The sequence below is a fragment of the Myroides sp. NP-2 genome (assembly GCF_014145665.1).
GTDB lineage: Bacteria > Bacteroidota > Bacteroidia > Flavobacteriales > Flavobacteriaceae > Flavobacterium.
Genome location: NZ_JACHTD010000011.1, coordinates 1 through 57,671, shown reverse-complemented (window position 1 = coordinate 57,671; position 57,671 = coordinate 1). Strand labels below are relative to the sequence as shown.

At 38.0% G+C, this 57,671-nt stretch carries 48 protein-coding genes and 1 pseudogene (1 of these 49 running past the window's edge); 20 read left to right on the top strand and 29 right to left on the bottom strand.

The annotated features are described in order from the left end of the window. The 7 genes from bshA to H4K35_RS11450 all read right to left on the bottom strand — a co-directional run. Window positions 1-467, bottom strand: partial view of an N-acetyl-alpha-D-glucosaminyl L-malate synthase BshA gene (bshA, locus tag H4K35_RS11480; RefSeq protein ID WP_182628090.1) — the start only. The gene continues 670 nt to the left of window position 1, outside the view; 467 of the gene's 1,137 nt are visible here — the first part of the coding sequence; its start codon is at window positions 465-467; its stop codon lies beyond the left edge, outside the window. A 109-nt stretch (window positions 468-576) separates the two neighbouring features. Continuing rightward, window positions 577-3,471 carry a glycoside hydrolase family 3 N-terminal domain-containing protein gene (locus tag H4K35_RS11475; RefSeq protein ID WP_182628089.1) on the bottom strand — a complete coding sequence of 965 codons (2,895 nt, stop codon included), beginning with the start codon at window positions 3,469-3,471 and terminating at the stop codon, window positions 577-579. A 376-nt stretch (window positions 3,472-3,847) separates the two neighbouring features. Next, window positions 3,848-4,333 carry an ABC transporter ATPase gene (locus H4K35_RS11470; RefSeq protein ID WP_182628088.1) on the bottom strand — a complete coding sequence of 162 codons (486 nt, stop codon included), beginning with the start codon at window positions 4,331-4,333 and terminating at the stop codon, window positions 3,848-3,850. Between the two features lie 2 nt (window positions 4,334-4,335). Next, window positions 4,336-5,127, bottom strand: a complete 792-nt coding sequence (locus tag H4K35_RS11465) for a (Fe-S)-binding protein (RefSeq protein WP_182628087.1) — start codon at window positions 5,125-5,127, stop codon at window positions 4,336-4,338. A 57-nt stretch (window positions 5,128-5,184) separates the two neighbouring features. Continuing rightward, the gene (locus H4K35_RS11460) at window positions 5,185-6,510 is read right to left on the bottom strand and encodes a (Fe-S)-binding protein (protein WP_182628086.1); all 1,326 of its coding nucleotides are present in this window, start codon (window positions 6,508-6,510) and stop codon (window positions 5,185-5,187) included. 64 nt (window positions 6,511-6,574) lie between these two features. Continuing rightward, entirely contained in the window at window positions 6,575-7,504 is a 930-nt protein-coding gene (locus H4K35_RS11455; RefSeq protein WP_182628085.1) for an MlaD family protein, read from the bottom strand. A gap of 58 nt (window positions 7,505-7,562) precedes the next feature. Beyond that, window positions 7,563-8,702, bottom strand: a complete 1,140-nt coding sequence (locus H4K35_RS11450; protein ID WP_182628084.1) for an N-acetylmuramoyl-L-alanine amidase — start codon at window positions 8,700-8,702, stop codon at window positions 7,563-7,565. A gap of 125 nt (window positions 8,703-8,827) precedes the next feature. On the opposite strand from H4K35_RS11450, the gene H4K35_RS11445 reads away from it, so the two are divergent. Both H4K35_RS11445 and H4K35_RS11440 read left to right on the top strand, forming a co-directional pair. Next, entirely contained in the window at window positions 8,828-11,518 is a 2,691-nt protein-coding gene (locus H4K35_RS11445; RefSeq protein ID WP_182628083.1) for a putative LPS assembly protein LptD, read from the top strand. A 12-nt stretch (window positions 11,519-11,530) separates the two neighbouring features. Then, a complete protein-coding gene (locus H4K35_RS11440) occupies window positions 11,531-11,917 on the top strand; it encodes a Rid family detoxifying hydrolase (RefSeq protein WP_182628082.1) in 387 nt (128 codons plus the stop codon). 85 nt (window positions 11,918-12,002) lie between these two features. Here H4K35_RS11440 and H4K35_RS11435 read toward each other — a convergent pair whose 3' ends face one another. The 4 genes from H4K35_RS11435 to pfkA are packed head-to-tail and all read right to left on the bottom strand — an operon-like array spanning window position 12,003 to window position 15,246. Beyond that, window positions 12,003-12,368 carry a methylglyoxal synthase gene (locus H4K35_RS11435; RefSeq protein WP_182628081.1) on the bottom strand — a complete coding sequence of 122 codons (366 nt, stop codon included), beginning with the start codon at window positions 12,366-12,368 and terminating at the stop codon, window positions 12,003-12,005. A gap of 4 nt (window positions 12,369-12,372) precedes the next feature. Further along, window positions 12,373-13,218, bottom strand: a complete 846-nt coding sequence (locus H4K35_RS11430) for a BadF/BadG/BcrA/BcrD ATPase family protein (RefSeq protein ID WP_182628080.1) — start codon at window positions 13,216-13,218, stop codon at window positions 12,373-12,375. Window positions 13,219-13,230: 12 nt separating this feature from the next. Next, complete coding sequence (gap, locus tag H4K35_RS11425; protein WP_182628078.1) at window positions 13,231-14,232, bottom strand: type I glyceraldehyde-3-phosphate dehydrogenase; 1,002 nt, start codon at window positions 14,230-14,232, stop codon at window positions 13,231-13,233. A 27-nt stretch (window positions 14,233-14,259) separates the two neighbouring features. Next, window positions 14,260-15,246: a 6-phosphofructokinase gene (pfkA, locus tag H4K35_RS11420; protein WP_182628076.1), complete on the bottom strand. Its 987-nt coding sequence runs from the start codon at window positions 15,244-15,246 to the stop codon at window positions 14,260-14,262. 449 nt (window positions 15,247-15,695) lie between these two features. On the opposite strand from pfkA, the gene rlmD reads away from it, so the two are divergent. The 3 genes from rlmD (at window position 15,696) to H4K35_RS11405 (ending at window position 18,646) form a co-directional block, all read left to right on the top strand. Beyond that, a complete protein-coding gene (gene rlmD / locus H4K35_RS11415) occupies window positions 15,696-17,108 on the top strand; it encodes a 23S rRNA (uracil(1939)-C(5))-methyltransferase RlmD (protein ID WP_182628074.1) in 1,413 nt (470 codons plus the stop codon). Between the two features lie 250 nt (window positions 17,109-17,358). Further along, a complete protein-coding gene (locus H4K35_RS11410) occupies window positions 17,359-18,069 on the top strand; it encodes a hypothetical protein (RefSeq protein ID WP_182628072.1) in 711 nt (236 codons plus the stop codon). Window positions 18,070-18,262: 193 nt separating this feature from the next. Then, window positions 18,263-18,646, top strand: coding sequence for a hypothetical protein (locus H4K35_RS11405; RefSeq protein ID WP_182628070.1), 384 nt, complete (start codon window positions 18,263-18,265; stop codon window positions 18,644-18,646). A gap of 35 nt (window positions 18,647-18,681) precedes the next feature. On the opposite strand, the gene H4K35_RS11400 is transcribed toward H4K35_RS11405, so the two are convergent. Further along, a complete protein-coding gene (locus H4K35_RS11400) occupies window positions 18,682-19,404 on the bottom strand; it encodes a TIGR00730 family Rossman fold protein (RefSeq protein ID WP_182628068.1) in 723 nt (240 codons plus the stop codon). Window positions 19,405-19,411: 7 nt separating this feature from the next. Continuing rightward, window positions 19,412-22,246: an excinuclease ABC subunit UvrA gene (gene uvrA / locus H4K35_RS11395; RefSeq protein WP_182628066.1), complete on the bottom strand. Its 2,835-nt coding sequence runs from the start codon at window positions 22,244-22,246 to the stop codon at window positions 19,412-19,414. Window positions 22,247-22,422: 176 nt separating this feature from the next. On the opposite strand from uvrA, the gene H4K35_RS11390 reads away from it, so the two are divergent. Beyond that, entirely contained in the window at window positions 22,423-23,391 is a 969-nt protein-coding gene (locus H4K35_RS11390) for a zinc-binding alcohol dehydrogenase family protein (RefSeq protein ID WP_182628064.1), read from the top strand. A gap of 90 nt (window positions 23,392-23,481) precedes the next feature. Next, window positions 23,482-24,813, top strand: a complete 1,332-nt coding sequence (locus H4K35_RS11385) for an NCS2 family permease (RefSeq protein WP_182628062.1) — start codon at window positions 23,482-23,484, stop codon at window positions 24,811-24,813. 42 nt (window positions 24,814-24,855) lie between these two features. Here H4K35_RS11385 and H4K35_RS11380 read toward each other — a convergent pair whose 3' ends face one another. The 10 genes from H4K35_RS11380 to H4K35_RS11335 form a co-directional block, all read right to left on the bottom strand. Then, on the bottom strand, window positions 24,856-25,548 hold the full coding sequence (locus tag H4K35_RS11380) for a DUF4369 domain-containing protein (protein WP_182628061.1): 693 nt from the start codon (window positions 25,546-25,548) through the stop codon (window positions 24,856-24,858). Window positions 25,549-25,591: 43 nt separating this feature from the next. After that, the gene (locus H4K35_RS11375; RefSeq protein WP_182628186.1) at window positions 25,592-25,975 is read right to left on the bottom strand and encodes a DUF423 domain-containing protein; all 384 of its coding nucleotides are present in this window, start codon (window positions 25,973-25,975) and stop codon (window positions 25,592-25,594) included. 19 nt (window positions 25,976-25,994) lie between these two features. Beyond that, the gene (locus H4K35_RS11370; RefSeq protein WP_182628059.1) at window positions 25,995-26,936 is read right to left on the bottom strand and encodes a transglutaminase domain-containing protein; all 942 of its coding nucleotides are present in this window, start codon (window positions 26,934-26,936) and stop codon (window positions 25,995-25,997) included. Window positions 26,937-26,956: 20 nt separating this feature from the next. Further along, the gene (locus H4K35_RS11365) at window positions 26,957-27,802 is read right to left on the bottom strand and encodes a substrate-binding domain-containing protein (RefSeq protein ID WP_182628057.1); all 846 of its coding nucleotides are present in this window, start codon (window positions 27,800-27,802) and stop codon (window positions 26,957-26,959) included. 112 nt (window positions 27,803-27,914) lie between these two features. Next, entirely contained in the window at window positions 27,915-29,420 is a 1,506-nt protein-coding gene (locus H4K35_RS11360) for a succinate CoA transferase (protein ID WP_182628055.1), read from the bottom strand. A 455-nt stretch (window positions 29,421-29,875) separates the two neighbouring features. Then, complete coding sequence (locus H4K35_RS11355; protein ID WP_182628053.1) at window positions 29,876-31,021, bottom strand: TlpA disulfide reductase family protein; 1,146 nt, start codon at window positions 31,019-31,021, stop codon at window positions 29,876-29,878. Window positions 31,022-31,169: 148 nt separating this feature from the next. Then, complete coding sequence (locus tag H4K35_RS11350) at window positions 31,170-31,931, bottom strand: LytTR family DNA-binding domain-containing protein (protein ID WP_182628051.1); 762 nt, start codon at window positions 31,929-31,931, stop codon at window positions 31,170-31,172. Continuing rightward, complete coding sequence (locus H4K35_RS11345) at window positions 31,903-32,241, bottom strand: hypothetical protein (protein WP_255492443.1); 339 nt, start codon at window positions 32,239-32,241, stop codon at window positions 31,903-31,905. Before H4K35_RS11345 ends, H4K35_RS11350 begins: the two co-directional genes overlap by 29 nt. 56 nt (window positions 32,242-32,297) lie before the next feature. Further along, window positions 32,298-33,641 (bottom strand): 2TM domain-containing protein, encoded by a 1,344-nt coding sequence (locus H4K35_RS11340; RefSeq protein ID WP_182628047.1) that lies wholly within the window; start codon window positions 33,639-33,641, stop codon window positions 32,298-32,300. Then, on the bottom strand, window positions 33,631-33,813 hold the full coding sequence (locus H4K35_RS11335; RefSeq protein ID WP_182628045.1) for a hypothetical protein: 183 nt from the start codon (window positions 33,811-33,813) through the stop codon (window positions 33,631-33,633). Before H4K35_RS11335 ends, H4K35_RS11340 begins: the two co-directional genes overlap by 11 nt. Before the next feature lie 225 nt (window positions 33,814-34,038). Between H4K35_RS11335 and H4K35_RS11330 the strand changes: the two genes are divergently transcribed. Beyond that, the gene (locus tag H4K35_RS11330) at window positions 34,039-34,581 is read left to right on the top strand and encodes a hypothetical protein (protein WP_182628043.1); all 543 of its coding nucleotides are present in this window, start codon (window positions 34,039-34,041) and stop codon (window positions 34,579-34,581) included. Window positions 34,582-34,641: 60 nt separating this feature from the next. Further along, window positions 34,642-35,706, top strand: coding sequence for a nucleoid-associated protein (locus tag H4K35_RS11325; protein ID WP_182628041.1), 1,065 nt, complete (start codon window positions 34,642-34,644; stop codon window positions 35,704-35,706). Window positions 35,707-35,759: 53 nt separating this feature from the next. Here H4K35_RS11325 and H4K35_RS11320 read toward each other — a convergent pair whose 3' ends face one another. Both H4K35_RS11320 and H4K35_RS11315 read right to left on the bottom strand, forming a co-directional pair. Beyond that, on the bottom strand, window positions 35,760-37,793 hold the full coding sequence (locus tag H4K35_RS11320) for a M4 family metallopeptidase (protein ID WP_182628039.1): 2,034 nt from the start codon (window positions 37,791-37,793) through the stop codon (window positions 35,760-35,762). 214 nt (window positions 37,794-38,007) lie between these two features. Continuing rightward, on the bottom strand, window positions 38,008-40,047 hold the full coding sequence (locus H4K35_RS11315; RefSeq protein WP_182628037.1) for a M4 family metallopeptidase: 2,040 nt from the start codon (window positions 40,045-40,047) through the stop codon (window positions 38,008-38,010). Between the two features lie 381 nt (window positions 40,048-40,428). Between H4K35_RS11315 and H4K35_RS11310 the strand changes: the two genes are divergently transcribed. Further along, on the top strand, window positions 40,429-41,397 hold the full coding sequence (locus tag H4K35_RS11310) for a hypothetical protein (protein WP_220497688.1): 969 nt from the start codon (window positions 40,429-40,431) through the stop codon (window positions 41,395-41,397). 46 nt (window positions 41,398-41,443) lie between these two features. Then, window positions 41,444-42,907, top strand: a complete 1,464-nt coding sequence (locus tag H4K35_RS11305) for a PLP-dependent aminotransferase family protein (protein WP_255492442.1) — start codon at window positions 41,444-41,446, stop codon at window positions 42,905-42,907. Between the two features lie 93 nt (window positions 42,908-43,000). Here H4K35_RS11305 and dnaK read toward each other — a convergent pair whose 3' ends face one another. Next, complete coding sequence (gene dnaK / locus H4K35_RS11300) at window positions 43,001-44,929, bottom strand: molecular chaperone DnaK (protein ID WP_286467074.1); 1,929 nt, start codon at window positions 44,927-44,929, stop codon at window positions 43,001-43,003. A 374-nt stretch (window positions 44,930-45,303) separates the two neighbouring features. Here dnaK and H4K35_RS11295 point away from each other — a divergent pair, with 374 nt between their 5' ends. Both H4K35_RS11295 and H4K35_RS11290 read left to right on the top strand, forming a co-directional pair. Beyond that, a complete protein-coding gene (locus H4K35_RS11295; RefSeq protein ID WP_182628033.1) occupies window positions 45,304-46,728 on the top strand; it encodes an L-serine ammonia-lyase in 1,425 nt (474 codons plus the stop codon). Between the two features lie 237 nt (window positions 46,729-46,965). Then, window positions 46,966-47,250 carry a hypothetical protein gene (locus H4K35_RS11290; RefSeq protein ID WP_182628031.1) on the top strand — a complete coding sequence of 95 codons (285 nt, stop codon included), beginning with the start codon at window positions 46,966-46,968 and terminating at the stop codon, window positions 47,248-47,250. Here H4K35_RS11290 and H4K35_RS11285 read toward each other — a convergent pair. Continuing rightward, the gene (locus H4K35_RS11285; RefSeq protein ID WP_182628029.1) at window positions 47,188-47,508 is read right to left on the bottom strand and encodes a hypothetical protein; all 321 of its coding nucleotides are present in this window, start codon (window positions 47,506-47,508) and stop codon (window positions 47,188-47,190) included. The genes H4K35_RS11290 and H4K35_RS11285 overlap by 63 nt on opposite strands. Before the next feature lie 208 nt (window positions 47,509-47,716). Here H4K35_RS11285 and H4K35_RS11280 point away from each other — a divergent pair, with 208 nt between their 5' ends. The 3 genes from H4K35_RS11280 (at window position 47,717) to H4K35_RS11270 (ending at window position 50,051) form a co-directional block, all read left to right on the top strand. After that, window positions 47,717-48,007, top strand: a complete 291-nt coding sequence (locus H4K35_RS11280; RefSeq protein ID WP_182628027.1) for a hypothetical protein — start codon at window positions 47,717-47,719, stop codon at window positions 48,005-48,007. 1,301 nt (window positions 48,008-49,308) lie between these two features. After that, window positions 49,309-49,482, top strand: coding sequence for a helix-turn-helix domain-containing protein (locus H4K35_RS15815; RefSeq protein WP_368668697.1), 174 nt, complete (start codon window positions 49,309-49,311; stop codon window positions 49,480-49,482). 113 nt (window positions 49,483-49,595) lie between these two features. Next, the gene (locus H4K35_RS11270; RefSeq protein WP_182628025.1) at window positions 49,596-50,051 is read left to right on the top strand and encodes a macro domain-containing protein; all 456 of its coding nucleotides are present in this window, start codon (window positions 49,596-49,598) and stop codon (window positions 50,049-50,051) included. Between the two features lie 31 nt (window positions 50,052-50,082). Here H4K35_RS11270 and H4K35_RS11265 read toward each other — a convergent pair whose 3' ends face one another. Together H4K35_RS11265 and H4K35_RS15810 are read right to left on the bottom strand one after the other, a co-directional pair. Continuing rightward, window positions 50,083-50,328 (bottom strand): hypothetical protein, encoded by a 246-nt coding sequence (locus H4K35_RS11265; protein WP_182628023.1) that lies wholly within the window; start codon window positions 50,326-50,328, stop codon window positions 50,083-50,085. A 1-nt stretch (window position 50,329) separates the two neighbouring features. Next, window positions 50,330-51,196: pseudogene (locus H4K35_RS15810) on the bottom strand (HYD1 signature containing ADP-ribosyltransferase family protein). A gap of 280 nt (window positions 51,197-51,476) precedes the next feature. Here H4K35_RS15810 and H4K35_RS11245 point away from each other — a divergent pair. From H4K35_RS11245 to H4K35_RS11230, 4 genes are all read left to right on the top strand, one after another. Continuing rightward, window positions 51,477-52,652: an SH3 domain-containing protein gene (locus H4K35_RS11245; protein ID WP_182628017.1), complete on the top strand. Its 1,176-nt coding sequence runs from the start codon at window positions 51,477-51,479 to the stop codon at window positions 52,650-52,652. 59 nt (window positions 52,653-52,711) lie between these two features. After that, the gene (gene panB / locus H4K35_RS11240) at window positions 52,712-53,530 is read left to right on the top strand and encodes a 3-methyl-2-oxobutanoate hydroxymethyltransferase (protein WP_182628015.1); all 819 of its coding nucleotides are present in this window, start codon (window positions 52,712-52,714) and stop codon (window positions 53,528-53,530) included. Window positions 53,531-53,618: 88 nt separating this feature from the next. Further along, window positions 53,619-54,314 carry an RluA family pseudouridine synthase gene (locus H4K35_RS11235; protein ID WP_182628013.1) on the top strand — a complete coding sequence of 232 codons (696 nt, stop codon included), beginning with the start codon at window positions 53,619-53,621 and terminating at the stop codon, window positions 54,312-54,314. A 205-nt stretch (window positions 54,315-54,519) separates the two neighbouring features. After that, window positions 54,520-57,057 carry a heavy metal translocating P-type ATPase gene (locus H4K35_RS11230; RefSeq protein ID WP_182628011.1) on the top strand — a complete coding sequence of 846 codons (2,538 nt, stop codon included), beginning with the start codon at window positions 54,520-54,522 and terminating at the stop codon, window positions 57,055-57,057. Window positions 57,058-57,671 lie beyond the last annotated feature (614 nt).

Here is a 57,671-nt window from a genome sequence, read left to right as displayed (position 1 = left end):
TTCAGCGATTCTGATACTGAGGTTACAAAATCAGAATGGTTAATACTAAAAGAAACAGCTGTTTTATAGTTGGGATGATTCCCTACTAAGGTAATATCAGTACCGTGTAGCGTTGTAATCATCGGCAAGTCAATTCCCTCCTCTTTCAGCATTTGTTTAGCCATATAGCCTGCGTAGGCATGAGGAATAGCATAATGAACGTGTAAAACGTCAATATTAAATAGTTTAACAATATCCACTAATTTACTAGACAACGCCAATTCATATGGCTGATAGTGAAATAAAGGATATTCAGGTACATTTACTTCGTGATAGTAAATCTTAGGATTTAATAAGGCTAAACGAACGGGTTGACTATAGGTGATAAAATGTACTTCATGATCTCTTTTTGCTAGTTCCAAACCTAGCTCTGTAGCTACAACACCACTTCCTCCGAAAGTTGGGTAGCATACGATTGCGATTTTCATATGTGAATTATTTGGTGCTTAAAGATACTTCGAATTATTTATACACAATATAAACTTTTCCTGTAGATTTTATACAATACAAATAATTTAACATCACATCATGCAACTATTAATCTATAATTGACTCGTATATAAGCTGTTGTATATTTTCTCGAATATTTTCTTTGGACAGTTTATTTACATTAGAATCGGGATAAGTTCGATTGGATAAAAACACATAGATCAGTTCATTTTCAGGATCTGCCCACGTCATGGTACCAGTGAATCCCGTATGACCAAAGCTGGTTACAGACGCACATCCACAAGTGGGACCTGGCTTTCCTGCCAATTGTGGTTTGTCAAATCCAATCCCTCTTCTATTGCCTTTTGCACAATATACGCATGCATTGAAGACTTCAAAAGTTGCTTTGGAAAAGAAGTGTTCTCCTCCATATTCGCCTTCGTTTAAGTACAATTGCATCATTTTCGCTACGTCTAAAGCCGTACCAAAAAGACCGGCATGTCCGGAAACTCCTCCTTGCATGGCAGCTCCCATATCGTGTACATATCCATGAACAGCTGTATAGCGATAATAAGTATCGACTTCCGTTGGTGGAATTTCCTTAGCATTAAATTTACGCAACGGCAAGTATGTCAATCGCGTAGCCCCAATAGAGCGATAAAATTTGTCTTCTACCAATTGATCCAACGTACCATGGTACAGTCTCTCTATGTACTCTTTGATCGAAATAAATCCCAAATCGCTGTATTTGTAATCAGGCTTGCTCGCCAATTTACTGTTGGCGATTTCCGCTAACATCACTTGCGTATAATCCTTCTTCAAAAACAAATTTTCGCTTACTTGTGTGGGAAACGCTGTGGAATATTGTAAACGATATAAATTATCCGCCGGATGAGAAGTACTGTCGAGCGTACTTTTGTAAAAGGGAATCCACGCAGCTAAGCCAGACTGATGTGTCAATACATCTTTCAAGGTAATATTCGCTTTATCCGAATGTTTGAATGCAGGCACTAAGTCACCCAGTTTACTTTGTAGGGTGATTTTTTGTTCGTTATACATTTTCATTACCATCGGCAGGGTTGACAGAATTTTTGTCAACGAAGCTAAGTCGTATAAATCTGTATTTTTCACTGGCTCATTTGCTTGATAAGTATGGTAGCCAAAGGATTTGTTGTACACCACTTTGCCGTGACGCGCAACCAAAATTTGTGCCCCCGGTGTCAATTGATTATCAACGGCATATTGAGCAATACTGTCAATTTTTTTTAAGACTAAGGGATTTAATCCTTCATTTGCAGGTGTTGAGAACCCCAAACGGTGAAGAGGTTTAGTTTTGATTCCCGTACCCACGTCATATTTGTCTGTAATGGTAACGGGCAATTCACCTTTTGCACCTAAAGCGCCAAAAATAACCTGTGCGGCTGCTTGCTCTGCAAACACATTGTTTTGATAGCCGACAACCAATCCTTCTAGATCGCGAATCTCTGCTTCAATACCCGTTAAGGCATAGGGTTTAGCAAAGGAAACTAAAAGCGTGCGATTAGCCTTGGCAATTTCCCCCACTATACGTTTTTCATCTGCCGAAAAGTTTTGATTTCTCCATGGATTATCTACTTTGTGGTAGCCAACAACTACTAAGGAATACGCTGATAAACGCGCCAAATCTGACGGTTTTACCACATCTACTTGGGCAAAATTTCGCATCATTTCCAAGAATGGTGTTCCATCGTCATCACCAAGTTGCACATAAGCGATCTTTTCCTGGTCTAATTTGCGAATTGGAACAAGCTTATTGTGATTCTTTACTAACGTAATAGCTTCATTGTATAGTTTTGTATTTAAGTCATCATAAGTTGAAGCATTCAAATCCTCTACAAGATTGTTGCGATCAATTTGCAAAGGCTTATTCAACCCTGCTTTGTATTTGTAGTCTAGTATTTTCTTTACTGAATAAGCCAATCGACTTTCGGTAATATCTCCTTTTTCATAGGCTTCTCTTAACTTACTTGCTGCTTTGGCTACATCTTCAGAAAACAACAATAAATCATTTCCTGCTTGAAATGCAGCTAAATCAACTTCACCAGGAGCCAAATAAGAGGAAACTCCTTTCATGTTTAGTGCATCGGTAAAGATCAACCCTTCAAAGCCCAATTCTTCACGCAACAACTTTGTTACTACATTATAAGACAAAGAGCTAGGAATGGCATCATTAGGCTCATAAGCCGGCAAATTTAAATGTGCCACCATCACACTAGACAAGCCTTCATTAATCAGCTTTTTATACGGATACAACTCAACGCGGTGTAAACGGTCTTTATCTAAATCAATAAGGGGCAATTTGTGATGAGAATCCGTGGAGGTATCACCATGCCCAGGAAAGTGCTTCCCAGTAGCAAAAAGTCCTTCACTTTGGTAGCCACGGGTGAAAGCCAAGGCGCGATCAGTTACAATTTCGCGTGTTTCACCGTAGGCACGCACGCCGATAATCGGATTTTCAGGATTTATATTGATATCCACAACAGGGCCAAAATTAAATTGAATACCCAAACGCTTGGATTGCTTAGCCATCGCTTGTCCAACGGCCTCAATCAAATCGAGATTTTGAACTGCACCAAGGGTCATATTATACGGAAATCGGTAGGTCGAATCCAAGCGCATACGCAATCCCCATTCTCCGTCAATTCCCACTAACATAGGCAATTTACTCTGTCTTTGTAAGCGATTGGCAATTGCCGCTTGTCTTTGGGGACCACCTTGAAAGAAAATCAATCCGCCAACCTCATTTTTTTGGACTAAACTTTCAAGTTCCTGCACGTGTTTTTCATCTTTATTTGAATAGGCCGCAACCATAAACAATTGTCCTATTCGCTGATCCAACGACATCGAATTGTATACGCTATCTACCCATTGCTGCTGTAGCGTTTCTGGAGAATAAAACTTGTTTTTTGTTTGTCCTATCGACAATAAAGGCAGTAATAATGCTGTTAGAAGTACTTTTTTCATAGATTTTTTTAGCTTTTTTAAATATAGGATCCTCTGCAGAAATACCAAGACGATGTTGTACCTCTTGCAAACTTAACAAATCTACTTTATTTAAAAAAGAAGGTTAGTTAAGTTTACGTTGTAATATTTCTAGAATTTTATAAAAAAAAGTACACTAATTCAGTAAAAAAAACAATATTACTGTGAATATTTTCACACAATTTGTCCCAACATTCAACACAACTCCCTTACTGTCAGTCGATTTTTATATTCTTGCAAAGTTTTCCGCACTACTTCGCAAAATAAAAGGATCTAGCATAAAAAGCAAGCAAAAAAAAATCATCGTCAATACTTGACGATGATTTTTTTGGATATATCTACCTTGTAGGTTGTATCACTATTTAAAAAAGCGGCTGTGCCAACTTTCTTCAGCTGGGACTTCCCAGTATTCTCTATATTCGCCTAAATCGTTTACTAAATTATTAAACACAATAGTACTAGCAGAAACTGCTTTTGTTTTCACCATTTGTTTAAATTCGACAACGGTTTTAAAAGCGATAAACTCACCTGTTTTATATGTTACGTTCATCTTATCTAGTAAATCAACGCCATATTTTTGTTCTATCTCTTGAATAACGCGTACCGATGCATCAATAGAGCATCCAGAAGCAGGGTGGATTTCTTGATCCACAGCTAGGATGATAAATCGGTTGTATTTAATCTCATATGAAGCAGTTAAGGGGGTAGCATGGGCAACCCACTCGGCAGTAAAACGACTTAATACTTCGTCTATTTCTCGCACCTCTTCATCGGAAAACTTTCTATTTGACTGATAAATCCAAACTCTTGAATGATCAGGCATTTCTTCAAATGGCTTAAACATAGTTATAAATCTTCTGCGTTTGCAATTAATTCGGCAACGTCAAGCACTTTAACTTCACCTTCTTTTTCTTTAAATTTTACCCCATCGGTAAGCATGGTATTACAGAATGGACATCCTGCAGCGATAATTTCAGCATTCGTTCCAAGGGCTTCTTCTGTTCGCTCTACGTGAACTTCTTTCGTTCCGTTTTCTGGTTCTTTGAACAATTGTGCTCCACCTGCTCCACAGCAGAAACCATTTAACTTAGAACGCTTCATTTCAACTAATTCAGCATCTAATTTCTCGATTAATTGACGAGGAGCTTCAAACACGTTATTTGCACGCCCTAGATAGCAAGGGTCGTGAAACGTAATGCGCTTTCCTTTAAAACTTCCCCCTTCAATTGTTAATCGTCCTTCGTCTAAAAGGGATTTTAAAAATTGAGTGTGGTGGACCACTTCATATTTACCGCCTAAACCAGGGTATTCATTTTTCAACGTATTAAAACAGTGAGGACAAGCCGTTACAATTTTCTTCACCTCATAACCATCTAATACTTGAATATTCATCATGGCTTGCATTTGAAATGCGAATTCATTTCCTGCGCGTTTTGCTGGATCACCCGTACATCCTTCTTCTGTACCGAGTACCGCAAAAGGCACATTGGCTTTATTCAACAATTTTACAAATGCTTTTGTTATTTTTTTTGCTCTATCGTCAAAACTACCTGAACAACCAACCCAAAATAAAACCTCCGGTTGTTCTCCTTTTGCCATCATTTCGGCCATTGTAGGCACTACTAAATTTTCTGACATAATTTATTGGTGTCTATTTAAAATCAACAGCTGTTGTCAATTTATTTTGTTAGTTACTTAGTTTTCGTCCTTCCAGTTCAAGCGATCCATCTGGTTGTACTGCCATGGCGCACCGTTGTTTTCGATATTCTGCATCATATTGTTTAATTCAGTAGGTGCAGCACTTTGCTCCATTACCAAGAATCTTCGCATATCCATAATAATAGACAACGGACTGATATCAATCGGACATTCTTCTACACATGCGTTACACGTATTACACGCCCATAATTCTTCAGGCGTAATATAATCGTTTAACAGTGTTTTACCATCATCTACAAACTTACCGTTGTTTGCATCCAATATTTTACTTACATCTTCCAAACGATCACGTGTTGACATCATGATCTTACGAGGAGATAATTTTTTTCCAGTTGTATTTTGAGGACAAGAAGAAGTACAACGACCACATTCTGTACAAGAATAGGCGTTCATGAGTTGCACCCAATTCAAATCCATCACATCTTGTGCACCGAATTTCTCAGGTTCTCCTACTACTTCTGCAGGTGCTGCGAAAGGATCTGCGTTTGGATCCATCATCAACGCTACTTCATTCTTAACTGACTCTAAGTTGTCAAACTCTCCTTGCGGCTCTAAATTCGCATAGTATGTATTAGGGAAAGCTAAGAAAATGTGTAAGTGTTTAGAGTAATACAAGTAGTTCATAAAGAACATAACTCCTACAATGTGAGCCCACCAGCAAAAGCGCTCAATAAACGCTACTGTTGCTAGGTCCATGCCACTGAATAACGGTGTAATCAATCCCGAGATAGGGAATGATCCAGCTTCGATATAATGCGGATAATTATTTAACTGAAGATAGTAATCTGCTGCATTCATTACCAAAAAGAACACCATAAGGATGGATTCAATATAGATAATATTATTGGCATCTCGTTTTGCCCATCCTTCTAATTCCGGTTGGTTCAAACGCTTTAATTTGAGAATATTTCTTCTAATCCAAAATACTGCAACTCCAAAAATAACTAAGAATGCTAGTACTTCAAAACATCCGATAAGTACGTCATAAGCAGCACCTAAGAAACTAAAAGCACGATGTGTACCAAATAATCCATCCACAATAATCTCGAGCATCTCGATGTTGATGATGACGAATCCTACGTACACAAAAATGTGCAATATCGCAGGAATAGGACGTTTTACCATTTTGGATTGCCCCAATGCCACGCGAATCATATTGCGCCATCTTTCTTTAGGTCTATCGGTACGGTCAAGGTCTCGCCCTAACTTAATGTTGCGAATTAATTTCTTTACATTTCGAATAAAGAAGCCAAATCCAGCGATCAGTAATATTAAAAATAATGCTTGGCCTAAATACTGCATAGTTGTAATAAATTGTTTCTGTAAAGTTGTTAGTTTTTTTGGTTAGATTGGTTCTAAATTTCGATTAATTATTGTTGTCCTCTTTTTCTTGGTAAGGTGTCGCCTTTTTACCAAATAATGAAAAGTGAACATAACGCTTTGGATTTTCTTTCAAATCGCGCATCAACTCCTCTAGTTCTTTTGATGCTCCCGTTAGGTTTTTATATAATTCTTCGTCTTTTAAAAGCTTGCCAACTGAACCATTGCCATTCTCAATATCAGCTAAGAGTTTGTCGATATTAGCTGAAGCACTTTGTAAGTTAGCAAATGTTCCGTTAATATCCAACTCGCTTAATTCTTGTGATAGCCCCACAAAATTCTTGCTCATGACATTTAAGTTTGTCATTGTACCATTTAATTGAGGCTCAATACCGCGCATCAATCTATTTGCACCGGCTAAGGTTCCGTTCAATTCTGAAACACTAGCTTTTAAATCAGCTTGCATCTGCTCATCTAGGACTCCGTTTACAGCGAGCAACATCGCATTTGCATTAGACAGTACTTCCTCTACTTTTGCTTTTAATGGCTCTAACTCACCCACTAATTTTTCTGTAATATCGAACTGTACGGCTCCTTTTAAATATTGTCCTGTTTGGGCATAATCCGTATCTCCAAATTTTGGATCAATTGAAATCCCTTTTCCACCGAGTAATCCTGGCGAATAAATCGTTGCTACACTTGACTTTGAAATTTCAATGGGATGAGACATCATTAATTCCACTACAAGCTTCCCTGTTTGGGCATTAATATTGATACGAGAGACCTTCCCTACGACCAAACCATTGATCGTTACGTTGGAAGAGGTAGTTAGTCCTTCAACATTATCATATTCAACATAATACTTAGTACTATTATCAAAAATATTTCTTCCATCTAAAAAAGAATATCCCCAAATAAATAAAGCAATTGCTCCTAATACTAAAATAGCTGTTTTAATTTCTCTAGATATTTTCAAAACTCTATATTTTTATATAACACGCAAAAATAAACTTTTATTTTTTAAAAAGCAGTGTTTATTTCAATGCCTCTTCTACAGATATACTCTTCCCGTCCTTATACGCCACAATAAATGAGGAGCTATGTCCTTTTGCCTTAGCTTCTTCTAAGTGTTTTTTAGCTTGATTGTAATCGGAAGTTTGAGCGTAAAAATACTTATGTACAGTTGTTCCTTTTTCCATTGTGACATTCGAAAGCCCTTTGAAATTTTTAGGTTTCAGTTCTAAAACGCGGGAGCTTGCAGCAATTTGCACTTTAAAAATCACGCCTTTGGCTGTCGTTGAGGAAGCAGTAGTTTCTGTATTTTCTTTTGTTTTGGTCGCCTTTGATGTTGACGTAGTTGATGTCGTTGATTTGGATGGTGATTCAATTAAGGTGGCTGTCGCATCACTACCGTAATATGTATTCTTGTAATCAATAATACCCTTAGCAATTGATTCTGCTAATTCTTTCTGCCCTTGTTTCGATGACAAATAAGCGCCTTCATCCTTGTTTGACACAAAGCCCAATTCAATTAATATACTTGGCATAAAAGCACCGTGCAACACCCAGAACGGTCCTTGTTTAACTCCCCTATTCTTACGTTTCAATTCATAGGTAAATCCATCTTGAACACGACTAGCCAAGTCAATACTCTGGTGGATATAATCTTCTTGAAGCAGGGTTAAACCGATAATTGATTCTGGAGCACTCGGATCAAAACCTGCGTATTTTGTTTTATAGTCGTCCTCCATCATAATAACGGAGTTCTCCTTTTTCGCTACATCTAAATTGGATTTATTTTTACTCAAACCCATCACATAGGTCTCAGTCCCAAACGCAGTGTTGTTATCCACACCATTGCAATGGATCGAAACAAATACATTACCTCCTTTTTCGTTTGCGATAACGGAGCGCTGTTTTACTTCGACAAAAACATCTTTATCTCGAGTGTAAATCACTTCTATATCTTTGTGTTTTTCGAGAATTTTTCCCGTTTCTAAAGCAACAGCTAATACGATGTCTTTCTCCACATTCCTAGAGTGATTCGTCCCCGAATCTTTTCCTCCATGACCAGGATCCAAGACTACTTTAAATTTTTTACTTTGCCCTAAGGTAGCTACCGTAAAGCACAAGAAAGAAAAAACTAACAGCAATTGAGCAACTCTATTGTTCATAAAAAAAAGTCGTTTAGAATTCGTTTAATATAAATTAAATTACATTTTTCAGAAAAAATATATGTAAGTTTGACACGTTAAAAACAACGGGTTTGATTTTACAAAAATAGCACATATTCATAGATTTGCGTACTAATATTTTCAATATCGTCATAGTTTTGTTTGTTTTAGGGATGTTTTCATTCCCTAGAGTGAAAGCTCAAGAGTTCAACAAAACAACTACTTCACTGAAAGCCAATACTAAAGACTCTAAACTCTTTGATAGTTTAGATACGGATACTATGGGATCCGTTCAAGATACAACGCCTCCGGCACAGCGTTTGAAAGACAGCATTCAACCTCCTGTAAAGGGGTATTTAGAAGATATTGTTTTTCGCAAAGCAAAGGACTACAACAAGCTTGATCAGAAGAAAAAGCAAATTACCCTCTATAACGAAGCAGAGTTAAAGTACCAAGATTTTGAATTGACTGCTGGAATCATTGTCTTCAACTATGAGCAAAATCAAATTTACGCAGGGCGTATCAAAGACAGTCTCGGGAATTTGAGTCAAGCACCTGTATTCAAACAAGGTGGTCAAATTGTTGAACCTGACTCCATTGTATACAACACTAAATCACAACGTGCCTTAGTGTGGCAATCGAGAACCTCACAAGGGGAATTCAATATCAAATCAGGCATGACCAAAAAGGAAAATGACTCGGTTTATTTTATGGAGGACGTAATTTTTACGACTGCTAAAGATTTGGATGATCCGGAATACTACTTCAAAACGAAAAAAGTAAAATTAGTTCCCAATAAAAAAGTGGTCGTAGGCCCTACCAATATGGTAATTGCTGATGTTCCAACACCGCTAGGTCTTCCATTCGCCTTTTTCCCTATGTCGGAAAAAGCAGAATCGGGTTTTATTATTCCCAGTGTTGGGGAAACCAACCAACAGGGGTACTATTTACAAAACGCGGGCTACTACTTTGCCATGAGTGAAAAAGCAGATTTAACCGTGCAAGGGGATTACTACACTAATGGTAGCTGGGCATTGCGCACCAATAGCAACTACGCCAAGCGCTATAAATACAATGGTCGGGTTTTGGTTCGCTATGAAAACAACATTTTTAGCGAACGCGGCTTACCTGACTATCAAAAGAATACCATTTACAACATTCAGTGGAACCACTCCCAAGATCCAAAATCAAATCCTGGTTCGCGTTTCTCTGCTTCCGTAAATATGGGTAGTGGTAAGTACTTTAGACAGTCGAATAACTCCTATAATATTGGAGCTTCGTTGAACAATACGATGAACTCATCCATCAGTTATTCTAAAACATTTGAGAGTACGCCTCAAGTCAATATGTCCTTATCGGCTACACATTCTCAATCGACCAACACGGGTAGAATCAATATGAGTTTACCAACCCTACAGGTGAGTGTAGATCGCATGTTCCCTTTTGCTCCAAAAGTAGGATCGAAAAAAGGATTAATCAAAAACTTAAACCTTTCGTATAACGTAAGAGGGGAAAACAGCGTGAATATTCACGAAGACAACTTCTTCAAGCAAGCGATGTTTGACAGCTTAAACACAGGTTTTCAACATACTATTCCATTAACGACAAACTTTAAGTTGTTTAAACACCTTTCTGTTACCGCAGCGGCTAGTTATAATGAGGTTTGGGTATTTAACACAATCAAAAAGCAATACAATCCAGAAACGAACCGCGTAGAAGATATTCGCACCAATGGGTTTGATCGATACAATACGTATAATGCATCTACCAATATTGGAACGACGATTTACGGTACGTTTAACTTTGGCAAAGACAGTAAGATCCAAGCCATTCGCCACGTGATGCGTCCAAGCGTAGGTTACGCCTATACGCCGAGTTTTGAGAAGTATTACGACACTTATGCCATTGATGCAACAGGGCTAACCATGCAAGACTATTCGCGCTTCCAAGGAGGGTTATTTGGAGCACCTGGTAAGATGAGTTCCAACATGTTAAACATGCAAGTGAGCAATACCTTTGAGGCCAAAGTACGCGATGAAGAAGAAAAAGAAGGATTTAGAAAAGTGATGTTATTGAATAACTTAAACTTATCTACTAGTTATAATATGTCTGCCGATTCACTGAAATGGGCGCCAATGCGAGTTACTACAGGAACCAGTATTCTCAAAGACAAAATGCAAATTAACGTAGGGGCTACTTTAGACCCTTATGCTTTAAATAACAACAATCAGCGTATTGATATGTTCAATATCAATAATGGTGGTAGTTTATTCCGTTTAACTAGTGCGAACGTCACAATTAACTGGTCGATGTCAAGCAGTGATCCTCTATTTGGGAACACGGAAAATCCAAACCAAAACTCTGTAGATAACGGAGGACGTGGGGATGATTTATTCGGTCAAGGAGGAAATTTAGGAGACAGCAGACAAAGTATGTTTGACAATAAGGAAGACCGTCCATTTGAAGGTTTTTACAATGCTAAATTGCCTTGGGATCTGACCTTTGCATATTCCTTGACGTACAACAACTCCGCTAGACAAAATGAAATCACCAATAATACCGTGATGATGTCTGGAAATATCGAGCTTACTCCTCGTTGGAAGGTTGGTTTTTCTTCGGGATATGATTTTGCACAGAAAGGAGTGACTTTTACCCAACTTCGCTTTGAACGAGATCTATTGAGTTGGCGCATGGACTTTACTTGGGTACCTATTGGAACCTATACCAGTTGGGGCTTCTTTATTGGAATCAAGTCGTCTATGTTAAGTGATATTAAGTGGGAAAAACGAAAAGCACCAGATAAACGCTATTTTTAATTCTATATCAACATGAAAAAAACAATCATCAATTCTAATCAAGCACCTACTCCCATTGGTCCTTATAACCATTCAGTACTAGTAGGTGATTTGCTTTTTATATCGGGTCAAATCCCATTTAATCAAGCCACTGAGACTTTAGTTACTACAGGTATTGAAGATGAAGCTAACCAAGTGATGGCGAATTTAAAAGCCATTCTATCAGAAGCAGGAATGACGTTTGAGAATGTGGTAAAATCAACTATTTTCCTCACAGACATGAATGATTTCGCCAAGGTAAATGAGGTTTATGGCAGTTTTTTCCAAGCAGCTACTGCACCAGCAAGAGAATGCGTTCAGGTAGTCAAACTACCGCGCAACGTAAACGTCGAAATTTCAATGATTGCAACGAAGTTTTAAATAAAAACACAAGGGGGTCCAAATGGACCCCCTTGTATTTTATTTGGCACTCCTATCCCTATAGCTCACAGGGGTTTGATTTCTGCTATTCAATAGCATTTAACAACAACTGAGCACTGGCTTCGTTTGTTGCTAAAGGCACATTGTGCACGTCGCATACGCGGAGTAGCATATTAATATCTGGTTCATGGGCGTGTTTTCCCAACGGATCTTTAAAAAACAAAACCATATTTGTCTTGCCCTCAGCCACCCGTGCTGCGATCTGAGCATCTCCTCCTAGCGGACCTGAAAGCATACGTCTCACTTCGAATCCCTCTTTTTGAGCAATTCCACCTGTAGTGCCCGTAGCAATCAATGTTATACCTTCGCCAGTTAAAACCGCTCTATTCTTTTGAATAAAAAGCAGCATTTCATCCTTTTTACCATCGTGGGCAATTATTGCTATTTCCATTTTTCTATTTGTGATAATCAATTAATCCATCCAACGGTTTTTGCATGATTTTCCCAACCGTTATACCCTTTTCTAAGAGTACCGCTCTAAACTCATCTTGTAAAAAATAGGCTACTGACCCCACAAAATGAACAGGTACTGTACTCGCTTCCTCATGGCTTTTAATGTAGTGCTCTACAAAAAAAACTAGTTGTTCTTTAATCATTTGCTGAAAGAAAGGATGGTTTTTGTGTTCAATCAAGAACGGTAAAAAGGAAGCCAAATACGCATTTGGATTTTCCTTTTTATAGAAATTATACTTCACGACATCGGCATCTAAATCGTACTTTTGCGTGAATTTCTTTGCCAATTCCTCTGGCATATAATTTAAGAATAATGCCTTAATCATCAATCGTCCAAACGCACTTCCGCTGCAATCATCCATGGCCATATATCCCAAGGATTGTACCTTTTGATGGATTGTATGTCCGTCGTAATACGAGACATTTGAACCTGTTCCATTAATGCATACAATACCTTTTTCCGTTTGACCTACTGTAGCATAAACTGCCGCATAGGTATCTTCATGTACGTGTATGCCTTGACAATTGACAAAATAAGACGCAAAAAAATCGCGTACAGTTGTTTTACTTCGATTTGATCCACAACCCGATCCATAAAAAAACAATTGCCCGACGTTGTCCTTGTTTTTTGCAATGTCAGGCACTGTATTTACGCGAGTGTAAAACTCTTCTAAGGTAATAACTTCGGGATTAAGCCCGAGGCTAGTCACCGAAGTTATCACTTTATTATCTTGATCAAAAAAGATCCAATCTGCTTTTGTAGAACCGCTATCGACGATTATTTTCATTTGTATATTGTATTACTTTACTGTAGTTAACAACACAGCCATATCTACCATTTTAGCAGCATATCCGTATTCATTATCATACCAAGCAACGAATTTATAAAAAGTTTCGTTTAAAGCAATACCGGCTTTTGAATCAATAATACAGGTATGCGTATCCGAAACGAAATCTTGAGAGACTACATCATCCTCAACAAAGGCCATGATTCCCTTTAGTTCGTTTTGGCTTGCTTGTTTTAAAACAGCCATCACGGCATCATAAGAAGTAGATTTCGCCAATTTTACTGTTAAATCCACAACGGACACGTCAGCAGTCGGTACACGCATAGACATCCCCGTTATTTTTCCCTTTAATTCGGGAATGACTTTTCCTACTGCTTTTGCCGCTCCAGTAGAAGCAGGAATAATATTTACCATAGCCGAACGCCCTCCTCTAAAGTCTTTTTTAGAAGGTCCATCTACAGTATATTGTGTGGCAGTAGCTGCGTGGATTGTCGTCATTAATCCCTCGACGATGCCGAAGGAATCGTTTAACACTTTTGCCAAAGGCGCCAAGCAATTCGTTGTACAAGAAGCATTGGACACAATTGTATCTGTTGCTTTCAATTCTTTTTCATTTACCCCCATCACAAACATAGGAGCATCAGGAGATGGAGAAGAAATCAACACTTTTTTCGCTCCTGCGTCTATGTGTTTTTGTGCACCGGCTAGGTCTTTAAAAACGCCCGTACAATCGGCTACAACATCCACTTGCACGGCATCCCATTTCAACAACAACGGATCGCGTTCTGCTGTTACGCGAATTTCTTTTCCATTGACAATTAAATGCCCATCTACAACCTCAACTGTACCGTCAAAACGACCATGTACGGAATCATACTTAATTAAATAGGCCAATTGATCTACGGCCATTAAATCGTTTACTGCAACGATCTCTATATCATTACGCTTTACTGCTTCTCTTAACATTAGACGACCAATGCGTCCAAAGCCATTAATACCAACTCTTGTTTTCATCTTTGCTTTTTTATTTAATTCGTTATATTATATGGTGATAATATCGGACACGCGCAATAATTCTGCGTCCACAGCCGTATGTCCTTTCACAATATGTTCTAAGGGTGTCAATGCCACTTGATCGTTGATTAGTCCAACCATGAAGTTCTTTTTTCCTTCCAACAGGGTCTCCACAGCTTTCACGCTTAATCGACTGGCAAGCACGCGATCAAAACACGAAGGAGCTCCGCCTCGTTGCATATGCCCTAAAACCGACACACGCACTTCGTATTCAGGCAAGTGTTCTTCTACATATTCTCCTAATTCGAAAACGTTCTTCCCCAACTTCTCTCCTTCAGCTACAATCACAATACTTGATGATTTTCCAGAGAGTTTGCTCTTTTTCAACGATTCAAGCAAGCGCTCCAATCCCATATTCTCTTCGGGAATAATGATCTCCTCTGCCCCTGCGCCAATACCTGCATTTAAAGCAATATGTCCCGCATCACGTCCCATTACCTCCACAAAAAACAAACGCTTGTGAGAACTAGCGGTATCTCTAATTTTATCTACTGCATCCACAACAGTATTCAAGGCCGTATCAAAACCAATGGTATGACTGGTTCCGTTGATATCGTTGTCTATCGTTCCAGGAATTCCCATCACAGGAATATCAAATTCTTTACTCAACAACATCGCTCCAGTAAAACTACCATCACCGCCAATAACAATTAAAGCGTCAATTTGCGCTTGTTTTAAATTGTCATACGCCGCTTTACGACCTTCTGCTGTGCGGAACGCAGCACTGCGCGCTGTTTTTAAAATAGTGCCTCCTTTGTTGATGATGTAATTGACATCACGAGGCCCCAATACTTCAAAATCACCTTCTACCAATCCTTGAAAGCCTCTAAATATTCCAACACACATCACATTGTGATAGGAACAAGTACGCACAATCGCGCGGATTGCAGCATTCATACCTGGTGCATCACCACCAGAGGTCAAAACCCCTATCTTTCTTATAAGGTTACTCATAATTGCATTTCTTTTTAGTAAATTTAAGCAATACCCTAGATTAAATCAATCCATAAATGCGATTTATTTGCCTAATTGCTATTATATTTTTGTTAAAAATCAATTATTTTTTACTCAAACTTCTCTTAATCAAACTAACAAGCATAAAAAATGTTAATTGATTTCATAACTAACGTTTAAAAAACAAACAAAAAACAACTGATATACAACACCTTACACCTCAAAAACGAGCGTTATCCCCTATTCATACAAACCAAGTTCCACTTAGGGTCCCAAAGGAAGATTCCCCTTCTCGCTCAGCACATAATCTAGATTGAGTATAAATTACAAAGCTAAAATTACCACATAGACATAACTGTTTATATATTAGTACTTTACATACAAAAATAACTTCCTTTACAAATCCTTAAAAAAATTCTACGAATAAAAAATAAAGCTATTTTTGTGGCATGAAAAGAAAGAGAACAGAAAGAATCGTATTCGAAAACGTAGAAGTCCTTGATGCAGGTGCAAAAGGCGTTTCAGTAGCTAAGGCTCCTGACGGGAAGGTTATTTTTATTCCCAATGTTGTTCCGGGAGATATCGTTGATATTCAAACCGTTAAAAAGAGAAAAGCCTATTATGAAGGGATAGCTATAAAAATCCACCATTTTTCTAAGAATCGCATTGAACCCGTATGTCAACATTTCGGTGCTTGTGGTGGTTGTAAGTGGCAAAATATGTCATATGAGCAACAGTTATTTTACAAGAACCAAGAAGTTCAAAACAACTTAAAGCGAATTGGCAAAATAGAATTACCGGAGTTTGAACCCATTTTAGGTTCTGAAAAAACGTTATTTTACAGAAACAAAATGGAATTTTCGTTCTCTAATGCTCGTTGGTTAACGCCAGAAGAGATTGCAAGTGGAGATGAAATAGGAAAGGAAAATGCGCTAGGTTTTCACATTCCAAAAATGTGGGACAAGATTTTAGACATTCAAAAATGTCATTTGCAACAAGATCCTTCCAATGCCATCCGCAATGAGATTCGCGAATTTGCCAATGCAAATCAACTTTCTTTTTTCAATCCAAGAGAGCAAGAAGGACTATTGCGTACTTTAATGATTCGCACGAGTTCAATAGGTGAAATCATGGTGATGATTCAGTTTTTCCATGACAACAAAAAAGAGAGAGAATTACTATTAGATCACTTAGCGGAGAAATTCCCAGCTATTACATCGCTGCAATACGTGATTAATGGCAAGGCGAACGATACCATATACGACCAAGATGTTGTTTTATACAAAGGACGCGACTATATCTTAGAGGAGATGGAAGGGTTGAAATTTAGCATCAATGCAAAATCGTTCTACCAAACCAATTCGGATCAAGCATATGAGTTGTACAAGATCACTCGCGATTACGCTGAGTTAACGGGCAATGAATTGGTTTTTGACTTGTATACAGGTACGGGAACTATTGCACAATTCGTTTCTAAAAAGGCGAAAAAAGTAGTAGGTGTTGAAGCCGTTCCAGAGGCGATTGCCGATGCGAAAATCAACGCAGAACGCAACGGTATAACCAATTGTGATTTCTTTGTTGGAGACATGAAAAACGTATTCAACGATGAGTTTATTGCCACACACGGTCATCCTGATGTAATTATCACCGACCCACCGCGTGATGGTATGCACAAAGACGTAGTGGAAATGCTGTTAAAAGTAGCGCCTAAACGCATTGTCTATGTAAGTTGTAACTCTGCTACACAAGCAAGAGATTTAGCTTTACTAGACGCAAAATACAAGGTAACAAAAGTTCGTCCAGTTGATATGTTCCCACAAACCCATCACGTGGAAAATGTGGTTCAATTGGAATTAAAATAATACTAAAAAGCACACCCAAAAAGGAGTATCTCTTATTGAGATACTCCTTTTTTTATACCCAAGATGATTCACTCTTCTACACTAGTTCTAAAAAAGAAGCCTCTACACTATCATTTTCTCGCTATAACCCACCAAACACATCAACAAAAGAAGTATTTCTTCGCGAAGAAGGATGTTTTTGAAATAAGCGCAAAAAACAGGTCTGTTTTTTGAATGACAAATTGTACATAATAACTTAAATTTTAAAAAAATGAAAAGATTTGTACTCGGATTTGGGCTTATTGCCTTACTCCTATCCAGCTGTAGCAAAGAAGAACAAGAAGCTGCCCCCAAAAACCTTCAGCATCCTTATCAATTAACAGAAGATTCCTATCAAGCAAAAATTGTTCAAATGGAAACCCTTTTTCATCAATATGGTTTTGTTAATGATTTAGAAGATCCCTATGATTACAATGACCCCAAAAACAGAAAAGCCATTGAAGAACTTGATTTAAAGGAACTGAAACTCTTTCTTGAAGAATTTAGTTCGGAAGAAGGGCTGAAAAATTTAGATGAGGCAGGAAGTATTGAAAAATCAAAACAATATGCGAGAGAACACAACCCAATTCCTAGTCAAGATATCTTGAACAGAGCCGTTAACTCCTATAATGTTACTGGAAGTCACAGTAGTGCCATTATTGGTTCATCTACTTCAAGTATAAACTTTTCCATCAAAGACAATGAAACCATTACCTTTATCAGTGCCAACGCGAATTACAACAATAACAATGTTCATTTTGAACAGGTAAATGGTCATCACATCATTCCCTTTTATCCCAATGCAGGGCAAGATTATTACGATCATAAAGGAGGTATCAATGTTGATTGTAAAGTAAAAGCTTATGGACAAACAGCTACAGCTACAATGTATGCTAGATTCAATAGAAATGGTTCAGGCAGTGTCGAAAGTTTTAGAACCTAATTCAAAGCTAGAAGACTAGATAAAACAGGATTTCATCAATCCAATAGTTGGTATACCTCAATAAATAAACTAATTATTGAGGTATGCCTTTCATCTAGTTTTCCAAATTTTAATCTTTATAGCCTTTATTACTTGAAGAACAGCAACGTTGAAATGACCTTGCTATCACAACAGCTTAAAATTTTAAAAAAAAATGAAAAGATTTGTACTCGGATTTGGGCTTATTGCCTTACTCCTATCCAGCTGTAGCAAAGAAGAACAAGAAGCTGCCCCCAAAAACCTTCAACATCCTTATCAATTAACAGAAGATTTCTATCAAGCAAAAATTGTTCAAATGGAAACCCTTTTTCATCAATATGGTTTTGTTAATGATTTAGAAGATCCCTATGATTACAATGACCCCAAAAACAGAAAAGCCATTGACGAACTTGATTTAAAGGAACTGAAACTCTTTCTTGAAGAATTTAGTTCGGAAGAAGGGCTGAAAAATTTAGATGAGGCAGGAAGTATTGAAAAATCAAAACAATATGAGAGAGAACACAATGCTACAAATACAAAAGGGATTATCACATGGTGATAATCCCTTTTGCATTTAACCTATAGGGTATACACCTAAAAATTTGGTTTCAATGTATATTTCTTGTAGAAAGCATCAATGCGTTCCACCACTTCATCTGCCGAATCAACCAATTGGATTAAATTCATATCTTCTGGTGATATCGTTGCATATTTGTCTAACAACACTTTTTTAATCCACTCCAACATGCCGCCCCAGAAGTCAGTTCCTACTAAAATAATTGGGAATCTAGCGATTTTCTTGGTTTGAATTAGGGTGATTGCTTCGAACAATTCATCTAGTGTTCCGAAGCCACCTGGCATAACAACAAATCCTTGTGAGTACTTAACAAACATTACTTTACGCACGAAAAAGTAGTCGAACTGAATATTTTTATCACTGTCAATATAGGGATTAAAGTGCTGCTCAAAAGGCAATTCAATATTCAATCCTACAGATACCCCTTGTCCAAGATGTGCACCTTTATTTCCAGCTTCCATAATTCCAGGACCACCACCTGTAATTACACCATATCCCGCTTTACTTACCTTAAAAGCAATTTCTTCAGCTAATTTATAGTAAGGATCCTCTTTTTTGGTTCTTGCTGATCCGAAGATAGAAATACAAGGACCGATACGTCCCATCTTTTCATATCCATTAACGAATTCAGACATGATTTTAAAGATTCCCCATGAATCGTTTGTCTTTATCTCTGTCCAAGATTTTTGCTTGAATTTTTCTTGGATTTTCTCCTCTTCATTTCCTAAATTTTCTTTCATAATTCAATTATTTTTTAAGCTCTTTTTTCAAAAAGTGAGCAGTATAACTCTTCTTAACTTTACTTATTTCCTCAGGTGTTCCCTTGGCGAGTACTTCGCCTCCATTAGCTCCACCTTCGTACCCTATATCAATGATATAGTCGGCGAGTTTAATCACATCGAGGTTGTGTTCGATAATCAATACGGTATTCCCCTTTTCCACGAGAGTATTGATTACTTCCATCAATACGCGAATATCTTCAAAATGCAAGCCCGTAGTGGGTTCATCTAAGATATAGAAGGTATTTCCCGTATCTTTTTTTGACAATTCTGTTGCCAATTTAATGCGCTGTGCCTCTCCTCCTGACAGGGTTGTACTTTGTTGACCTAAGGTAATATACCCCAATCCCACATCGTTAATCGTCTTTAGTTTGCGGTAGATCTTCGGTATATTTTCAAAAAACTCTGTTGCATCTGCCACAGTCATTTCCAGCACATCGGAGATTGATTTTCCCTTATATCTAATTTCCAGTGTTTCGCGGTTAAATCGCTTGCCTTGACAAGTTTCACACTCGACGTAAACATCGGGTAAAAAGCCCATTTCAATGGTGCGTACCCCCGATCCTTCACAGGTATCGCATCGGCCTCCACTGACATTAAAACTAAATCGCCCAGGCTTATATCCGCGAATAGAAGCTTCGGTTGTTTGTGCAAACAAATTTCGAATATCAGAAAACACATCGGTATAGGTTGCTGGGTTAGATCGAGGTGTACGTCCAATTGGACTTTGATCAATTCCAATTACCTTGTCAATATGCTCCAATCCACTAATCTTTTTATAAGGCTGTGATTTAGTCACGGCGTTAAAGAAATGCGTATTCAAGATTGGATAAAGTGTTCCATTGATTAAGGTTGATTTTCCTGAACCTGAAACTCCTGTCACACAAGTTAGTGTACCTAATGGAATTTCAATGGTAACATTCTTTAGGTTGTTTCCCGTTGCTCCTTCTAATTTTATTTTCTTACCATTGCCTTTTCGGCGTTCTTTTGGAACAGCAATCTCCAATTCACCATTCAAATATTGAGCCGTTAGCGTATGTTCTTTCAACAATTCTTGAGGCGTTCCAGTGCTGATAATTTTACCTCCGCGTTTTCCAGCATACGGTCCAATATCAATCACAAAATCTGCGCGTTCGATCATGTCTTTGTCGTGTTCCACCACCAGAACGGAATTTCCAATATCGCGTAGCGATTCCAACGATTTAATCAAGCGTTCGTTATCGCGTTGGTGCAACCCAATACTCGGTTCATCCAAAATATACAAAACGCCCACCAATTGAGAACCAATTTGCGTAGCCAAACGGATGCGTTGTGCTTCTCCTCCTGACAGGGTTCTCGAGCTTCGGTTTAAAGATAAATAGGTCAATCCAACATCTTTCAAAAACGACAAACGCGTATTGATTTCTTTAAGGATTTCCTCTGCAATGCTCTTTTGTTTTTCAGAAAGTCTAGCATCAATATCAGCAAACCATAGAATCAAATGCTCAATGTCCATTTGAATGAGTTCTCCAATATTTTTATCCGCAATTTTAAAGTACAACGCTTCTTTTCTCAAGCGGGTACCCTGACAAGAAGGACAGTCAATTTCGTCCATATATTCTTTTGCCCATCGCTTGATGGATGCTGTTTCACTTTCTTCAAACTGATTCTTGATGAAATTGTTGATTCCTTCAAAATCTATTTTATAATTCTTAGAAATTCCTGCAACTTTGTGTTCTACAGTAAAACTATCTTGTCCTCCATGTAGGATGACATCCATAGCTTCTTTGGGTATATCCTGAATGGGGTCGGACAATTTGAAATTATAGCGCTGAGCGATCGTTTCCAATTGTTTAAATATCCAAGTACTTTTTTCAGGGCCCAAGGGAGCTAAACCACCTTTTTTAATGGAAATTGATGCATCTGGAATTACTTTATGTTGGTTAATTTCATGTATTGTTCCCAGTCCATTACACGATTCACAGGCTCCTTTTGGGGAGTTAAAGGAAAAGTTATTAGGCTCGGGTTTGGCATAGGATATTCCAGAAGTTGGACACATGAGGTGGCGGCTAAAAAAGCGCACTTCTTGCGATTCCTGATCCAAAACAACAAGGGTATCATCGCCGTGATACATGGCAGTTTGGATACTTTCAGCCAAGCGCTGAATGGTTTGTTCATTGGTATCAATCGCCATGCGATCAATTACTATTTCGATATCGTGGGTTTTATATCGATCGGCTTTCATGCCGTATTCTAAATCCTTAATTTCTCCGTCTAGGCGCACTTTCAAAAATCCTTGTTTGGCAATTTGCTCAAACAATTCGCGATAGTGTCCTTTTCGTGAACGAACCACAGGTGCTAAGATATTTATTTTTTTTCCGTCAAAATCCTTTAGAATCAATTCTTGGATTTGATTGTCAGTATAGCTGACCATTTTTTCACCGGTATTATAGCTATACGCCTCACCTGCTCTTGCGTAAAGCAAGCGCAAGAAGTCATAAATTTCAGTGATTGTTCCAACGGTTGAACGCGGACTTCTATTCGTCGTTTTTTGTTCGATTGCAATTACAGGAGATAGCCCATCAATTTTATCCACATCTGGACGTTCTAGACCGCCTAAAAATTGTCTTGCATAGGCAGAAAACGTCTCAATATAGCGGCGTTGTCCCTCTGCATATATCGTATCGAAGGCTAAAGACGATTTTCCAGAACCCGACAAACCGGTTATTACAACGAGCTTTTCTCGTGGAATGCGGATATCAATATTTTTTAGATTGTGAACGCGAGCTCCTAAAACTTCTATATAATCTTCTACTTTAGACATAATTTTGTGCAAAAAAACAAAGATACGTATTAATCTTGTTTTATGTAATCTGCTGTTCTAATGTTTTGCGGTGATTTAGCATTATTTAACAGCGGGAATGTCTTGATTATTAATTCCCTCAAAGCATCCGTTCTACTTTTAAAAATCGTATTTTTATCTCGAAAAAAATGAATACGATGAAAGGAGCCCTATTATATGAGTTGGGTCAAGTTCCCAAATTTGGCACAATAGAACAACCAACGGTACAAGAAGAAGGACAATACGCCATCCGCGTAACGGCGGCGGCGGTAAAGAACTTAGATAAAGCTCGAACAAGCGGCAAGCACTATGCTAGTTACACCCATTTACCTGCCGTAGTAGGCAATGACGGGGTTGGCTATTTAGCAGATGGAACTCGGGTATACGGACAAGGAATTACGGGTATGATAGCGGAACACGCGATTATCACAGGCAATTACACCCCTGTACCCAAAGAACTAGACGATGCAACAGCGGCGGCTTTACCCAATGCAATTCTGGGATCTGCAATGCCTTTGATCATTCGCGCGCGTTTACAAGAAGGACAAAATGTTTTATTCAATGGCGCAACTGGTGTTACTGGTCAAATTGCCGTGCAAATTGCCAAACACTATGGGGCAAAAGAAATCATTGTAACGGGACGTAATCAGGCTATCCTAGAGCAATTAAAGGCCTTTGGAGCTACTCAAACCCTGGTACTCACTGAGGACTATACAAAATTAGAAGATCAAATTAAAGCCATGCACCAAGTTACACCTATCGATGTGGTGATTGATTATTTATGGGGCAAGCCTTTTCAGTCTATCCTCAATGCCTTTAAAGGCAACGATATTCATCACCAATCTTCTACAGTAAAAATAGTTACTGCAGGTGATATGGCCGGCAAAGAAATCCAGTTGACTTCTGCCATTTTAAGAAGTACAGATATTCAACTGATGGGTTCTGGATTCGGCAGTCTTACCAAGGAAGAACTCATTGTCTTCAACAAAGTAATTCTGCCTGAAATGTTTTTACTCGCTGCTCGTGGTAAATTGCATATTCAAACAGAAGTACATCCTGTGGAAGCCATTGAACAAGTGTGGAACAAAGCCTTAGATCCAGGCACACGTTTGGTCATTACCTTGTAAATCCACACATAATAAGGCCACAAACTAAAGAAAACTCTTGCCCTTGTTTTCGCAAAAACTCGCTATTTTTGCCAGCAAATGAATCATACGATGAAGATCTTTTTAGAAAATTACTTTCAGTTAAGTAAACACAACACCACCATCCGCAAGGAACTGATGGCTGGGGTTATCACCTTCTTAACGATGTCCTATATTTTGGTTGTCAATCCCAATATTCTCGCAGATGCGGGCATGGACAAACAAGCGGTTTTTATGGCCACAGCCCTCGCTACGGTTTGCGCAACTCTCTTGATGGGATTCATGGCAAAACTGCCGATTGCTCAAGCACCTGGTATGGGATTAAACAGCTTTTTTGCCTATACAGTCGTACTAACAATGGGGTATAGTTGGGAATTTGCCTTAACTGGTGTATTTCTGGCAGGTTTGATTTTTCTCGTTTTGACCCTATTCAACATTAGGGAGTTAATTGTCAAAAACATACCTAAAGTCTTAAAAGAAGCAATTCCTGTGGGCATTGGATTATTCATTACCTTAATTGGATTAAAAAGTGCGGGCATTGTGGTTAGTAATCCCAATACGCTGGTTACATTAGGTGATTTTAGTCAACACAGTGTATGGATTGCCCTAGCAGGGCTGTTGGTAACGGGTATTTTGTTGATAAAAAATGTCAATGGTGCCATCTTAATCGGCATTGTTGTGGCTACACTTTTCGGGTTTATTCTTGGTGATGTGCAGCTACCGTCAAGTTTACTTACTGCTCCTCCTTCGATGGAACCTACTTTTGGAAAAGCCTTGTCATTCTTGTTCTCACCGGAAACGGCAAACAGCGTTTTTTCTATTGATATGGTCGTTGTCGTTTTTACCTTTCTCTTTGTCAATCTATTTGACACCATAGGTACCTTAATAGGCGTGGTTTCTAAAACGGGTATTGCAGATAAAGAGGGGAATTTTCCTCAAATGAAGAAAGCGCTCTTAACGGATGCTTTGGGAACGACTTTTGGGGCTATACTTGGTACGAGTTCGGTCACTTCATATGTGGAAAGTGCCTCTGGAGTTGCCTCAGGTGGACGCACAGGATTAACAGCAGTAAGCGTGGCTTGTATGTTTGCCTTATCCATTTTCTTAGCGCCCCTATTCTTAATCATTCCTGCTGCAGCTACAGCGCCTGCCCTAGTGATTGTAGGGTTGTTTATGATCAGTTCGGTGGTCAATATCGACTTTAGCGATTTCTCTGAAGCTTTACCTGCTTTTATTACCATCGTCTTTATGCCATTTACCTACAGCATTGCTGAAGGTATTGTATTTGGTATGCTTAGTTTTACACTATTCAAAGTTGGAACACAAAAACACAAGGACGTCAGTCCAACACTTTATATTTTATCCCTCCTATTTTTGATTAAAATAGTTCTGGATGCCTTATAAAAAAACAGCCCTAAACTGCAGTGTAGTTTAGGGCTGTTTTTTTTACTTCTTTAATTTATCAGCAACAAGTTTCGCTAGGTTTGATTGCTTATCTGTTTCAGACAGACTTTCATATACCTCGGTCAGCTGGGTTAAATCATCACCGCTCGTGTAATACAAGTAGTACAAAGCCGTTAATGATGTTTTGTGTTGCTCTAAATAGTTGGAAACAAAGATATTCTGATCGTCTTGTAGTTTTTTATAAGTAGCTACAATCTGATTCATCTTTTCCTCATCCTTGTTCTGTAGGGCTTCCATATAGGCATTTTGTTGTTGCCCTTGGTAGCTCAATAAATTGTATTTATACAAACTTAAATTGCGTTCAAATTCACTCAACACTTCGTTGTTTTCCGTTCCTTTTAGCGCAAAAGAAGTAAAGTTATCTTGGTTGATATTGACTTCCGTTTTTCCACTTTCTATAAACAGCGGAATTCTTCCCTTTTGATTTTGAAAGGATAAGTAGCCTAACGTAGGTTGATCAATTTTTCCTTCAAATCGGAACACATTACCTTGCACGACCATGGAGTCAAGTTTAACTCCCGTTTCGTCTTGCGCATTGCCTACTTGATTCAAGTATACATAAGTCCCATCAGGTACATTAATCAATGAACCCGTAATTTCAAAATTAGTTTTTGAATTACAAGCGGTTAACGCCAAAGCAATTCCTAGGAACAGCCCCATTTTATATTTTTTCATAGCCTTATATTTACGATATTAAACAATTAGTCTGTCCTTACACCTACAAGGATAAAAAGGAAACAAACAACATAATCCATCCTGCAACTAAGGACAATCCTCCTATAGGCGTAATAGGACCTAGTATTTTTATTTTCTTGCCAAAAGTAGCGCTCAGCACCAATCCATAGATACTAAAAGAAAACAGAATCACACCGATGATAATCAGGTTAGCAGCGTAATACACATGTTCAGTTTGCGGTAAAATTCCGATGAGAATCAACAGAATGGCATGGTACATTTGATACTTTACTCCTGTTTCAAAACTTTCTAAACGTTCTGCATCCATGTGTTTTTTTAACGCATGTGCGCCGAAAGCGCCAAAGATAATAGCTAGAGCACCAAAGATGCTTCCAGCGAGTAAAGGGGTTGTATTGATACTGTCTATCATGTTTATTTTTATATTTTTAATTTAACGTCAATTGTCCTAAAATCTCTTCAGACATAAAAGGTCCACCAGGATAGCGAGCGGTATAATCGAGATTGAGCCATATCTGACCGCGTTCATCCACGTGATAATGTACTTCTTTTCCTTGGCTTTCTTCTTTAAACAAAACCTCTTTAATCAGGAAAATCACTTTTTCAAGGTGAGCTTTATTTTCGATGAGCATTTCGGGATACATATGTTCTTTGGTGTGAATCAATCGCGGTGTTCCACCAATAGAGCGAATCAAGGCAGCCATCAGGATGGAATAATCATCACAGTCGCCAGAGAAATGCATAAGTGACTCAGAAGCTGTGGCAATATACTCTCTTCCTTTAGGGTCATTAACGTAGTTCCAACGGGTTCGCACTTCTTTAAATATGGCTAAGCACTGTATAATTTGTCGATATTCACCATACCCTTGTACTTTAGAGAAGTTTTTGGTTGTTGCTAATAGGGCAAAATTTCTCACTTTCGGATTGTCGTACTCAATGGCTTTAATCACTTTTGATTTATTTGGAAAGGGCAAAAGTTTAGAGATAATCAGATCTTGTGGATTTTGAGTACTTGCCATGGCATAGATCATGACGCGATAATCTTCAAAGATAGATTCGAGATCATAATCTTCGTGAGATGTTCCTATAAAAAAGATCCCTAAATAAGCGATGATACAAATAAACAAAATGGTTTTCAGTTTTGATAAAATAAACTGAAACAGCGCCAAAATTGCTAATCCCAACAAAATACGATCGAGCTGCCAAGGCCATTCGGGGTCAATTACATTTTGGTGAACGATAATAAATACGGGAATAGTAAGTAGTACGTTTAATATAAAAATAATGATTTTGTCCCATGGAGAAGGAATTCTCAGGTACTCATACCATTTTTTCTTCTTTTTTATAATTTGTACTTCTTGGTTGTTCATTTAGTTTTCAGCAAAAAAAATTACATCTTGACTTCTTCGTATTTTTTTGGTTTTTCAATTAATTGGAGGTCCATTAATTGTTGTTGTATTTTGTTGAAATTTGCGGCTGATAGTTGCTTTTGCGACCAACGCGTCAAGGAAAGCCAAAGTTGAATATCTTCAATTTTTTGATCATAGCGTTCAGCTAATGTGCGATCGATACTCGGAATCCATTTAAATTCTTCGGTGGTTGCATTAATAATTTCGAGGATGTGAGAAACGAGTCCTTGATTTTCGGCTACAAATTTTTGATTTCCCACCAGTAAAAACGAGGGCCAAGGGGTTGGGCATTCACCAATTCTCCTAAAAATATGTTGATCTACCAAGGGTTGAGTCATGAAGCGTTCCCACATAAAATAGTCGGCTTCTCTATTTTTCAGGGCTAATACAGCTTTATCTAACGTATCTACCACAACAAACTCGAGTTGATCTATATTCCAGTTCATTTGTTTGGCATGTACGATAGCCATTAGGTGAGAACCCGATCCGAATCGACTGATAGCAATGCGCTTATGCGCTAGGTCTTCAACGGTTTGAAAAGGCGCATCTGCGGCAACGTGAATCCCCCATAACAAAGGAGAAGCAACATATTCTTGTAGAATAATCGTAGGGTTTCCCGCTGCGATATCTCGGATAATTCCTTCGGATAAAATGATAGCTAAGTCAGTTTCATTCTGGCGTAACATTTGACACATTTTCCCTGTTCCTTCTGGGATATCTTCCCATTGCAAATCAATTCCAGCTTCATCGAATTCTCCATTTTCTATGCATAGGTGCCAAGGTAAATTAAAGTGTTCGGGTACTCCCACTATTCTAACTGCTTTCATTTTTGTAAGTTCTAGTCATTTTACTGCTAAGATAATAAAAAGTATCTTCAATGACTCGCAAAATGGTGTCAACAAAAAAAAATCTCTACAAGTTTTGTAGAGATTTAAATGGCTAGGGTTTCATCGAGCCTGTTTGTTTTAGACGTGTATGAAATTTAAAGGCTTCTTCCAAAATATGAGGCGTATGTCCGCCCAGTTCTTTGGCCTGTTCAAAGTAGGCTCTTAACTCATCTTTATACTCTGGATGCACGCAATTTTCAATAATAACTTCTGCGCGTTCACGTGGTGATAGTCCGCGTAAATCTGCTAGTCCTTGATCCGTCACTAAGATATCCACATCGTGTTCCGTATGATCCACATGGGAAACCATAGGTAAAACGTGTGAAATTTTATTTTCTTTAGAAGCCGCTTGGGTCACGAAGATACTCAGGTAGGCATTTCGCGCAAAATCTCCAGAACCTCCAATACCATTCATCATCTTATTCCCTCCAATATGTGTAGAGTTAACGTTTCCATAGATATCAAACTCAATGGCAGTATTGATAGCTATAATTCCCAAACGACGAATCACTTCTGGCGCATTACTAATGTTTTGCGGACGCAACACTAATTTGTCTTTATAACGATCAAAATTGTGGATTAACTTCTCATAACAAGCTTCTGTAACCGTAATAGACGAACCTGAGGCAAAAGTCATTTTCCCTGCGTCAATTAGGTCAAAAGTACTGTCTTGAAGCACTTCAGAATACATTGTTAAATCCTTAAAAGGCCCTTCGATAAACCCAGTCAATACAGCATTAGCTACTTTTCCAATTCCCGCTTGCAAGGGCAATAGAGATTCTGTCAAGTTTCCTTTTTTCACTTCCTCTTCGAAGAAATTTAATAAATGCGTAGAGATGGCAGTTGTCTTCACATCTGGCTCAGGCAAAATAGCAGGTGTATCTTCAATACTAGAAAATACAACAGCTACTACGCGATCAGGGTCCAATCGAATAAATGACTCTCCAATGCGGTCTTTTACCGTGTGAATAGGTATAATTTCTCTTCGTGGTTGTTTGATTGGCACACTGTTATCGTGAATCCCTTCAACACTCAACGGAATTGCTGTATTAACCTCAATGATGATTTTTTTTGCTACACTGGCGAAATAGGCCGAATTTCCGATTGAAGTTGTTGGAATAATAAATCCTTGATCGGTAATATAGGTCGCCTCAATAATCGCAATTTCGACTTGAGGGATATGTCTTTCTTGTAATTGTTCAATTGTTTCGCTCAGGTGTTGATCAATATACTTGACCTGTCCACTGTTGATTGCGTGTCTTAAATCCGAATCTGCTTGGAAGGGCATTCTGCGGATTAACGCATTATTTTTTGCCAAATCGGCATCTGTTGTCTGTCCTAATGAAGCCCCTGTAATTAAGGTAATTGCTACTTTTTCATTTGCTGCTCGTTGAGCAAAAGCAGGTAAAACGGATTTGCTATCTCCTGCTTTGGTAAATCCACTCGCCCCTACTATGGCTTTATCGTGAATTAGTAAGGCTGCTTCTTCTGCAGATAGAATTCGATCTCTATATGGAGCGAATTTGATTCTGTCCAAATTAGAATCTTCTGTTGTCATTTCTCATTTGTTTAATTAGCTCCTTAAAAATAGAGCTTTTTTATTAATATTTGATATGTATATAACCCTTCCGGTAATTTATACGATAATATATCGTAATTATCATAAAATATTTACGACAGACATAATATTTTAAGACCATAAAACGAAAATGATAATTTAACCCAAGTATTCTTCCCAAAAAGCAAAAGACTTTCTTCTGTGTTTTTTACGATTGTTATTTTTTCGTCTTCAAACCTCTTCAATCTGCGCAAAAAAAGAGAAAAACACCAAGTATTTTTTTGTTTTTTAACAGTTTTTCATCTTGAACGGAGTTGCTTGCCTGTTGGTGGCAATCGGATAATTAGGCGCAATCAGCGACTTACACTCGGAAAAAGGTCCAAAAAAAAACAGCAGTAGAAATCTACTGCTGTTGAATATTAGAATTAAAAACGACTCCTTGAGTTGTCGTTCTATTATTTTAAAAGTTCTTCCACTTTTTGGTACAATTCTTCACCGTATAAGTTAATCGCTAAAATTTGTCCTTTTTCATCGATTAAGTAGTTTGCAGGAATTGCTTTTACGCCGTATTCAGCAGCGATTTCGTCATTCCAGAACTGTAAATTAGACACCTGTCCCCAAACCAATCCGTCTTTTGCGATTGCTTGTTCCCATTTATCTTTGTCTTTGTCTAAAGAAACACCGATGATATCCAATCCTTTGTCTTTAAATCCGTTGTATAGTTTTACTACATTTGGATTTTCTACGCGACAAGGACCACACCAAGATGCCCAGAAATCAATTAAAACTAATTTTTTTCCTTTTTTGAATTCCTCTAATGAAAGGTCTTTTCCTTCTGGAGTTTTGCTTGTGAAGTTTGGAGCGATATCCCCTACTTTCAATCCAGCAGCGTCCTCAGATAAGCCCATCATTTTTAGCATTGCATCTACTTTTTTTCCTACTTTAGATTCTTTTAATTCAGCAGAAAACTTGTCAAACTCTTTTACGAAGTCCATTTCGTCATCTTGAGAAGACATCATTTGCTGTGAAAGCAATAATAACCCGAAAGCCGTGTTTTCGTTATCTTTCAAATACTTTGTATATACCTCATTGATACTATCCACGTAGCCCATATACTCTTTTTGCAACGCTTCCAACGCTGTGCGGTCAGCTTCTTCTGTCGATTGACTCAATTGCATCAATTTCATTTGATTTTCGTCAATAAACGATCTAAGCTTAATTACAGTAGGTTTAACCTCTTCTTGTAGTTTTTGTAGTTTTACGTTATTCTCGCTTCCACCTAAAACTGTTTCAGTAGGCTCGTCTTTTGTATATGAAATAGTAATATGCCCTGGCTCACCAATGAAAAACACATTTGTATTCATTTCGCCACCCAACACCATATAAGCTTCTTCTAATTCAGTAAAAGGGTTCTCGAAAACTAGTTTATTTCCTTTTACAGTTCCCGTATAAACAACAGTTGGAGATGGATTACCCAATTCTGAAGTCATGATTTCTACTTTTGTATCGTCAGCGACATCCTTCGTAGTAATCTCAATTGTATTATCTTGCTTACAAGAAAACATAGTTAATGCTAGCAAAACAACTGCTAATTTCTTCATAGTAATGATTTATAATTTTACGTTCTTGTAAAAGTATTAATAAAATCATTATCTCAAAACGATGTGGCGTTAATAAATTCGTTAATATTCCACTTGAATCTTGAATAACTGACTATTCGCCTTGTTTTTCGATAAAATACTGCATGTATTAACTAAGCCAAAGCTTAAAATCATTCACTTTTTCTCTGCTTACGATCAAATCTTCTTCGAAATCAACATGTAAATTCAACTTCAATCGCGAATTGCTATAAGCAACAATATCTTTTATGCCGTCGAGGGCTACGATGTGTTTTCTGCTAATGCGGAAAAACTGTTCGGCTTCAATTGTTTTTTCGACCTCATCGAGGGAATTATCTAGGATATACTCTCGACCTTCTTTAGTTTTGAGGTAGGTCAATTTATTTGCACTAAAAAAACACGCTATGTCTCCTATAGGTACAATCTTCAATTGGGTGCCAATTTTGATCAAAAAGCGTTCTTTATTTTCTTTAGGTGTAGTTGACAAGAATGATTTAAACAGGTTTAGCTGTTCCGTAAAGGCAAAGAAAGAGGCTCGTTGTTCATTAAATTTATCGATAGCTCCTTTTAAGTCTGCATCAGCAATGGGTTTGAGCAGGTAATCAATACTATTGAGTTTGAATGCGCGCAGGGCATAAGCATCGTAGGCTGTTGTAAAAATAATAGCGCTTTTCACTTCGACTTGATCGAATATTTCAAAGGATAGTCCATCTGATAATTGGATATCCAAGAAGATTAAATCTGGTTCTTCATTTTGTTGGAACCAATGTACGGCATCTTCCACGCTAGTCAATTTTTCGAGCACTTGATAGCCGAATTTTTCTATTTTTCGCTCCAGCAATCGCGCCGCTGGTTTTTCATCCTCAATAATAACTATTCGCACTGGTTTCATTTTTTTCTTTCAATTGATATTCGTAGGTCTGTTTTAAACGTTTAAACTCTTTGCGCTCCAAGAGATCTTGCCATTTAGCTACTACAGGCAGATGCTCAGCATAGTATAAACCGAATTGGATCAGGAGAAGTAGCAACCAACACAAAGGTAGTTCATAAAACGGTCGTTCTGCACTCGAATAAGATCCTGCCTTAATGCCGATAAAACTAACGCCCGAAATACCAAAGTAGTGCTCATAGGCCATTATCCCTGTAAAAAACAACCAAATGCAGCAATGGATTAGCAACCGCCTTTTTGTTTTTGCTCTCATCCTACGGTAGGTAAGATACTTGGTTTCTACCTCTTTTGTATAAAATTCCATGACACCTACTTCCAATTCGCACTGCGATTATTTTGTTGATCCATATACTCGCGGATCTTCTTATCCTCCCAGTCTTTTCCTAAAAACAAGGTGTAATTATAGGTTTTCATCCAATCCGCAACTAGGCCAATTCCCCAAGAAAACACCACGATTAAACTCCACATAAACCTAGAATCAGTCATCATATTTAATACCAGTAAAAAGGTGTTTACCATAATATACATCGTTAGATGAGCATAAAATCGCTTAATTTTTTCTACGTTTTTCTTAGCTTGAATTAATATTTCTTGCTCATTTTCTTGGACATCAATAATTCTCATCGGTTCAAAAATTTTAGTTAATATGGGGATTTGCACAACAAAAGTTGTTTCTGTTTGGTTGATTTTTATGGGTTTATTCGTCAATAAAGCATATCGATCAGCAATATTGGTCAGTCCGATTCCCTTTCGGTCCTCATTCACTTGGCGCAGGTTTAGGTTATTCTCTACCATTAGGTAGCCACTTTCTTGTTTAATAACAATATGCAAGGGTTTATTGGAGGTGGCTTTGTTGTGTTTGATTACGTTTTCCAATAACAATTGCAATGACAAGGGAACCACTTTGGCGCCTTCTTGTTTAATCTCATGGTCAATTTCGAAAGTTAAACTTTCTTCAAACCGCATCTGCAGTAATTCGATATAGGTTTTGGCAAAGTCAAGCTCTTCCTCTAATGGGACCAATTCTTTGTTCTTTTGGTCCAGAATATAGCGATAGGTCTTAGATAGTCCATTGGTAAATTCTTGTGCTTTTTCCGGATTTTCTTCAATTAACGCATTGAGTACATTCAAACTGTTAAACAAAAAATGGGGATCTAATTGATTCTTCAAACTTTCGAACTGGGCAGACACACTTCCGGTGATTACCTTTTGTTCGTTAATACTCATTTTTTTGTCCAAAGACGTAAAATAGGTATAGTAATAGATGTATACCAAAATACTAAAGAAGAAAGAGGTGCTAAAGATAGCGCTAAAGCTACTCGAGTCCATGAAATAGTAAAACGACTTATTCCCTATAATATGGATATCAAAAATCTTTAATCCCAAACAGACAAACCAAATAAATCCAAAGTTGATTGCTGTGACAATAGCTGTTACTTTGTGAACACTATTCTCTTTGCCATCGAGATTTTTTGCTAACTTCTTCCAATACATTTCCTTCCAATATTGGTTGGCCAAAACGATAATACCAACAAAGGAAACCAAATACCCCAAGAATAGCGATAAATCCATAAAAAGTAGCTTGAGTACTTTTGTAAATAGGATGAATACAATAAAGGCTAAGAGTACTAATTTGAAATAGTTATTTCTCATTTTGGTCTGTATATAATTTAGTTTCCTTGCCAAGTTGTTGCTTTTCTTCTTTTTCTTTTGCAGTCCAATTGGTTTGATCTTCTTTAGTATAAGAAGAAGGTACCTTTGAAACAGGGATCCATTGTAGGATTAAGTGCATCAGCGTTAGCATGATCAAAAATATAAATTTCATCTGTACTTCGTTTGGTTTGTATAACAAATATGATAGGATAATTTAACGTAAAAAAAAAATAGTCGATGAACTGTCATTTTAGGAAGATGAATTGTAAAAGCGGGTAATCTTTTGATTTCCAACCTTGAAAAAACAGAACATTGATTCCTAAATAAAAAGAGTTCATTTATGGGAAAAGAGTTAATAATAATTTTAAATTTGCAGTTCTAATTGGTTTAAAAAATTATGGTTTATAAATTCAGAGTTATCCTTGATACTGAGGAAGATATTTTTCGCGACATTGCTATTTTAGAGGACGATACGTTAGAAGATTTACACAATGCTATTGTGAATGCCTTTGGTTTTGACGGTATGGAAGCGGCTTCTTTTTACGCTTGCGACGATAGCTGGACACAACAAGAGGAAGAGATCTCTCTTTTTGACATGAGTGATGATCCAGCGGGAGGAAGAACAATGGGATCAACTACCATTGGTTCCGTATTAGATGAAGATCAAACAAAAATTATATACGTGTATGACTTCCTTAATATGTGGACGTTCTTCGTTGAATTAGCAGCGATTGAAGAAGAAGAACCGGGAACAGCATACCCTGAGTTGTTGTTTTCTCACGGGATCTTACCTGACTATATACCAACCAAGTCTTTTTCTGCTGATCCTGTATCCAACGACGATATCTTCGGCGATTTTGACGACGATTACGACGAGGAAGATTATGATATGTTCGAAGGCGATGATAGCTATACGGACTATGGAGAGGATAACTACTAGACTTTTTTAATTATAAAAATAACAGATCTATCAACGATCTACTACATACTTAAATAAATTATGATCAACCTTTTTAATGCACACATAGAAACGCTATCTATTCATAGAGTTGGAAATAAGAGTAGAAATGAGGCTATCTTTTTATCGAATGAACCGTATAGTTTAAACGATGAAATAGCTCCTTTATTAAAAGAATATTTCTTCAAGCCTTTCCGTGAGAAAGAAGAAAATTACTTCCAATTCGTTCACGATGTTGATTTAGAGTTCAACGATATGTTTAATTATGCAGCAGAGTTGTTTAATGCGCCTTCTTCTGATAAAGCACATGAGATCTCACAAAAAATAACTAGACACTTATTTGAGCAGTCAAATCACCCGCACATTAAAAATGGAGAAGTATATGTAACCTATTTAACAAATACATCTATTGACAACAATGTAGTTGATGCGATTGGGATTTTCAAGAGTGAGATTAAGTCAGATTTCTTGCAATTTCAAGAAAACGGCGCTAATCTAGAGATGATTTTACAACAAGGAATCAACTTAAACAAATTAGACAAAGGTTGTATTATCTTCAACTACAAAAAAGAAGAGGGATACAAGATTCTTACGATTGACAGCAACCGTTATGACGCCCGTTACTGGTTAGAGCACTTCCTAAGTGTAGATATCTTTCAAGATGAGGCATTCATGACCAAAAAATATTTGAAATTTTGTCAAGACTTTGCAAAGGATGTAGTTTTACCAGCAGAGGACAAAAAAGAAGAAGTTATGTTTATGAACCGCTCTGTAAACTACTTCGCTAAAAATGACGAATTTGAAGAGAGCAACTTCTTAAACGAAGTAATTGACAATCCAGATTTAATTTCGGAATTCAAAAACTATAAGGTCGACAAAGGAGAGAAGTATAGTATTGAAGATACCACTTCGTTTCCAATTGCAAACAATGCGGTTTCTGATGCGCGTAAGAAAATTAAGAACGTGATTAATTTAGATACGAATATTCAGATTAAGCTTGACTTTATCAATCCAGAGAGTGCAGATAAATTTGTAGAAAAAGGATGGGATGAAGAAAAGCAAATGTACTACTACTTAGTGTACTTCAACAAAGAACAAAAATCATAAGGATAGGACATAAAAAAAACCGAAACGCAATAGTTTCGGTTTTTTTATTATGTTTATTTTACTACGATCTTCTCTGATACTTTTCTGTCTGTACTCTCGTAAGTCACGATGTAATTTCCTGTTTTCAATTGAGGAACGTACACTTTATTTTCTCCTTTTTCCAGAGGGAAATCTTGGGTTACTTTTTGTCCAGCCATATTGTAAAAGGCTACTGTCCCTTTGTCATCTTTAATCAGTATGGTTAATTCACCGTTTGTTATTGGGTTCGGATACATACTGAATACATCTTCCGTTAGTTCAAAATCTTCCAATCCCATATTTTCTCTTGGATTATCAATTAGTCCAACACCATACCAAGCATCGTATACCGCAAAGTATTCTTCAGAATCTGCTCCAAATAAATCTTCAACTACGGTTAATGTACCTAGTACAGCATCTGCATATTGAGAGCTAGGTCCTAATTGAGACATTAAAGTTTCGTAGGCTATTTGTTCTGCTTTTTGAAATCCAATTCCAGAAACGACATACTCTTTTGCGGGTTTTTGTTCTTGACCCAGACTATTTCGGATCGGATCGGTCATTCCACTTCCACCTTCACTCACTAAATAAAACCAATAGTTAATCACACCACTATTAACGTGTACTCCACCATTATCCCACGCTGTATTTCTCGGATTTGCCCAATGCTCTCCTTCATAAGTATGCGGTTGCCTGCTGTACTGTCGTCCCTCTTTGGGATTTTTCATACTTCTCATAAAAGGAAAAGAAGGATCTTTTAGCACGCCCATTCCGATATACCAATCAGCATCAGCTACAGTATAGTGTTCTACTGCTGTTCCAAAAATATCGGCAAAACCTTCATTTAAAGCGCCTGATTCTCCAACGTATTGCAAACCACCTCTTCCATTACTATTTATCACTAAGTGCGTAAATTCGTGTCCGGTAACATCTAAAGCCGTAAGCGGATTGTAATTCGTTGAGCCTCGACCAAATATTAAAACATTAAATGGAGGACCCATTGCCACAGCATTATTAGGAAAACCCGATTCATCACCATCCATGATAACTGGATTGTAGAATGCTTTTATTTCGCCTTTTCTATTATCATAACTAGCTCTATTGTGAACTTCTTTGTAGTAATCATAAGTACGGGCTAATCCCCAATGCACATCGTTTGAAGGATCTTCTGCAATTGTTGGCGAATCGTATTCATAGAGCACACCATTGCCTCTATAGATGTCCCATTCATTGCTCAAAGCTGTTCCATCAAAAGTACGTATCTTTCGTTCTTCGTCTTCTAATTGGAATTTACCGTTTACCTCATTTAATTCCAAAGGTAAATTATCGCGGTAGAAACCATTTCCTGAGCCAGTTACATTAGCATGGGCTATCAGGGATATTTCTGAAACGATTTCACCTTTTTCAACGTCAACAAAAACATTTTTACTAATGAGTTTGGCATTGGAATAATCATCTACACGTACCTTGTGTGCTAAAACAAATACACCGTCTTTATTGGAACGCGTAAACACTGTTTCAACTGGAAAGTCAGTCACCTTGTCGGCAACAATTACCTTACTCGCTTTGAAGGCAATACTAACTGCTTTATCCTGCGAAATAACGGGTTTCTTATTCACATTCGCGCGCAAGCTATAGGTGCTTTTTTTATTCTCAATATTGATAATATTCCCATTTACTGAAGTCACTCTCCCCGCCTTATCTGTATGAACGATAAACATTTGCCCATCTACACGATACTGACCTACAAAATGTTGATAGCTGTTGTGTGTTTTTCCAAAACGATCAACATAGCTATCTATCAACTGAAACGTATTTGTGTCATTAAATCCAAAAAGTGTATTGGCTTTTGCTAAGAATTCTTGTTCTGTAACAAAGGATTTCTTATCCATTCGCATAACAAATGAACCGTAATCATTTAGTGGTTTATACGTTGGCAATTGTGTAGCATTCACTTCTAACGCAGTGATAGCACCTGTGTCAACAGCTGCAACAGCGCTATTTCCCACAAGGAGAAATGAGGCGAAAGCTACGTATAAAGTTGAAGCATATAGGTAATTTTTTTTCATGAGTGGTTTTTAGAGGATTAAATTAATATTATCAGTTTCGAAATATAGTGAAAAATACTTGATATACATTTAACATAACGTTCGCTATTTATATTTAACAATATTTTACAACAAATCAACTTAATGCTTAAAAAAACATTTATTTAATTCAATTCAAACCTTTTTTTACTTATAAAAATCAAATCCACAAAAGTGAATTGCGTGTACACAAGCCTTATTTTACAACAATTTTAGCAGAAATCTTTCGCTCTTTGCTCTCGAACACTACGATATAGTTAGCAGTACCTAAGTGAGGAATGTAGATTTTATTTTCTCCTCTTTCAACAGGAAAGTTGGGCGTAACTTTTTGTCCAGCCATATTGTAAAAGGCTACTATTCCCTTATCGTCTTTGATTAAAACAGTTAATTCTCCATTGGATACTGGATTGGGGTACATACTAAACACCTCTTCAGTTAATTCAAACGATTCCAATCCCATATTTTCTCTTGGGTTTTCGAGTAATCCTACTGCATACCAAGCGTCGTAAACGGAGAAATACTCTTCAGAGTCTTGACCGTATAGGGTTATTGCTGCGGTCAATGATCCATTCACAGCATCAACGTATTGTGAGTTACTACTTAGCTGTGTCATCAAAGTATGGTAGGCTATTTTTTCTGCCTTTTGGATTCCTATTCCAGAAACAATATAATCTTTCGCGGGTATAAGCACTGTATTTTGTTGATTTACAATAGGGTCAGTCATACCACTTCCTCCCACACTAAGCAAATAGAACCAATAATTCATGACGCTACTATTGATGTGCACCCCGCCATTGTCCCGAGCACCTAAGCTAGTATTGGCCCAATTTTGTCCTTTATACGTTGTGGGTTGTCTACTTCCTGGGTGGTTATTTTTGGGATTTTCCATATTTCTCATGTAGTTATATGCCGGTAGGTTGACAATACCTTTACCAATTAACCAATCAGCATCTTCTACGGCAAAATGTTCAATGGACGTACCAAAAATATCGGCAAAAGCCTCGTTAAGCGCTCCAGATTCGCCTTGATAGGTTAATCCACCTCTCCCATTTTTTCCTACAACTAAGTGGCTAAACTCATGTCCGACTACATCTAAAGTAACCAGCGGATTAAAGAATCCCGATCCCCTTCCAAATACCAAAAAATTTCCATGAACGGAATGTACAGCAAATGCGTTATCGGGAAAGCCAGAATCAGGATCTCCATCTAAGAAAAGCGGGTTGTAATAGGCATAAATTTCTCCCTCATTATTATCAAAGCTCTTGCGATTGTGTACCTCATTAAAGTAATCAAAGGTTCTCGCTAATCCCCAATGAATGTCATTACTAGGATTTTGAGGAAAATTGGTTGACGTATGTGTGATATGCTCCCCAATACCACCGTAAAAATCCCACTCGCTAGTGGTGTGCTCGGCGCTATAGGTTGTGATCTTACGCTCTGTATCGACCAACAAATACTTGCCGTTCTCTTCTTTTAATTCCAGAGGTAAATTCGAACGATAGTGCCCATCGCCTCTTCCTCTGACATTTGCATGGGCTATTAATGAAACTTCATTTACAATCGTTCCCTGCTCTACTCCGATGAAAACGTGTTTACTTACCATTCGGTTGGCGTTGAGCTCCTCTATGCGCACTTTATGTGCTAAGACGAATAATCCCTTTTCATCGGTTGTTTTCACAAAAACCGTTTCTACCGGATAATCCGCTGTTTTTGCTCTTTTAATCTTATTCGCTTTAAAGGCAATATTCATCGCCTTTTCTTTCGAAATAGCTGGTTTTCGGTTTACATTTGCCTTTAAGCTATAACTACTTTTCTTGTTTTCAATATTGATAATTGTTCCATTTACTGAGGTTAGGCGTCCTTTTGGATCCAAGTGAACAATAAACATTTGTCCTTCAACAGCATAAGATCCAACGTAGTGCTGATAGGTTTTATGCGTATGACCTACATCATCAGTAAAGGTGTGGATCAATTGAAAGGAATTGCTTTCGTTTAATCCGAAAAAAGGAAGGACATTTGCCAAAAATGCTTGCTCCGTAACCTGTGAATTTCGATCCATGCGAACGACAAAAGAACCGTATGCATTCAACGGCTTATAGCTTGGTAAGTCAGTAGCATATACAGCATGACTACTCGTCCTATGTTCAGCAATAGAACTTGCATAACTTCCACTAGTCAATAGGAGAGCCGCAAATACAGTATAAACAAAAGGGGCACGTATGTAGTTTTGTTTCATTTTTTTCTTTTTATTTAGATTGAATTAATTTAGAAGCGAAATATACTACAATTCAACCAATATATACAACCTAAATCGCGCTTTCTTTTCCTTTTCCATTGCCAAATTAGCTTTCTATAAGCTCGCTATAAACGCATCCATCAACTCAACTACATGTAGCCTAGGCCTCACACGATGAAACATATTGTGTAAATAACTCAACATCAACTTCTTAGTTGTGACAAAAAATAACAATTCGCAAAACGATCCGCGACACCTCTTTTTGAGGAAGGAGTAACGACTATCCCTCCTTAGTTCTTCTGTCCTCGTTATGGCAGACTATTCTGATTTTAATTTTATATTTGTGGTATCACGCATCCTTTATCCCAAAATCAGTGTCATTTGAGAGTTGTACGTTACACGTCTGAATATCGAGCCATATGGAATCATTTTCTCCAACGCGCAACGCATGGGAGTTTTCTATTCCACCGCGATTTTATGGACTATCACCAAGCGCGTTTTACGGATCACTCCCTTTTAGTATATGAGGGAGCTACACTAATTGCCCTCTTACCTGCCCATGAGGAAGAACAGGTATTATGCAGTCACTTTGGCTTGAGTTATGGCAGTATCATTCAACTGCCTAGACTGAGCTTTCATCAATACTTAGCCATAGTGGAAGCCATAGCAATGCATTGTCAACAAGAGGGATTAACCACCTTACTTATCAATGAGATACCTTCAATTTACAACAAATTGACAACCAATACGCTTGCCTTTATCAGTCATGCTCTGCAGGGCGGTAAGCCTACAGTACAATTGCTATCCACATTAGATTTTGAGTTTCCTATTCAGCTGAATACCAACCGAAAGCGCATGGTACAAAAAGGGATAAAAAAGGGATACACCATCAAGGAAGATCTTATGCCAACTGCATTTTGGCGAGACATTCTCCAGCCTCGTTTACGCGATCGCTACCAAACTAGCCCTGTACACAGTGTGGCGGAAATTTCCCAATTGATGCAGGCATTTCCTGAGTCCATCAAGCAGGTCAACGTCTACAATGCGGAAGGGGTGCTCGTTGGTGGAACTACCTTGTTCATTCATCCGCAAGTTGTGCACTTGCAATACATTGCTGGAAAAGAGGAAGACAACAAAAACGGAGCCTTAGATTTGTTGATCTACACGTTGTTGAAGGAATACCAAACGCAGGTACGCTATTTTGATTTTGGTAGCAGTCACCTCAGTCCCAAACAGCTCAATGCGGGTTTGCTCTATTGGAAAGAGAGTTTTGGTGCGCGAAGTACGCCTCAATACTGCTATTCATTTCAAATAGAAAACCTTTTAAAAGTTCGCGCGCTAATCGATTGATAATCCTTATTTTTGTGCCTATTGATCTTGTATTCCCAGCTTATATATGCGCATGTCCCAATCGTTTAAAATACCGTACAATCGCTTGATACACTTAGACAAAGCGTCTGCAACGCCTATGTATATGCAAATTGCCAATCAGTTTAGCAATGCAATACAGCGCAATATTATTCCTGTAGACACCAAACTGCCGGGAACGCGAAAGCTAGCAACGCTTCTACAGGTCAATCGCAATACGATAATTGCTGCATATGATGAACTTATTACACAAGGTTGGTTAATCAGCCTACCCAACAAAGGGACCTATGTCCATCAAGCCAAGCAAGTAGTACACAGCAATTCCAATGCATTTCCCCTTAGCACGGGCTACGATTTCCCTAGGGATAACCGCTTGGATTTGCCTAGTGATCAACACCAGTGTCGCTACTATTTTACAGATGGAACCCCAGATATACGCTTGGGGTTACAGGAAGAACTCGCCTCTATTTTTAGTGCTAATCTCAAGCGAAAACAACACAGTACCTACTTTGATCCTTATGCCAAAAAAGCGGAACTAGCCCTTAAAAAGCAAGTGACAAACTACTTCAATCTGACGCGTAATATTCAGGCTACACCAGCAAATATACTAACCACACCAAGTTCCACTACGGCTTTATACTTATGTTCAAAACTACTGTTGAACAATGGTGATCACATTGCAATCAGTGAGTATGGCTATTACGGCAGTCATGCGATTTTACAAAATACAGGCGCCCAATTACACCCCATCCCATTACAAACAGAGGGGTTAGACCTTATCGCTTTAGAGAAGCTGTGTCAACAAATGCCTATTCGCCTTTTTTACCTCAAAGCGAATCATCACTATCCAACAACGCAATCCCTCCCGATACAGCAACGCGTAAAACTCTTGCAGTTGGCGCAGCAGTACGGTTTTATCTTGTTGGAAGACGACACTCATTTCGATTTTCACTACAACAACAATCCTCCGCTACCTCTATTGAGCAGCGATGCAAAAGGCATGGTCATTTACTTGAGTTCAATTGGAACATCCATTGCATCAGACTTCAGTTTGGGTGTTGTGGTAGCACCAGAGAATATCATACAAGAATTGGAAAAACACCAAGCCTTGTTGATGGAAAATAAAAGCTATTTTACCACACATGCGCTAACGGAATTAATTGAAGAAGGGGTTTTGTTTCGACACCAAGTAAAGGTAAATAAAATATACAAGGAGAGACGCGATTACTTCTGTAGTGTATTGAGGGATTTATTTGGCGATAGTCTACAAATTTCGATACCAGAAGGCGGTTTAGCTGTTTGGATTAGGTTTTCGTTTCCGGTGAATCTCATGCGCGTACGGGCGTTGTGCATGCTCAACAACCTCTACATCCCAACCACCTTGTTGTATCAGAGTAAAAAATTAACGGGTATTCGCTTGGGGTTTGCTCACTTAACAACGGATGAGATCGACCTTTGTTTGTCTATTTTTCATCGCGCTTGTGTGGAGTAGCCCTATGATACACTCCACAACAGTATACAATAAAAAAACCGAGCCATTGGATGACTCGGTTCTTCAATTATAACTATAAAAACTTTAGGGTTCTTATTTCACTTCTTCGTACTCAACATCTTGAGGACCTTCAGCATCACCCCCACCTTGGTTAGCTCCTTGGTTTGGTTGAGCGTCTTGTGCGCCTCCTTGTTGAGCCTCCGCTTGTGCTTTGTACATTTCTTCAGAAGCTGCTTTCCAAGCCTCATTGATTTTGTCTAAAGCTGGAGTAATTGTCGCTACGTCTTTTGTTTCGTATGCTTTTTTCAACTCCTCTAAAGCACCTTCAATCGCAGTTTTGTTCGCTGCTGATAACTTATCTCCAAATTCGCTCAATTGCTTGTCTGTTTGGAAAATCATCGCATCTGCCTCGTTGATTTTATCTGCTGATTCTTTGGCTTTTTTATCGGCATCAGCATTTGCTTCTGCTTCTTTTTTCATTCTTTCGATTTCTTCTTCAGTCAAACCTGACGAAGCTTCAATTCGAATATCATGTGATTTACCAGTTCCTTTATCTGTAGCAGAAACTTTGATGATTCCGTTGGCATCAATATCGAAAGTTACTTCAATTTGAGGCACCCCTCTTTGAGCTGGTGGAATACCATCTAAGTGGAAACGACCAATTGTTTTATTGTCATTTGCCATCGGTCTTTCTCCTTGTAATACGTGGATTTCTACTGATGGTTGGTTGTCTGCTGCTGTAGAGAATACTTGTGATTTTTTTGTAGGAATTGTTGTGTTGGCTTCAATTAATTTAGTCATTACACCTCCCATTGTTTCAATACCTAAAGAAAGTGGAGTCACGTCTAATAAAAGAACGTCTTTTACATCTCCAGTTAGTACTCCACCTTGAATCGCAGCTCCAATCGCTACTACCTCATCTGGATTTACTCCTTTGTGTGGTTTTTTACCGAAGAATTTCTCAACTTCTTCTTGGATTCTTGGGATACGAGTTGAACCTCCTACTAAGATTACCTCATCGATATCTGATTTAGACAATCCAGCATCTTTCAACGCTTTTTCACAAGGAATCATCGAACGACGTACTAAATCATCTGACAATTGTTCGAATTTCGCTCTTGTCAACGTTTGTACTAAGTGTTTAGGTCCTGAAGCTGTAGCCGTGATATACGGTAAGTTAATCTCTGTTTGAGTAGCAGATGACAACTCTACTTTTGCTTTTTCAGCTGCTTCTTTTAAACGCTGTAATGCCATAGCATCTTTGCGCAAATCTACACCTTCAGCTGTGTTGAATTCCTCTGCTAACCAGTTGATGATTACGTTGTCAAAGTCATCTCCACCTAAGTGTGTATCTCCGTTTGTAGATAATACTTCGAATACACCGTCTCCTAATTCTAGGATAGAAATATCAAATGTACCCCCTCCTAAATCGTATACTACTACTTTTTGATCTTTTCCAGTTTTGTCTAATCCGTATGCTAAAGCAGCCGCTGTTGGCTCGTTAATAATACGTCTTACTTTTAATCCTGCAATTTCACCTGCCTCTTTAGTTGCTTGACGTTGTGCGTCATTAAAGTATGCTGGTACAGTAATTACAGCTTCTGTTACTTCTTGTCCTAAGAAATCCTCTGCCGTTTTCTTCATTTTTTGTAACGTCATGGCAGAAATTTCTTGAGGTGTGTATAAACGTCCGTCAATATCAACGCGAGGGGTATCGTTATCACCTTTTACTACACTGTAAGGTACAGCTGTAATTTCTCCAGGGATTTGGCTGAATTTCTCACCCATAAATCTCTTGATAGACGCTACTGTTTTTGTTGGGTTTGTCACTGCTTGACGTTTTGCAGGGTCTCCCACTTTAATTTCTCCTCCTTCAACAAATGCTACTACTGAAGGTGTTGTTCTTTTTCCTTCTGCATTCGTAATTACTACTGGCTCGTTCCCTTCCATTACAGAAACACATGAGTTCGTAGTTCCTAAGTCAATACCAATTATTTTACTCATAGTATGTTTATCGTTTATTTTTTTATACTTTACTTTTTCAATTTGTGAGCGTCAAGCTCGCTTACTATTAGTCAATCTTTGTGCCAAGAACAATCTATGCCATTTCTGACTTATTTTTTGTAAAAACAGCCCTTAGACAATGTCACTTTGTCATAAAGAAGGTCTTTTCACCTGTCGATATCGTCAGTTTCCCTGACAGTTCGTATGTATCACTATTCCCATCTTTTATCATAATAGTATGACTTTTCGGTCTATATCATGCTAAATCACCTAGAATTCAATGAAATACCCCCAACAAAAAACTTTAATCTGTCTATACGTTAAATCCAATTCCGACCGTTGTGACTCCGCACTTTTTACTTATCTTCGTGACGATTAAATCATGCAACATTATGGAATGTATATCTGTTTTTGATATGCTCAAGATTGGCGTTGGACCTTCGAGCTCACATACGTTAGGTCCGTGGAGAGCAGCAGAGCTTTTCTTAAAAGAACTGAAAGAACGCCAACTATTTAACCAAGTACAGGAGCTTACCGTAGATTTATACGGATCGCTTTCACTGACTGGCGTTGGACACGCTACAGATCTAGCCGTCATGTTAGGTTTGAGTGGCGCTGATCCAGAATATGTTCCCGTAGAAAATATCAGCAGTATTATTGCTGAAATAAACAGCACCAAAACCATCAACCTTGGAGCGGAATTGCTCCTTACATTTGATCCTAAAACTCATATTGTCTTTAATAGAAACTTCTTGCCTTTCCACGCCAATGGGATGACCTTCACCGTTCAAACACAAGCAGGTGAGACTTATACCTCTACCTTTTACTCCATTGGCGGTGGGTTTGTTGTAAAAGAAGAAAGCGCAGCAAACGAAAAGAACGAGGAGATTAAAGCGAGTTTTCCTTATCCCATTGACAAAGCAACCGAACTTTTAGCCTATTGTAGAGAACAAAATATGACGGTTTCGGAATTGGTTTATGAAAATGAAAAATCACTGCGCAGTGAAGAGGAAATTCACCGTGAACTAATGCGCGTTTGGCATACAATGTTGGAGTGTATGTATATAGGTTGTCATACGGAAGGAGTTTTACCTGGGGGATTAAATGTCCGCAGACGTGCGTATGACTCACATCAAAACTTAAAAAGTGATTTACCGTATACCAATCCACAAGAATGGTTGGGAACGATTCGCAAAACCAAGGTATACTTCCGTCAAATTTTGAAATGGGTAAGTTGTTTTGCCCTAGCGGTCAATGAGGTAAATGCTTCATTGGGTCGTGTAGTTACAGCACCTACCAATGGTAGTGCAGGTGTAATTCCAGCCGTATTAATGTACTATTTGGTAATTGAAAACCACAAAGCAAGCGAAAAAGAGATCAAACAGTTCTTACTAGTAGCAGGAGAAATTGGCAGTATATTCAAAAAAGGGGCGACCATTTCTGCAGCAATGGGAGGATGTCAGGCTGAGATTGGCGTATCTAGTGCCATGGCAGCTGGTGCACTATGTGAGCTAATGGGTGGATGTCCAGAACAAGTGATGATGGCGGCAGAAATTGCCATGGAACACCACTTGGGACTAACATGTGATCCCATAGGTGGATTGGTACAAATCCCGTGTATTGAACGCAATGCTATGGGGGCAATTAAGGCCATTAACGCAGCAGAACTTGCGCTGGATACGGATCCTAAAAACGCTAAAGTGCCTTTGGATAAGGTAGTAAGCACCATGTGGGAAACCGCCAAAGACATGAATAATAAATACAAAGAAACCTCAGAAGGTGGATTGGCAGTGGCCGTGAACTTATCTGATTGTTAATACAAAAAAAGATGGCATAATGCCATCTTTTTTTTATGTCGGTTGTGTGGTGTATCTCACCTAGTTTATATATTGTTTTGGTGTTCGATGAATATATCTCACCAAGATTATATTTGTTTTGGTGTTCGATGAATCTACACTTCGTTACGATTTTCGCTACGCTACGATTTGTTTTTCGCGCGGTTTGCGCGGTTTGTAATTTGCGCGGTTTGTTAAATCTCTTCATTTGTAATATAATTGTGCTTTACAACGAGCGACGAGCGACGAGCAAAGAGCAAAGAGCAACGAGCAAAGAGCAAAGAGCAAAGAGCGACGAGCAAAGAGCAAAGAGCGACGAGCAAAGAGCAAAGAGCGACGAGCGACGAGCAAAGAGCGACGAGCGACGAGCAAAGAGCGACGAGCAAAGAGCAACGAGCGACGAGCAAAGAGCAACGAACAAAGAGCGACGATTTCCACTCATCACTCTTTTATCCTCAAAACCACTTCTTTTTTACCTGCCTGATCAAATCGATACACGGTTAGTTCACTAGAATTGGCTTCTTTGGAAATAATATCGCCTTTGTTGATTACTTCGGGCGTATCAAAAGTATAGCTCTTAAAGGCATTTCCTTCTGCATCGTAAATCGAATAGGTATTATCAGGCCAAACCTCTACACTTTCGACAACAAAATAAATGGCTTCACTAGCGGCTTCTTGGCTCGCTTGTCCTTTCATAAAATAACTGAATTGAAGAATCGCTACTAAAACGACAACGACAAAAACAATAAGACCTTTTTTCACTGGGTGTTTATTTAATTGGGATAAAACTACAATTTAAAATCTTGATTGTGAAAAAAAAGTGGAAGGTGTGGGTGATGTGCTATATCTCACCTGGTTTATATTTTGTTTTGGTGTTCGATAAATCTACGCTACGCTACGATTTGTTTTTCGCGCGGTTTGTTCTTTGCGCGGTTTATCTCACCTAGTTTATATTTTGTTTTGGTGTTCGATGAATCTACGCTACGATTTGCGCGGTTTGTTCATTTGTAAGATAATTTTGCTTTACAAAAAGCAAAAAGCAAAGAGCGACGAGCAAAGAGCAAAGAGCGACGAGCAAAGAGCAACGAGCAAAGAGCGACGAGCAAAGAGCAAAGAGCAAAGAGCAACGAGCAACGAACAAAGAGCAACGAGCAACGAACAAAGAGCAACGAGCAAAGAGCGACGAGCAAAGAGCAACGAAATCTGCACGATTTGTCCTTTGCGCTGGTCGCGCGGTGTTTGTGAGATTGTCTTAGCTTAATCGTTTATTACCTTAATACCCTCTAACCTCCTTATTCGATGGCGCGGATGTGTTTACTCATTACTATTTTTTGGACGATTGTTCTGTGCTATCCGCGTTCTACATGGTTAAACTGCAAACCTAAGCAAGTCGAAATTAACCTGTAATACCCCCTTCCGTATTCTTACACATATTGGACAAATAAGGAGTTATTGTCCATTCTTGTTCAAATTAAATAAAACACAACAAGCTGTATTTCAGTATTTTAAACAACAAAGAAAAGTAGTTGTAAAGGGTTTGTAAGGGGGTCGTTAGTATTTACAAGGGTTTTAGGCCATTTTACCTTACAAACCCTTTACAAACCCCTTACAAACTATTAACCATCTACCTATACACTCAAACTTATCCGATGGCGTGGATGTGGTAACCCGTGCCTTCATTTATACCATGGTGAATATAATTTATCTTCTCTTTTGTAAAAGTATTAGTATAAATCGGTTCTGCATGCTAACCATCTTGCCAAACGGTATACTGCTGTAGACGTTTTAACTGTACACAAGCTTCACAAAATATCTTAGCAGCAACTGTTGTTAGGGGTATGAATATCCGTTGCTTTGTGTTTTGTTGACCTTGTTCTATAGATTGAAATAAATATTTTTACCGCACAATTAAAAAAACGCGCGATTGGGCTGAACAGCTAACGCCTGAACATCTAACGCACGGATCAAATCCGCGCGATCGGGTGTTTACTGCCTTCGTAGCTGTAGGTCAATTGATTCAAATCTATGGTAATCTAAAACTCCCAGACGATAAGAATAATGTAGTCATAGAACTGCTCGATTCCTTTCTTAAACAAACAAAACTGAAAAGTATTATGTAAATATAAAACTCGCTCGTCCTTGATTAGCGGGTTTTTCTTCTTTCTATAATTAATGCGCACGGATTGCCGCGCGATCGGGGTCTTGTAATACACCTGCATACTCGGGGTTTTATCTTGGTAAAAAGGACAGTGCAAACGACTTTGCTTGGTGGGCTTCAAACCGTAATAATGCAAGACCATTGCCATTGTTAGCTGCTGTTTTATCTCGCTAATTTCCATTACTAAATTTATTCTGTGCCATTTTGTACATCACAAAACCAAATATAAATGTCCAAATAGGCAATTATAAAAGCGACTATTTGTATCACTATTGTACAAAATGTACTAAATATCTATATTTGTGTTGCGTTAATAAATTTTAATTCTGGCTTTCTCTAACAATATCAAGCGTTAAAGAGAATAAAAAGGAAATCTTCAAAAGGAAGTAACTATCCAAGTAGGGTTGGGTATTTCTCATTATAGTAAAATTGAAAACGGACAAAGAGAAGCTTCTGTTCAACTATTAGATAAACTTGCCAAGTTTTATGGAATTACAATTGACCAAATTGTTCACATGGATTCTGAGATTCCTACAGAAATAACCTTAGAAGATAAAACTGCAAACGAACAGGTTTGACTAATTGCCGAACTTGATGAAAAAGACAAAACAATTATATTTGGTATGATTGAAACAATGCTAACCAAAAAGAAGTTTAAAGACTTCTTTACTAAAAATATCACTACACTATAATGGTTACATATATTGAACAGGGAAATATCTTCAATTTAGAGGATATACAAAACTACGCTCACGGATGTAACTGTGCGGGGGCAATGGGAAACGGGATTGCTTTACAATTCAAAAATAAATTTCCAAAAATGTACATTGAGTATAAAAAATTATGCAAAGAAAATCTATTTTCTTTAGGTGATATATATACCTACACTTATAATAATGAAACAATATTTAATCTCGGAACTCAAGCCACTTGGAAAACTAAAGCTGATATTAATGCTATTGAAAGTTCCTTAATAAAAATGCTTTCTTACGCACAACAAAACAATATATATAAAATTGCGTTACCTAAAATTGGAGCTGGTTTAGGTGGTCTTAATTGGAATGATGTTAAATCTATAATTGATAAAGTCTCACTAGATTACCAAAATATTAATTTATTTGTTGTCGAAAACTATAAAGAAGTTTAAAACATAAAAGCCCTAAAAAAGGGCTTTTATGTTATTTACTATTATTCCAAATTTCATTAAACTCTTCTTCAGTAATAAAATCAGATTCTTTTACTTCTAATTCATCTAATGATTGATCATATAACATAGAATCTCCTTTTATTGGACAATCTAATGTAAGTAATATTTTAGAAATAGGCGTAATTTCAGCTTGCCTTACTATTTTACCGTTTTTAGAATGTAAATAAAACATTACATCCCTTTCAATCCAATACTTCTTTATAAAAATCTCCCCCATACTAAAACCCTGTTTTTCCACCACTTACAATTATTCCCTTCACATTTAATGGAGTACTAGAAGGATGTAGAAAATTGAATGTTTTATTTTTAATGATATTTAATCCTGAAGTTTCGATCTCAAAAAAATGAGTCAAACGACTACCATTCCATGGTACTCCATAAAGTCGATACGAAGTTTAGCCTTTTGTAAAAGATCCTGGTGCAATATCAGTAAAATATTGACCTGAACCAAATCTTGCATTTTTCGCTCCTATTGATGGATTAAGTGTCTTAGTTTCCATAATTGAATTAAATCCTGCTTCAGTTGTATAATGATATTTCGTTTTAACAGGAGTTCTAAGTAAATTCCTTCCAATCTCCAAATTCCCAGGATTGGTAGCCTTTTCCATCATTAATGAATACCCTGCATATGCTGCCCAATCAGTACTTCCATCAGAATGTCTAGATAATTCTCGAGCTTCAGCATCTATTTGAACAGCTTGACTTCCTCCCGTAAAATCAGATACAAAACGGATAATCCCATACGAACTACCTGGAACCGTAAAGTTTATACCTTCAAGAAAATCATTGCCACCTCCTGAGTTATCACTCCATATTCCATTATTATAAGTCCAACTTCCATCACTATCTGTATGAACGTATCCATTTTCAAATTCCCCTTCTATGGGTGGATCAGCTCTCATCCCCGTTGGATCAATCAGATTCATCGGGTTGTTGTGCACATAATGGTACGGATTCCAGGCAGGGAACTGTTCCGCCAACGGGTCCACATTCATCCAACGACCGATAGCCGCATCGTAATTACGGGCACCATAATCATAGACGTTTAATCCTAACTCATCTTGTAACTCGTGTAAATCTACAATATAATTTCTAGATTCTAAAAATACAATCTAGAAGACAGCTGCATCTACCTCCTCACCCAGACAACTGCCTATTGGTTTATTGGGCAATTTACTTTTGACAAAATTTTCTCTTTTTATCGAGGCATCCACTACAAAATCCTAAACAGTAAACCACAAACCAATCGCTACTCCCCAGAAATAGTGAAATTCAGCTCGCCTTTTCACTTTTTTACTAACAGCGTTATTTTTTTCAGCACATTTGCATCCTCAATTAAACGATATTGAATAATAGAACAACCGTATGAAAACACTCGTTCAAGCCTTGCTAATATGCTTTACCTTACAAGCATCAGCTCAATCTCCAACCCTTTATACTTCAAAGCCCACAGAAGCTTACAAAGACAAAGCAGCCACGCAAAAAGCGGGAATTTTTATTTCCAACGCTCATCTCTCCTACTATGAAAAGATCAACAAGCGTTTGGTACAAGTCGATCGCGATTATGAAAGTCCGCTTTATATTGTCGATACCCAAAATCTAAAGGAATACTATACAGAAGATGCACCCGAAGCGCCTACTCCTATTATTGAAATGGACGAATATTACGGCTCTCCTCATCTCTTTACTACCGTAGCAGGACTTAAAGTGCGCGAATATCCCAGCAGTACGGCTAGTGTATTGGGAACAGTATTAATTGGAACGGCTGTGCCTATCGAATTTTATCCTTACTACAAAGACGCTTGGGTTCCCATTTCGTATAATGATGGCTATGGTTATATAGCTGCTCAATACTTGGGAGAGCGTCCTGTGATGAGTGAATTGATCCAAGCGTATAAAGCTACTTCTGATGTAAGTGAGCAACGCAAATACGCGGAACGCATCTTAGAATTGGGGTGGAATAGCGAAGACGCAGCAACGCAAAAAGCCATTCAATTCTATATTGACTTCGCAAATAAACAAGATGAAACGGAAAAAGTAGCGCTGTTGAAATTGCAATTGGAGGCCATAAAAGCAATGCCGAAAGAAGGTGATACATCCAAAGTAAGTAAATTGATCAGAAAACGTCAATTTGGCTTTGCATTAAATGAAAAAATAGAACCCATAGACGGTTTTGATATCGATTGGATTCACACCTATATCGGTTATCCCCTTGATGAATCGGCTAATTTAGAAGATTGTGCCTTGGGGGATTACGAGGGAAATTCCTATTTTAACTCCGCTGAATTTATTACCCATGACCTGGACCACACCTATAAAGTGCGCAAAATGGACATGATTAATAAAAATGGTTTTATCATCGACAATCAATTGATGGAACAGTACACCACAGAACAGGTATTTCTAAAATTAGCCAAAGGATTGATCACGCTTATTGAGCCATTGACCCACACATATTACATTGCAGTAGACGATGTTCTCTACAGTTTTGAGTTTTACAATAATGAATTATTGCGAATAGAATTGATTTATTACTGCTAAATTTTTTATTTGAAGTCTTTTTACTCTACTTTTACAAGGAATTACAAAATAAACAACAAATGTCAGTAGCAAAGAAAGATTATAAAAAAGTGACAACTAAGTCGCTGATTGATATGAAAGCCAATGGAGAAAAAATATCAATGCTTACTTGTTATGATTACTCAATGGCCAAAGTTTTAGAGGCTGGTGGAATTGATGTTATGTTAGTTGGAGATTCCGCTAGTAACGTTATGGCTGGACACGAGACAACCTTGCCTATTACATTAGATCAAATGATATACCATGCACAATCGGTAGTACGAGGTGCAGATCGAGCGCTTATTGTGGTTGATTTACCTTTCGGTTCATACCAATCTGATCCAAAAGAAGCCCTGCGTTCTGCGATCCGAATTATGAAGGAAAGTGGTGCACATGCTGTAAAAATGGAAGGTGGTATTGAAATTAAAGAGGGAATCAAGCGCATATTAGAAGCGGGTATTCCCGTAATGGGACATTTGGGATTAACCCCTCAATCTATCTATAAATTTGGAACCTATACGGTAAGAGCAAAAGAAGACGAAGAAGCGGAGCAATTGATGCGCGATGCGAAGATGTTAGAGGAAATCGGTTGTTTTGCTGTAGTATTAGAAAAGATTCCAGCGAGTTTAGCGAAAAAAGTTGCGCAAAGCATTTCGATTCCTGTAATTGGAATTGGCGCAGGAAACGGTGTTGATGGCCAAGTATTAGTTATTCACGATATGATCGGTTTAACCCATGAATTCAACCCTAAATTCTTACGCCGTTACTTAAACATCTTTGATCAGATGAAAGATGCTGTTTCTCAATATGTAGATGACGTAAAATCAGTTGATTTTCCAAATGAAAATGAACAATACTAAGTTTTATTTTTCACAAAAAATACACGCAAAAATATCCTTTTAGATTTAACCCAGTTTAAAAGGATATTTTTGTTTTAAAATTCACCGTATGAAAGTTGTTACTACTCCCGATAATTTACAAATCCTACACGAAGACAATCACATTATTGTGGTAAACAAACGCGTGGGCGACCTCGTACAAGGCGATCAAACGGGAGATATGCCATTGAGCGAATGCATCAAAATCTATTTAAAGCAAAAGCACAACAAACCTGGAGACGCGTATTTAGGCGTAGTTCACCGCTTAGACCGTCCAACTTCTGGACTTGTGGTATTTGCCAAAACCTCCAAAGCACTTACTCGTTTAAATGAGTCGTTTAAGAATAGGGAAACAAAAAAAACCTATTGGGCCGTTGTTAAAGATGCTCCTCCTAAAGTAGAGGATACACTGGAACACTTTTTAGTGCGCAACCCTAAAAACAACACGTCTAAAGCACATAACAAAGAAGTACCCAATAGCAAAAAAGCAAAATTGACGTATCGAATGTTTCATCAACTCAAAACGTATTCTGCCTTAGAAATTGATTTACACACGGGACGTCATCACCAAATTCGCTGCCAATTAGCTGCAGTAGGTTGCCCTATCAAAGGCGACTTGAAATACGGTGCGGATCGAAGCAATCCCGATGGCGGAATTCACCTTCACGCACGTGCGTTGACGTTTACACATCCTGTAACCAAAGAACTATTGACTCTCACTGCCCCTACCCCAGATGACGTCATTTGGAATGAAATAACGAAATAGTGATTTGTACGTGGTGATTTGTGAGTGGTAACTTTTTCAATAAAAATAAAAACTTCTGTGATAAGAAGTTTTTTTTGTTTTTATGTGGTTGGTTAATGGTGATAAGTAAACCGTAAACAAAAAAAACATAACCTTTTCTATAAATTATGTAACAGTTTAATCCCAAAAAAAGCCGAAATTAGTGTATTAAAAAACACCCTATTGCATGAAAAAAGTATATAAAGTAAGTGGAATGACCTGCAATGGTTGTCGCACCAAAGTAGAAAATACCTTAAACGAGATTCATGGCGTTCAGGCAGAAGTTTCTTTAGAGCAAGAACAAGCCCATCTTGAATTGCATCACGACATCGACACCTTAACCCTACAAAAAGCGCTGCTTCAAAAGGGGCACTATATTTTACAAGAGGTGATTACCAAAGAAGACGGCACTCAAGAAGTGCTTCCCCCAGTGGAGTTGAGTGAAGCCGATCACTTTCATCAAGAAATTCCAGCCGATATGGCAGATAAAGCAGGCAAGTATTTTTGTCCGATGTTGTGTGAAGGCGATAAAGTATACGACAGCAATGTAGGTTGTCCGGTTTGTGGAATGAATTTAGAACAAATTCCAGCAACTAAAATCGAACAAACCGTTTACTATTGCCCTATGCTTTGTGAAGGTGATAAAACCTATGAAGAACCTGGATCTTGTCCTGTATGTGGTATGGACTTAGTTGCGAAATCCATCAGTATTGAACCGGAAGACACCACCTATACAGATCTATTGCGCAAGTTGAAATATGCCATTCTCTTTACATTACCTGTATTCATCCTTTCCATGGGAAGTATGCTACCTGGTGATCCGATAGGCAAGATTATTCCCATGCACCTCAACAACTACATCCAATTGATTTTTACGATTCCCGTAGTATACGTCTGTTGGACGTTTTTCCAACGTGCTTGGGTTTCTTTTAAAACGTGGAATCTCAATATGTTCAGCTTAATTGGATTGGGAGGAGCCGCTGGATTGCTATTTAGTGTAATCGCCCTCTTTTTTCCCAACCTATTTCTAGAAGATTTTAAAGGCGAACACGGTATTCACTTGTATTTTGAATCTGTAGCAGTGATACTTACTTTGGTAATGTTAGGACAAGTGATGGAAGCTAAGGCACACAGCAGAACCAACACAGCTATCAAAGAACTACTCAAACTTTCACCAACAGAAGCAACGCGTATTAACGCAGACAATGAAGAGGAAAAAGTAGCCATTGAAGCCATTTTAAAACACGATAAACTCCGCGTTAAACCAGGAGAAAAAATTCCAGTGGATGGGATTATTCTCGAAGGACATGCTACCATTGATGAGTCCATGATTACTGGAGAACCGATTCCGGTGGAAAAGACAAAGCAAGACAAAGTCGTTGCTGGAACAATAAACAGCAATACTTCTTTTGTTATGCAAGCAGAAAAAGTAGGAAAAGACACCTTGTTATCCCAAATTATTGACATGGTTAATAATGCGAGTCGCTCGCGTGCACCTATTCAGAAATTGGCAGATAAAGTATCGACTTATTTTGTTCCTACGGTGATTATCATTGCCCTTGCAACCTTTCTTTTATGGAAGTTCTTAGGCCCTGAACCAACCTTAGCCTATGCGTTTATCAATGCCTTAGCTGTATTGATTATCGCTTGTCCTTGTGCCTTAGGATTGGCAACCCCCATGTCCATCATGGTGGGAATAGGAAAAGGAGCTCAAAATGGCATTCTAATCAAAAATGCAGAGGCTTTAGAAACAGCCAACAAAATCAATGTTTTAATTACAGACAAAACAGGTACACTTACCGAAGGAAAACCGTCAATCGAAAAGGTAGTCTCTACCCATTCGGATTATGATGCAGACGCTTTGTTGCATCTAACTGCCTCCTTAAATCAAAATAGTGAACACCCTTTGGCCTTGGCATTTACCCAAGCAGCAAAAGAAAAACAACTGGCGCTAACGCCAGTAAAACTATTTGCTAGTGTTACGGGCAAAGGGATTCAAGGTGTGGTGGATAAAAAACGTATTTCGTTGGGAAATGCCGCCTTGATGCAATCCTTAGAAGCCTCCTTGAGCGACGAATTGATCGCTGAAGTAACCACCATCCAAAAAGAGGGAAAAACAATTTCCTACATCGCAGAGGGCAATGTGGTGCTCGGTTATGTTGTGATGCACGATAAAATAAAAGCGTCGAGCTATGCGACCATTGAAAAACTACACCAGCAAGGCATTGAAGTAGTTATGATTACTGGAGACAATCACAATACAGCACAAGCAGTATCCAAACAATTGGGCATTCATCAGTTTCTTGCCGAAGCACTCCCAGAAGACAAGCTCAATGCAATCAAAAAACTTCAAGCAGAAGGAAAAATTGTGGCGATGGCTGGCGATGGAATCAATGATGCTCCTGCCCTGGCACAAGCCAATGTGGGTATTGCCATGGGTACAGGAACGGATGTGGCAATTGAAAGTGCAGAAATCACCCTTTTACAAGGAGAAATCGACAAAATTCCACAAGCTATTCAACTAAGTCACAAGGTGATGAAAAACATCAAGGAAAACCTCTTCTTTGCCTTTGTGTATAACAGTATTGGTATCCCCATTGCAGCAGGTATCTTATACCCCGTTTTTGGAATTGTGTTGTCACCGATGATCGCCGCAGTAGCTATGAGCTTTAGCTCAGTATCCGTAATTGCAAACTCCTTGCGCTTAAAAAATACCAAATTATAAACCTATTTGACGGTGAACAACCTAGTAAAATAAAAGAGGCTATCTATACAGACAGCCTCTTTTGTTTTTTCGTATTTGTTCCATTCTAAAACCAAGTCCCCACAAAGTAAAAAAGAATGACTAAATACTCATTTTTAACAACTAATAAAAAATACAGTAATACATTTATTTACCCTATGCAAGATAATAAAAAAAATCAATAATAAAATATTTTAATACAAAAATTATATAAAAAACTAAATATTAATAAAAACACAAGACTTAAGATTTTTAAAAATCTTCATTTAACACATATAATAGAAAAAATTAATGAATGGTAAGTCGTGAATAGTGAATAGTGAATAGTGAATAGTGAATAGTGAATAGTGAATAGTGAATAGTGAATAGTGAATAGTGAACTTACCATTTACCACTCACCATTTACCACTCACCATTTACCACTCACCATTTACCACTCACCATTTACCACTCACCATTTACCACTCATCATTTACCACTCATCATTTACCACTCATCATTTACCACTCATCATTTACCACTCATCATTTACCACTCATCATTTACCACTCATCATTTACCACTCATCATTTACCACTCATCATTTACCACTCATC

Excerpts from the sequence above, each read along its gene's own strand:
- H4K35_RS11475 (WP_182628089.1), bottom strand. The coding sequence starts at position 3,471 with ATGAAAAAAGTACTTCTAACAGCATTATTACTGCCTTTATTGTCGATA.
- H4K35_RS11470 (WP_182628088.1), bottom strand. The coding sequence starts at position 4,333 with ATGTTTAAGCCATTTGAAGAAATGCCTGATCATTCAAGAGTTTGGATT.
- H4K35_RS11465 (WP_182628087.1), bottom strand. The coding sequence starts at position 5,127 with ATGTCAGAAAATTTAGTAGTGCCTACAATGGCCGAAATGATGGCAAAA.
- H4K35_RS11460 (WP_182628086.1), bottom strand. The coding sequence starts at position 6,510 with ATGCAGTATTTAGGCCAAGCATTATTTTTAATATTACTGATCGCTGGA.
- H4K35_RS11450 (WP_182628084.1), bottom strand. The coding sequence starts at position 8,702 with ATGAACAATAGAGTTGCTCAATTGCTGTTAGTTTTTTCTTTCTTGTGC.
- H4K35_RS11440 (WP_182628082.1), top strand. The coding sequence starts at position 11,531 with ATGAAAAAAACAATCATCAATTCTAATCAAGCACCTACTCCCATTGGT.
- H4K35_RS11435 (WP_182628081.1), bottom strand. The coding sequence starts at position 12,368 with ATGGAAATAGCAATAATTGCCCACGATGGTAAAAAGGATGAAATGCTG.
- H4K35_RS11430 (WP_182628080.1), bottom strand. The coding sequence starts at position 13,218 with ATGAAAATAATCGTCGATAGCGGTTCTACAAAAGCAGATTGGATCTTT.
- gap (WP_182628078.1), bottom strand. The coding sequence starts at position 14,232 with ATGAAAACAAGAGTTGGTATTAATGGCTTTGGACGCATTGGTCGTCTA.
- pfkA (WP_182628076.1), bottom strand. The coding sequence starts at position 15,246 with ATGAGTAACCTTATAAGAAAGATAGGGGTTTTGACCTCTGGTGGTGAT.
- rlmD (WP_182628074.1), top strand. The coding sequence starts at position 15,696 with ATGAAAAGAAAGAGAACAGAAAGAATCGTATTCGAAAACGTAGAAGTC.
- H4K35_RS11410 (WP_182628072.1), top strand. The coding sequence starts at position 17,359 with ATGAAAAGATTTGTACTCGGATTTGGGCTTATTGCCTTACTCCTATCC.
- H4K35_RS11405 (WP_182628070.1), top strand. The coding sequence starts at position 18,263 with ATGAAAAGATTTGTACTCGGATTTGGGCTTATTGCCTTACTCCTATCC.
- H4K35_RS11400 (WP_182628068.1), bottom strand. The coding sequence starts at position 19,404 with ATGAAAGAAAATTTAGGAAATGAAGAGGAGAAAATCCAAGAAAAATTC.
- uvrA (WP_182628066.1), bottom strand. The coding sequence starts at position 22,246 with ATGTCTAAAGTAGAAGATTATATAGAAGTTTTAGGAGCTCGCGTTCAC.
- H4K35_RS11390 (WP_182628064.1), top strand. The coding sequence starts at position 22,423 with ATGAAAGGAGCCCTATTATATGAGTTGGGTCAAGTTCCCAAATTTGGC.
- H4K35_RS11385 (WP_182628062.1), top strand. The coding sequence starts at position 23,482 with ATGAAGATCTTTTTAGAAAATTACTTTCAGTTAAGTAAACACAACACC.
- H4K35_RS11380 (WP_182628061.1), bottom strand. The coding sequence starts at position 25,548 with ATGAAAAAATATAAAATGGGGCTGTTCCTAGGAATTGCTTTGGCGTTA.
- H4K35_RS11370 (WP_182628059.1), bottom strand. The coding sequence starts at position 26,936 with ATGAACAACCAAGAAGTACAAATTATAAAAAAGAAGAAAAAATGGTAT.
- H4K35_RS11365 (WP_182628057.1), bottom strand. The coding sequence starts at position 27,802 with ATGAAAGCAGTTAGAATAGTGGGAGTACCCGAACACTTTAATTTACCT.
- H4K35_RS11360 (WP_182628055.1), bottom strand. The coding sequence starts at position 29,420 with ATGACAACAGAAGATTCTAATTTGGACAGAATCAAATTCGCTCCATAT.
- H4K35_RS11355 (WP_182628053.1), bottom strand. The coding sequence starts at position 31,021 with ATGAAGAAATTAGCAGTTGTTTTGCTAGCATTAACTATGTTTTCTTGT.
- H4K35_RS11350 (WP_182628051.1), bottom strand. The coding sequence starts at position 31,931 with ATGAAACCAGTGCGAATAGTTATTATTGAGGATGAAAAACCAGCGGCG.
- H4K35_RS11345 (WP_255492443.1), bottom strand. The coding sequence starts at position 32,241 with ATGAGAGCAAAAACAAAAAGGCGGTTGCTAATCCATTGCTGCATTTGG.
- H4K35_RS11340 (WP_182628047.1), bottom strand. The coding sequence starts at position 33,641 with ATGAGAAATAACTATTTCAAATTAGTACTCTTAGCCTTTATTGTATTC.
- H4K35_RS11335 (WP_182628045.1), bottom strand. The coding sequence starts at position 33,813 with ATGAAATTTATATTTTTGATCATGCTAACGCTGATGCACTTAATCCTA.
- H4K35_RS11330 (WP_182628043.1), top strand. The coding sequence starts at position 34,039 with ATGGTTTATAAATTCAGAGTTATCCTTGATACTGAGGAAGATATTTTT.
- H4K35_RS11325 (WP_182628041.1), top strand. The coding sequence starts at position 34,642 with ATGATCAACCTTTTTAATGCACACATAGAAACGCTATCTATTCATAGA.
- H4K35_RS11320 (WP_182628039.1), bottom strand. The coding sequence starts at position 37,793 with ATGAAAAAAAATTACCTATATGCTTCAACTTTATACGTAGCTTTCGCC.
- H4K35_RS11315 (WP_182628037.1), bottom strand. The coding sequence starts at position 40,047 with ATGAAACAAAACTACATACGTGCCCCTTTTGTTTATACTGTATTTGCG.
- H4K35_RS11305 (WP_255492442.1), top strand. The coding sequence starts at position 41,444 with ATGCGCATGTCCCAATCGTTTAAAATACCGTACAATCGCTTGATACAC.
- H4K35_RS11295 (WP_182628033.1), top strand. The coding sequence starts at position 45,304 with ATGGAATGTATATCTGTTTTTGATATGCTCAAGATTGGCGTTGGACCT.
- H4K35_RS11280 (WP_182628027.1), top strand. The coding sequence starts at position 47,717 with ATGAATCTACGCTACGATTTGCGCGGTTTGTTCATTTGTAAGATAATT.
- H4K35_RS11270 (WP_182628025.1), top strand. The coding sequence starts at position 49,596 with ATGGTTACATATATTGAACAGGGAAATATCTTCAATTTAGAGGATATA.
- H4K35_RS11265 (WP_182628023.1), bottom strand. The coding sequence starts at position 50,328 with ATGGGGGAGATTTTTATAAAGAAGTATTGGATTGAAAGGGATGTAATG.
- H4K35_RS11245 (WP_182628017.1), top strand. The coding sequence starts at position 51,477 with ATGAAAACACTCGTTCAAGCCTTGCTAATATGCTTTACCTTACAAGCA.
- panB (WP_182628015.1), top strand. The coding sequence starts at position 52,712 with ATGTCAGTAGCAAAGAAAGATTATAAAAAAGTGACAACTAAGTCGCTG.
- H4K35_RS11235 (WP_182628013.1), top strand. The coding sequence starts at position 53,619 with ATGAAAGTTGTTACTACTCCCGATAATTTACAAATCCTACACGAAGAC.
- H4K35_RS11230 (WP_182628011.1), top strand. The coding sequence starts at position 54,520 with ATGAAAAAAGTATATAAAGTAAGTGGAATGACCTGCAATGGTTGTCGC.